Genomic DNA, 54,392 nt, shown 5'->3' on the forward strand with positions numbered 1-54,392 from the left:
TTTGCAGAAGAGTGATAAGGTCAGCCTCAGGCTATGAATATAGACCTGCTGGCGGTGGCCTCGCCAAAGCTGTTGCAGCAAGCTGTGCGTTCATCATGCTGCATCTAAAAAAGCCGTAAAATCACGCCCTTGCAATTGTACTTGTTGGGCGGCTGCAATCAATTGCAAGCCCCGTATGTGGCATTTCGGCAACGTCGCCGAAATTTGCCCCGCAGAGTCTCATGCAAGATGCTTACACGATTGTACGTACACAGTGTTGTGTCGAAAATTACCAGGCACTTGGATTCGCATTTCGTATCCGAGGCTAGTTTTCAGAAACATTGGGGGATGCAGTGAAGAAGATTTTTACAGTAAGTGCTGTGCTGCTTTGCGGGTTGGTTCTCAATGGGTGCGTCTATCCGGATCCGACCTATAACATGTATGCCCCCGGCGGAGCGCTGGCGGACAAATCGGAAGGCCCTGCGCTTCTGGCTTCGGCTGACGACAATTTGCTCAAGACGATGTTTCCCGTTGGTACCGGCCGCGACCGCGTGATGCAGTCGCTGGGCGTGCCGATGTCGGCGTCGAGCAATTCTGACGGCACGACCGTTCAGGTCTTTTCCCATACCTTCACCAGCTATCAGCGCAAGTTCGTTGAGATGAACATGCTGACGGTGACCTATGATCCGGAAAGCAAGGTGAAGTCGACCTCGCTGACGAAAACCCGCAGCACCTGGTAATTCCAGCGCTTCAGCATGCTGGTTACGAATCATGCCCGGGTCATCCCCGGGCATGATGCTTTTGGGCCTCGGGTGTTTTATGTGTGCGCAGCGCCGTCCGGCTGCAGATACGGCAAAATCTTTCTGAAATCAGCAAAATACCAATATCGCAGGGACCATTTTGGAGTGGCGGATGGGGTGAGATTCGAACTCACGGTACCCTTGCGAGTACGGCGGTTTTCAAGACCGCTGCCTTAAACCACTCGGCCACCCATCCGGCCCGGCAGGCAATAGCCCCGACAGTTGAGCCGGTCAACCTTTTCAACCATTTCGCGGCATTCAGACGCTGCCAAAGGTAGCAAAAGCGGCCGTGTTACTCTTCCGCAGCGACGGTCCGGGTGCTAATGTCGGGCCTGAGGCGGGGGTACGTTTTGGTCAAACCGATTTACAATAGGCGTCTTCTGGTACTGGCAGTCGGTGCCCTACTGCTGGTCGGTTTCGTGGCCACCAGCGTGGCGAGCTACTGGGTTTCGCGCCAGAGCCTGCGCAATGCCATTACCGAAACCGAGCTGCCGCTTACCTCGGACAATATCTATTCCGAAATTCAGAACGATCTGGTCCGGCCGATCCTGATTTCCTCGCTGATGGCGAGCGATACCTTTGTGCGCAACTGGGTTCTGGAAGGCGAGCGCGACCCCAAGCTGGTGTCGCAGTATCTCAACGAAATCAAGACGCGCTACAACGCCTTCACCAGCTTCTTCGTCTCCGACCGCACCTACACCTATTATCATGCCGATGGCGTGCTGAAGAAAGTGCACCCGGATGAGCCGCGCGATGTCTGGTATTTTCGCGTCCGCGACATGCAGGCGGATTACGAGATCAATGTCGATCCCGACATGGCGAATTCCGACGCCCTGACGATCTTCATCAACTATCGCGTCCGCGATTACGATGGCAATTTCATCGGCGCCACTGGTGTCGGCCTCACCGTCAATGCGGTGCGCAAGAAGCTCGATGACTACCAGCAGCGCTTCAACCGCACGGTCTATTTCGTCGACCTCAACGGCAAGGTGGCCATGGTCGGGCAGGGCGGCCAGGTGCCGGAGACTGACATCTCGATGCGCGGCGATATCGCCAGCGTGCTGCCGCATCTTTCGAAGACCGAGACCAAGTCGTTCCAGTATACTTACAAGGACGAGGCCCGACTGCTGAATGTGCGCTATATCGACGAACTGCACTGGTACCTGTTCGTTGAGAAGTCGGACGAAGCCGCGCTGGCCGGCATCACCCGCACGCTCTATTGGAACCTGCTGATCAGTATCGGCATCACCCTGCTGGTGCTGTATGGCTCGCGCCAGGTGATCAACCGCTTCCAGGGCCGGCTGGAAGAGATGGCCACCACCGACCAGCTCACCGGCCTGGCGACGCGTCACGCCTATGAATTGCTGATGCAGCAGGCGATGCGCGATGCCCAGCGTCATGACCTGCCGCTCTGCGTCATCATGGTCGACGTCGACCGCTTCAAGCTGATCAATGATGGCTTCGGCCATGTCGCTGGCGACCGCGTGCTGCGCGGTGTGGCCGATGCGATGCGCGCCGCCTTGCGCTCTTCCGATCTCGTCTGCCGCTGGGGCGGCGATGAATTCCTGGTGGTACTGCGGAACTGCGATATCGTGAACGGCGAGCGCATTGCCGAGAGCATCCGCGAGGTGATCGAAAGCGCCGAATTCCATGTCGGCGGCCGCGTTGTCACCGCCAGCGTCAGCCTTGGGGTTGCCTCCCTGGCCCCGGACGAATTGCTCGATCACCTGCTGACCCGGGCCGACGACGCGCTCTATCAGGCCAAGGAAGAAGGGCGCAACTGCGTCCGCATCGCCGAGACGCCTGTCGAGGCTTGACCATCGCCTTCAGCTTTAATGCGGGCCAGCCTTAATGTGGACCCGGCAGGATCACCACTGTCGGCTTCGGCGGCAGGGTGGGGCGGCCGACCTGGATGAAATTCCTGTCGCTGAGCGTCACCGCATGGGTATCGCGGAGCTGGGACAGAAAGCGCTCCAGGGTGTGATCGCCGAAATAGTGCATCGGGATCACCAGCGGTGCCTTCAACTGCCGGATAACTTCCACCATTTCGGTCTGGTTCAGCGTATAGCCGCCATCCACCGGCACCAGCACCACGTCGATGCGGCCCATATCGGCGAGATGGCCGGGCTCCAGGCGGTGATGCAGATGGCCGAGATGGGCGATGCAGATATCCGCCACATCGAAGATGAAGATGGAGTTGCCATCGTATTCGGTGCCGCCGCCCCAGTTGCGGATATTGGTCGGCACGTTGCGTACCCGCAGATCCTTGTAGGCGAGATTGTGCCGCGCCGGCTTGCCGTCATAAGGCCAGCCGCGCAGCAGATGCTTGATGCCCGGATCGGGATTGTTGGTGAAATGCGTCGTGTGCGCGTGGTTCATCGTCGCGATGTCCGGCGTCACATCAGGCCGCAGATAGTCGTTGTAGTCGGTGGCGGCGGTGGCGCCGCCCGGCGTCTCGATCAGGAACGTGGCGTGGCCGACGAAGGTGATCCGCACCTGGCCCTGGGGCGGCGCGGGGCGCAGGCCCTGGCTGCGCTCCTGGGCGAGTTGGAAGTGTAGGGCGCCAGCGGGTGTCAGGCTGGGGCGGAAGCTGGCGGGTTGCAGGAAGTTAGGCGAGGCATTCGCCACGGCGCCAAGGCAGGCTGCCCATGCCGCCCCCGATAGACCGCTGCCGAGCAAGACCAGGAAGGCGACAAGCAGGGCGACGGCAGGGGGCATCTCAGGACCTCAGGTCTTGGGGGGCGTGATCCACGGATTGCGGCCAAGCTTGCGTTGGCCTGTCTGATCTTCGTCGCGACGGCCTGGATTATCCAGCGTTTTCCTGCGCCGCCGGTCGGGTCCGGTATACTCCTTGGTCTTCACAAATGCGCGAGGCCGGTTCAGCACCTGGTCCAGGCAGCGCAGCAGCGCCTCCGGCATTACCGGTTTCACCAGCACATCGTTGCAGCCGGCGCTCACGGCCTCGCTCACCAGTGTCCCCTCGGCATGGGCGGTTACCAGCACGAAGGGCACCATCGGGTTGGTGAGGCCTTCATGGCGGCGGATCATCTTCAGCAGGGTGAGGCCGGTCACGAGGCCAAGCTGCTGGTCGCAAAGCAGCAGATCGTAGGCGGTTTCCTTCAGGTCGGCGATCGCCGCTTCGGCATCACGAACCCGCGACACGCGGCTGTAGCCGAGCGCGTTGAGCATCGCCGTAATAGTGACGGCGGTGCCATCGTGATCTTCCACTAATAAGATACGTAGCGGCACGGTTAGTCTCGCAACTCCGGGGTCTCGTCGTTATGCGATGCTAGCGGCAGATCGGAATTTCCGTCACCAGCAGGCTTTGCTGCAGCTTGGCGTAATATTTGAAACCGGGCCAGCCATCAGTCTTGATCCGCTCTACCACATCATAGGCGGCTTTGCACACGCCGGCATCGACTTCCGGCGCAGCGCGCGTAGCAATGGAGGCATCGTTATCCCACTGCTCTTGTTGCGTGCGTTTGGGGTAAAGACGCTTGATCGCGGTGCTGCGCAGGGTCACCGCACCGCGCAATTGTTCGCCGTTTTCCTGGTCAAATTTGTACCAGCTATCCAGGGCAGCCTGGCCGTTCGGGTCGATACGGGCACAGCGCCGCAGGGTCTCGCGCAACGCCAGGCCAGCCCGCACCTCGGCTTCGGCCTCGGCTTCCTTGTCGTTGAAGCAATAGCGATTGCGCACGGCCCCCTGCTGGCCGCCCGGCTGGCCTTGTGCCAGGGCATCTCCGGCCTGGATCAGGGCAAGCAGGCCCAGCAACCCCAGCAGCCCTGGCCGGAAAATAAAGCGGCGGACCATGCCTTAGCCGGCAGCGCCTTCCAGCTTGCGCAGGATGCGGCAATCCTTGCCGGCGGCGATCACAGCGCGGCAGAAATCCGCCGTGGCGCCGGCATCGGTGAAATCGCCGGCCAGCACGCGCACGAAGCGGCCATGCTCGGGCACCTCGATCAGCTTCATATGCATGGCGGCGCCGGCATGGCGCTCGCCCAGCTTGGCGCGCAGGTCGGCCCACAGCTTCTCGGCTTCTTCCGGCGTACGGGTGGAGGCGATATGCGCCTCATAGCGTGCCGTGCTGGCGGTGCGCTGCAGCAACTGGCGTTCGCTGGCGACGATGCCGTCGAAGCCATGCACCTGGCGCGGCATGCCGGCCGGGGCTGCCGGCGTGGGAGCGGCCATGCGTTGCGGCGCCGGCGCTGGAGTTGGGGCAGGTGCGGGGGCGGCGGCAGGCATCGGCACCGGGGTTGGCTGAGTCATGCGCTGCGGCGATTGTGCCGGTGCCGAGGCCGGCATGCTGCGTGGCTGCACTACGTTGCCGGACGAGCCGGGTGAGATGATGCCGGGCGCATTGGCCGGATCGAAGCTCGGCATCGTGTTCTGTGCCGGCGAGGGATAGCGCATCGCCGGGCCGGGCACCGGCTGGGTGCCGGAGGGGGCACGCATGGCGGGTGGTGTGGTGAGCGGGGTTGGCGCATTGGAGCGGCGGCCGCTCGGGGTCGGCACCTCGTTCTCGTTGGTCACGGCAAGGCGCTGCGGCGGCTGCTGCGGTTCGGGCAGGGCTGCCGGCACCACGGCGACCTGCTGCGGGCTGAGATACTGGCCCAGCGGCTGCCGTGCATCGGCACTCGCCACCCGCACCGCTACAGCGCGCGGCGTGCCATCGCTTGCCGGCAGATCGTTCACGGCGGCAATGCCAAAGACGCCGGTGGAGGCGATCACGGCGATGCCGAAAGTGGCGGCGGCAGTAGGAAGCGACATGGCAGGCTCCAGACATAATGATGGTCCCGGTCCATGAAGCTAATTCAGGGGTAGGGGCCACGTTGCGGCGCAAATTAATAAAAGGTTAGCATTTCGCTCCGATTCCCGCCACGGCCAACCTGATGTCGGCGATCCTTACCAAACTGCTCTGGCCCATCCTCAATCCCACCGCGCTGCTGCTGGGCCTTTTGCTGCTCGGCGGTCTGGGGTGGGTTTTCGGTGCCCTGCTGCCGCTTAAAGTGGAACAGGCGGCGCGGCGGCTGCTCGGCTTGGCCCTTGTCGCCCTGCTGCTGGTGCTGCTGGTACCGTGGCACTGGGCGATACGGCCCCTGGAAGATTATTTCCCGCAGCCCGACTTGCCGGCCCAGGTGGATGGCATCCTGGTGCTAAGCGGGGCGGAACGGCCCCTGCTGACGGCAGCGCGCGGCCAGCCGCAGGTGAATGGCAGTGCCGAGCGGCTGTTTGCCTTCCTTGCCCTGTCCCGGCGCTATCCCGAGGCACGGCTGGTTTTCAGTGGCGCTGGTATTACCAGCGATACCGGCGGTGTGGCCGAAGCTGATGTCGCGGCCACGATTCTCGCCGATGCCGGCCTCGACATGAGCCGGCTGGAAGTCGAAAAGCTTTCCCGCAACACGGCGGAGAATGCGCGGCTGAGTTACGATCTGGTGAAACCGCAACCAGGAGAAACCTGGATCGTGGTCACTTCTGCGTTTCACATGCCGCGTGCCGTCGCTTGTTTCCAGGCAGTGGGCTGGCCGGTGTTGCCCTATCCGGTGGATTACGTCACGATGGGTGCAACTGAGACTTGGGGCTGGTTTGATCCGCTCTGGAGCTTGCAGAGCCTTAATCTTGCCACACGGGAATGGCTTGGTCTGGCCGTGTATCGCATGCTGGGGCATACCCGGGGCCTGTTGCCGGAACGCTAGATTGTTTCGCTGCCCTGGGTTATGCCGTCTCGGCAGTTTGTAATTGGTGGAGTTGAGCGATGATTGCAGGGCGGAAACTGGACCGGTTGAAGGGTGTTTCGCGGCTTGCTCTGGCCTGTCTATTGGTCAGTGGCGTGATGGCCTGCGGTGACAGCCGCTCCGACCGTATCCAGGCACGCAATGAAGCCGCCGCCGCACAAGCGCGTGGCACCGAAGCCAAGCCTGCAGAGGCGGCGCCGAGCAACAGCGCTGCTGCCGCCCGCCCGGCCGAAACCACCGCGCAGCGTCCCGCCACCGCACCAGCCCCTGTAGCGGCGCCACCGGCCCAGGAAGCCCGCCTGCCGGCCACTTTCGATCGCGCCAGTTTCCAGAAATTCCTTGAAGATCTGCGCCAGGAAGCGCTTGGCAAGGGCATCAAGCCGGCGGTGGTGACGCAGGCGCTGACCAATGTCGAGCCGGTGGCGCGCGTGCTGGAGCGCGACCGCAACCAGGCCGAATTCAAGATCGACTTTGCCACCTACCGCGACCGCGTGATCACGCCGGCCAATGTCGAGCGTGGCCGCCGCCTGCGCGACCAGCACCGCGAGTTGCTGGGGCAGGTGGCACAGCGCTATGGCGTGCAGGCCCGCTTCATCCTGGCCATCTGGGGTATCGAAACCCGCTATGGTGCGGTGAAGGCCGATGTGCCGCTGTTCAATTCCCTGGCCACGCTGGCCTATGACCAGCGCCGCGCGGCTTTCTTCCGTAATGAGTTGTTTGCCGCGCTGCAGATGCTGGATCGCGGCTATATCGATTACCCCAGCATGAAGGGCTCCTGGGCCGGCGCCATGGGCCAGCCGCAATTCATGCCGTCGAGCTATCTTGCCTATGCCGAGGATTTCGACGGCGATGGCAAGCGCGACATCTGGAACAATCAGGCCGATACATTCGCCTCGATTGCCAATTATCTCGCCAAGCATAGCTGGTCCTCGGCCCAGACCTGGGGCCGCGACGTGAAACTGCCGCCGGGCTTTCAGGCTCGTTTAGGTGAATTCGCCCGCGAGGGCCGCTCTGGCTGCCGTGCCATCGACCAGATGACGCGCGACCTGCCCTTGAGCGAATGGGCGCGGCTTGGCGTGCGGCGCGGCGATGGCGGCGAATTGCCGAAGGTGAATCTTACCGGCGCCCTGGTGCAGCCCGATGGCGCCAATGGCCCCACTTTCCTGGTCTATGCCAATTACCGCTCGGTGCTGCGCTATAACTGCGCCCACCATTATGCGCTCACCGTCAGCATGCTGGCGGATCGCATCGAAGGGCCGTAACCGGTATGGCGCTGCTGGCAACCATCCTCACGGCCCTGGTTGCTGCGCTGCATGCCTGGTTCCTGGTACTGGAGATGTTTCTCTGGACCAGGCCGCTGGGCCTCAAGACCTTCCGCAACACGCCCGAGCGCGCCGCCGAGACGGCCGTGCTGGCGGCCAACCAGGGCCTCTATAACGGTTTCCTGGTCGCCGGCCTGGTCTGGGGCCTGCTGCACCCGGTGCCGGAGGTGGCGCTGCAGCTCAAGACCTTCTTCCTGCTTTGCGTCATCGTTGCCGGGGTCTATGGCGCCATCAGCTTCAGCCGCCGCATCCTGTTCGTGCAGGCGCTGCCGGCCGCGCTCGCCCTGGCAGTGGTGTGGCTGGCCTGAACGGGGCCGAAATCCGCCAAGCGCGCCAGCCACTCCTGGGAACCGCGCCAGCGTAACCTTTCTCTCATCATTGGCAGGCTAAATTCAGTCTCTCGCAGCGCTTTCACGAATCGCCCGCGATAGGCTAGATTTCACAAGATATAGCCATGCCGCAGAAACACGACGCCATAGCTGGGTTCCATCCCGGCGCCACTGCTCCGGCCAAGGGCCTGCGGTTAACCATGTTTCTGGTGCTGGCCGGGCTGGGCCTGACCGGCTGCGCCGAGACCCAGCTTGTCGCGCATGCGACCAAGAGCGTGGTGCGTCCGGACCCGACGCCGCCGGTTTCGGCCCCGGCCGGACGCGGCACCGGCATCTACAAGGTGGGGAACCCGTACCAGATCAACGGCGTCTGGTATTACCCCAAGGAAGACCCGAATTACGACGAGACCGGCATCGGCTCCTGGTATGGCGAGCAGTTCCATGGTCGCGCCACCGCCAACGGTGAAATCTTCGACATGAACGAGGTGACGGCGGCCCATACCACGCTGCCGATGCCCTCGCTGGTGCGCGTCACCAACCTGGAGAATGGCCGCTCCATCGTGGTGCGCGTCAATGATCGCGGGCCGTATGTGAATAGCCGCGTGATCGATCTGTCGCGCCGCTCGGCGCAGCTTCTCGGCTATGACCGCCAGGGCACCGCCAAGGTGCGGGTACAGTATATCGGCCCGGCACCGCTGGCCGATGGTTCCGTCGCCGTCGCTTCGGCCGCGGCCCAGCGCAGCGGCAACGAGGAGCGGCCTGCGGCTTCGCCGCGCGGTGCCGTGGTGTCCGAAGCCCTGGCGCCGCCGCCCAGCCCGCGCGGTAATAACGCAGCGCGCAACAGTTCCAGCCCGAATGTGGTGGATGCCGCCACCAGCAGCCAGCCCAGTTCGGTGCAGATCATGGCCACAGCCAATCAAGGCCAGGCTGCAGCACCGGCGGCCGGCAACACGCCGCGCGCCAATCCCAGTGCCGAATTGGCACGCCAGCCGGTGCAGACCGTGTCGGTGCCCGGCGCCAAGAACATCTACGTTCAGGTCGGCGCCTTCACCCAGCATGAGAATGCCAGCCGTGCCGCGGCAGCACTCTCGAATTACGGCCGCGTCGGCATTTCCTCGCGCGTCGTGAATAATCAGGAATTCTTCCGTGTCCGCCTTGGGCCGTTCGATCAGGTATCCTCTGCCGATACGGCGCTGCAGCAGATGCTTTCGATTGGACAGACCAATGCGCGTATCGTTGTCGAATAAGCTCGCCGCCACTGCGGCCTTTGCGGTTTCACTGCTGTTTGCCGCGCCCCAGGCGCAGGCGCAGATCGGCCAGGTCGATACCCTGGCACGGCAGATGCTGCTGATTGACGCCGAAACCGGTGCGGTGATCTTCGAGAAGGGCAGCGAGGAGCGGATGCCGCCATCCTCGATGTCGAAGCTGATGACCGCCTATATGGTGTTCGAGCAGCTCGCCAGCGGCAAGCTGCGCATGGACGATGTCTTCCCGGTATCGGAGAAGGCCTGGCGCATGCAGGGCTCGAAGATGTTCGTGCATGTTGGCGACCGCGTGCGGGTGGAAGACCTGCTGCGTGGCGTGATCATCCAATCGGGCAACGATGCCTGCATCGTGCTGGCGGAGGGCATTGCCGGCAGCGAGGAACGCTTCGCCGAGATGATGAACGAGAAGGCGAAGCAGATCGGCTTGCATAACAGCGTGTTCCGCAATGCCTCCGGCTGGCCCGACCCCGAGCATGTGATGACGGCGCGCGATCTCGCCACCCTGGCGCAGCAGATCATCAACCGCTTCCCGCAATATTACCATTTCTACTCCGAGAAGGATTACACCTACGGCATTGATCCGATCAGCAAGCGGCCGATCAAGCAGGGCAACCGCAATCCGCTGCTGTACAAGGAAATCGGCGCCGATGGCCTCAAGACCGGCCATACCGAAGCTGCCGGCTACGGTCTCACGGCTTCCGCCAAGCGCGGTGACCGCCGCCTGATCCTGGTGGTGAACGGCCTCAAGAGCATGAACGAGCGGTCGCGCGAGGCAGAGCGGCTGCTCGAGATCGGCTTCCGCGAGTATGACACCTACAAGCTGTTCACCGCCGGCAGCACGGTTGAGGAAGCCGATGTCTGGCTCGGCGAGCAGGCCAAGGTGCCGCTGGTGATCAAAGACAGCCTTGCCGTGACCATGGCGCGGCGCAGCCGCACCGGCATGAAAGTGGTGGTGCGCTACGAGAACCCGATTGCCGCGCCGATCGTGCAGGGCGCGCCGCTTGGCACGCTGCTGATCACCGCGCCGGAAATGCAGCCCATCGAAGTGCCGCTGCTGGCTGGTGCCTCGGTGCCGCAGCTTGGTTTTGGTGGCCGCATTTCGGCGGCCCTCAGCCATCTGCTCTGGGGCGCGGGCAAGAAGTGACCCTCAAGGCGGGCCGTTTCGTCACGCTCGAAGGCGGCGAAGGCGCCGGCAAATCCACCCAGATCAAGCTTCTGGTGGCGAAACTACAATCCCTCGGGTTCGAGGTGGTGCAGACGCGCGAGCCGGGTGGCACGCCGGGCGCCGAAGCGATCCGCGGCCTGCTGGTGACCGGCGATGTCGCGCGCTGGGAAGCCGATACCGAAGCCCTGCTGCATTATGCTGCCCGTGCCGAACATGTCGCCAAGACGGTAAAGCCGGCCCTGGCGCGCGGCGCCTGGGTGATTTCCGACCGTTTCGCCGATAGCACCATGGCCTACCAGGGCTATGCCGGGCAGGTGGGGCGCGAACGCATCGCAGCCCTGCACAAGCTGGTGCTCGGCGAGTTCCAGCCCGATCTCACCCTGATCCTGGATCTGCCGGTGCAGGAAGGTCTGCGCCGCGCCGGGGCGCGCGCCAATGCCACAGGCAGCACAGAGGACCGCTACGAGCGCATGGGACTGCCGTTCCATGAAGCGCTGCGCGCTGCGTTCCTGGATATCGCCAGGCGCGAGCCGGAGCGTTGCCGGGTGGTGGATGCCGCCGGCGGCCCCGACAGCGTTGCCGCGGCACTATGGGCAGCGCTCGCGGCCCGGTTTAATCTCGCCGCATGAGCGGCTTCGATACCAAGGACTTCACCTCCTGGGGACCACGCCACGCGGCGCACCTGGTCGGGCATGCGGCTGCCGAGGCCACTTTGCTCGAAGCCTGGAGTTCCGGCCGTCTGCCCCATGCCTGGATGATCACCGGGCCGCGCGGCGTCGGCAAGGCAACGCTGGCCTTCCGCTTCGCGCGCTTCCTTCTGGTCAATGGCATTGCCGGCACTGCCGCCGATGACGGCCCGAGCCTGTTCGGCGATCCGCCGCCCTTGCCGAAATCGCTGCATGTAGCCGAAGAACACCCGGTATTTCACCGTGTCGCCAGCTTCGGCCATGCCGATCTGATCACCGTGGAGCGGAGTTGGGACGACAAGAACGACCGCTGGCGCGGCGAGATCGTGGTGCCCGATGTGCGTGCCGTGATCGAGCGTTTCGGCAAGACCGCGGCTGAGGGCGGCTACCGCGTCTGCATCGTCGATGCCGCCGATGACATGAATACCAATGCCGCCAACGCGCTGCTGAAGATCCTGGAAGAACCGCCGCCGAACGCGGTGCTGCTGCTGATCAGCCATGCGCCGGGCAGCCTGCTGCCGACCATCCGTTCGCGCTGCCGCCGCCTGGCTCTGCAACCGCTGGAAGATGGCGCAATGCGCCAAGCCCTGCATGGCCTGCTGCCTGATCTTTCGGATGCCGAACGTCACGGCCTTGTGGTGGCGGCGGAAGGCTCGCCGGGCCGCGCCATGGCGCTGGGTGCCCAGGGGGGCCTGGACCTGCTCCGTGAACTGCTCGATCTCATCGCCGGCCTGCCGAAGCCGGATGGCCAGAAGTTGCATGGCCTGGGCGACAAGCTCGGCCGTGCCTCCGGCGCGGAGAGTTTCCGTGTCATGATCGACCTGTTCCGCTGGTGGCTGGCCCGCCTGGTGCGGGCTGCGGCGGCCGGCAAGGTCGGCGGCGGCGCCTGGTCGGAACTGTTTCAGGGCGAGGCGGCGCTGGCGGCAAGACTGGCTTCCTGGCAGGCGCCTGACCGCTGGGCCGAGGATTGGGAGAGCATCGGCCGCTTGCTGGATCGCGGGGAATCGGTCAATCTCGACCGCAAGCAGTTATTATTAAACCTATTCGCGATTCTGGGCCGGGCTGCGGAAGCGGCTACGGCGCGGCGCTGAGGGGGCTATGGTCGTCAAGACCGATCCAGGACGGAGCGAAGGCAAGTCTCGCGCGGCGACGACGCAGCGCGACTCGCTGGAATCGATTCCCTTGCTGCAATCGCTCTCGCCTGCGGCGCGGGAGGAGGTGGAGCGTGCCTGCCAATGGCGCCGCCTTGCTGCCGGCGAACAGATCGTCGACCGCAATTCCGATAGCCGCGACGTCTATTTTGTCGTCGAGGGCAATGTCGAGGTGATCAACTATTCCGGCAACGGGCGCGAGATTTCCTATGCCACGGTGCCAGCCGGCGGCTATTTCGGCGAACTTGCCGCCATTGACGGCGAGCGCCGCTCGGCCAGCGTTGTCGCCGTTACCGCCTGCCGCCTCGCCGCGATGCCGCCGAAGGCTTTCGAGGCCTTGCTGGCGCGCTCGCCGCAGGTGGCGCTGGATGTGATGCGGCGCATGGCGCGCATCATCCGCGCCAACAATGAAAAGATCATGGATCTCGCCACGCTCGGCGCGATCCAGCGCGTGCACCGCGAGTTGATCAACCTGTCGCGCCGCGATCCGGTGAATCCCACCGGCTGGTTGATCTATCCGATGCCGAAGCAGCATGAGATCGCGCGCCGTGCCGCCACCACGCGCGAGACGGTGGCGCGCGTGCTGGGTCAGCTCATGGATGGCGGTCTGATTCAGCGCAAGGACAAGACCTATTACCTGACCGACCGCTCGGTGCTGGAGCAGTCGGTGGCGCGCATGGATGCGCGCCATGCCGATCCGACCACCTAATATCCCGCTTGCTATCGCTTGAAATGACGCATGCGGCTTTCGCCGCGAGGCGCCACACATCCCATTGACCTGCCATCTTATATACTAGATAGTAATTCGTGGACGGTACGGGCGACACAAGCCCGGCCGCGGAGGAGACGACAAGCAGGAGGGATAGCCATGCGTGGCTTCAAGACGTTTATGACCGGTCTGCTGGCCGGCGCAGCAATGCTCGCTGCCGGTGCGGCCCAGGCGTTTCCGGATCGCCCGATCACCATGATCGTGCCCTGGGGCGCGGGCGGCGGCACCGATGCCACGGCGCGCATCATCGCCAGCCTGATGGAAAAGGAACTGAAGCAGCCGATCAACGTGGTCAACCGCACCGGCGGCAGCGGCGTGGTCGGCCATTCCGCCATCGCCCAGGCGCCGGCCGATGGCTACACCATCGGCATGATCACGGTCGAAATCGCCATGATGCATTGGCAGGGCCTCACCGAGCTCAACCCGACCTCCTACACGCCGATTGCGCTGGTGAATGCCGATCCCGCCGGCGTGCAGGTGCCAGCCGATGCCCCTTACAAGACGGTCAACGAACTGCTGGCCGCGATCAAGGCCAATCCGGGCAAGATGAAGGCGTCGGGCACCGGCCAGGGCGGCATCTGGCATCTCGCCATCGCCGGCCTGCTGCGCGACCAGAAGATCGATCCGGCCAGCGTGCCGTGGGTGCCGAGCAACGGCGCTGCGCCGGGCTTGCAGGACATGATTGCCGGTGGCGTGCAGCTCGCGCCGGTGTCGCTGCCCGAGGCACGCGCGCTGATCGATGCCGGCAAGGTCAAGAGCCTTGCCATCATGGATGCCAAGCCCTCGGCGCTTTATCCCAACGTGCCGACGCTGAAGAGCGCCACCGGCAGCGACTGGACGATGGCTGCCTGGCGCGGCATTGCGGCGCCCAAGGGGATTCCGAAGGAAGCCGCCGACAAGCTGCTGACGGCCCTGAAGAAGGTGCATGACGGCAAGGAGTTCAACGACTTCATGGCGCAGCGCGGCTTCGGCGTGATCTGGGCCGGGCCGGATGACTTCGCCAAGTTCATGGCCAAGTCCGACAAGGACATGGGCGAAGTGATGAAGGCGGTCGGTATCGCCAAGTGAAGTATTGCCGGCGCGGCTACGATGGCCGCGCCGGCTTTTTTCTGCATCCCCCGGGGTGACGATCCATGCGTGTCCATGATGCTTTGAGCGGTGCGCTGCTCGCGCTGCTTGCTGCCGCCGTGTTGATTGCCGTCAGCAAGTATCCCACCATTCCGGGGCAGGAAATCGGCCCCGCCGCGTTTCCGGCGCTGGTTGCTGTGCTGCTGATGGGATGCGGTGGCTTGCTGATCGTCAAAGGGTTGCGCGGGCCGCGCATGCCGCTGGTGCAGGTCGGTGCCTGGGTCGGTTCACCCAGGCATGTGGTGAATTTCCTCGCCGTAATCGGCAGCCTGTTCTTCTATATCCTCTGCGCCGATACGCTCGGCTTCATTCCCACCAGCCTGATCATCCTAGCGGTGCTGTTCTTCGGCTTAGGGGTTCGGCCGGTGATGATTCTGCCGGTGGCCTTTGTCGTCACGCTGATCATCCACACGCTGTTCTACAAGTTCCTGCGCGTGCCGCTGCCTTGGGGGCTGCTGCAAGGCATGATCTGGTAAGCGGAAGGGACGCGCCATGATGCAGAGCACGATGCAGGCCTTCAGCCTGGTGTTCGATCCGTATGTGCTGGTGGTAATGCTGGGGGCCGCGATCTTCGGCCTTGTCGTTGGCGCGATTCCCGGCCTGACCGCCACCATGGCCACTGCCTTGCTGGTGCCGATCACCTTCTTCATGCCGCCGGTGCCGGCGATTGCTGCCATCGTCACCGCCACGGCGATGGCGATTTTCTCCGGTGACATTCCAGGCTGTCTGTTGCGTATTCCCGGCACGCCGGCTTCCGCCGCCTATACCGACGAAGCCTATCAATTGACCCTCAAGGGACAGGCGGAACTGGCGCTCGGCGCTGGCCTGGTTTTCTCCGCCATCGGTGGCCTGTTTGGTACTGCCGTGCTGGTGCTGGCTGCGCCGGCCTTGGCCGAGGTGGCACTGAAATTCTCTTCCTTCGAATATTTCTGGCTCGTCGTGCTCGGCCTCTCCTGTGCCGTGTTCATTGGTAATTCGAGCACTTTGAAAGCTTGCATCTCATTGCTGATTGGCCTGCTGGTTGCCTGCGTCGGCCTGGAAAATCCCGGCGGCTTCCCGCGCTTTACTTTCGGCAACACCGAATTGATGGGCGGCGTCAGCATCATCCCGATGATGGTCGGCATGTTTGCCGTATCGGAGGTGCTGCGCTTCGTGGTCAACATGGATCCGCCGGCACGCCTGGTGGTGAACAAGCTTGGCAATGTATTCAGCGGCATGTGGGACTTGCTGAAGAAGTATCCCGGCGCGCTGCTGCGCGGTTCAACGCTCGGCACCATCATCGGCATTCAGCCGGGTGCGGGTGCTGACATGGCGGCCTGGGTGTCCTATGCCATGAGCAAGAAATTCTCCAAGGAGCCGGAGAAATTCGGCACTGGCCATATCGAGGGCATCGTCGAGTCTGGCGCCGCCAATAATTCGGCGCTGGCGGGCGCCTGGATTCCAGCCTTGGTTTTCGGCATCCCGGGTGACTCGATCACCGCCATCGCGATTGGCGTGCTGTACCTGAAAGGGCTCAACCCCGGCCCGACGCTGTTCCTCAACAACCCGGAAAATGTCTATGCCATTTTCCTGGTTTTCGTCATCGCCAACCTGATCATGATTCCACTCGGCTGGGCGACGATCAAGGCGGCCACCAATATCCTGCGTGTGCCGGGCAATATCCTGATGCCGACCATCCTGCTGTTCTGCATTGTCGGCTCTTTCGCCATCAACAATTCCGTATTCGGTGTTGCCGTGATGCTGTTCTTTGGCGTGCTGGCCTACATCATGGAGGAGAACGGCTTTCCCGTGGCGCCGGCTATCCTTGGCGTGGTGCTGGGGACAATGCTGGAGGAGACATTTGTCACCTCGATGATCAAGTCGAATAACAGCATCTTCGGCTTTTTCGAGCGGCCAATCGCCGCCAGCCTCGGTGTCATAACGTTTACGATCCTGTTCTGGCCGGTAGCGAGCTGGCTGGTCAGGCGGCTGCGGCAGCCTGCCGGCGCCTGAGGCGCCAGGCCCAGAGTTTCAGCCCGATCATAGCGAACAGTAGTGCTACGGCGGCCCAGTAAAGCGGCTTGTCTGGTGCGCGCTTGGCGAAGCTGACCACGAAGGTGCCCCAGATATAGAGCCCGCCGATGGCATGCAGCCGGCGCCAGTTCCGTGGCCCCAGCCAACGCACGGCACGGTCATTCGAGGTCAGGGCCATTAAGGCGATGAAGAGATAGGCGATGGAGCCGAAGCTCTGCGACACCATGTTGCTCTGGGTCGCGAACAGCGCCGGGTCGGCATTCCAGAACACGATGATCGCGTAGAGATGCAGCGCATGCGAGGCGGCGAAGCTCAGGCCCAGGGCACGGCGCTCGCGCAGCAGGCGGCGGGCGAAGGCGCCGGGATATAGCTGCGCCAGCGCCGAGGCCGTATAGGCCAGCAGGAACAGAACAAGTGAAGTGCGGGCAGTTGCGCGGATCGCGACGCGGTAGCCTTCTACCGAGCCGCCATGGCTCCACAGAATGGCAATAGTCATGGCGGTGAGCAGCAGGCTCAGCAGCACGGTAAGGCGCCAGCGGCTTATCCAGATGGGCATGGGCGCTCCTTTTACCAGCCGCCTCAGCGGGCGGGTTCAGGCGCGACGAGTGTAGCAGCGAAGGCGGCTAGGGCGGCGTTGAATTCCGCGTGTTGTTCCAGGTGCGGCATGTGGCCGGAGCGGTCGAGGCACAGGCTGCGGGCATGCGGCAGTGTCGCCACCAGCCATTCGGAGACTTCTGGCGCATAAAGCTGGCTGCCGCCGCCATGAACGACCAGGCAGGGCAGGTCCAGGCGCGGCAGCAGGTCGCGGAAATCCTGTGCTGCCATCGAGGCCCAGAGGGCGGCCATGGTGGCGGGATCATTCTTGACCATCTCGGCGCCGACCCAGTGCTTGAGCGCTGCATCCGGCGCGTGGTGACGGGCGAAGAGATGCGGCAGGGAAGCGGCACTGAAGCCTTTCCAGTCCGCCTGCATCAGCCCGAGCGTGGCGGCATTCTGTGCCGCGTCGAAGCCGCCGCCCAAGCCCAGACGCCAACCGGCATCGGTGCTGATCCGCGCCGTCATGTCCTCGATCACCAGGCCGGCGACGCCGCGCCAGCCATGGCGGCGCAGGTAATCGAACGCCACCATCGCACCCATCGACCAGCCGATCAGCACGGGCCGTTCGACGCGATGCTGGATCAGCATGCCATGCAATGCATCGGCGAGGCCGGCGATGCTCAGGTCGTCGGGCGCCGGGCTCCGGCCATGGCCCGGCAGGTCCGGCAGCAGCAGCCTGAAACGGTCTTGCAATGCCTCGACCTGCGGCGTGAAGAAGCCACCATGGCAGGACCAGCCATGCAGGAAAACCAGCGGCGGGCCAGAGCCGATATCGCGTACATGCATTACCATCAGGCGCCGACATCCTTGATCAGCACCAGGGCGCGGCCTTCGCAATAGCGCGTGCCGTCCGGGCCGGTACAGATGGTGGCGAGGTCGGCCAGATGCTTGTCGGGCCGTAATTGCGTGATCTCGGCGGTTGCCGTCAGCGGCAGGCCGATCGGCGCTGGTGCGAGGAAACGCATTTCCTGCTTGAGATAGTTGGTACCAAACCCCGGCAACTCGACACCCAGCAGATAGGAGAACAGCGCGCCGATCAGCGGTTCGGGCACGCTGGCGGATGCGGCAGCGTTGCCGGCAAGGCCGAGGAAGGTTTGCACATCCGCGACGGAGAAGCTGCGGGTGGTGGTGGCGATATCGCCGACACGCATGGTCAAGCCTCCACGATGGCGGTATCACCGCGGCAGACCTCAGTGCCATCGGCAACACGGCGCACGCTGATGCCATATCGGCCGGGGCCATTAGGCAGCAGTGCGAAGCTCAAGGCTTCATCGGCATAAGCCGGTGCTGGAAACATCAGGTTCTGATGCGCCTGTCGGGCGCCTGGATGGCGCGCCTGGATCATGCCCCACAGCACGGTATAGAGCAGCATGCCGTGGCTGACGGTGCGGCCGAAGCGGGTGCGGGCGGAGAAGGCGGGATCGACATGGATCGGGTTATTGTCACCGCTCACCGCAGCGAAGCGGTCGAAATCGGCCTGGGTCAGGGTGCGTTCGATACGGATTTCGGTCATGCCAGTTGGTCCCGCAGGATATGCTTGCGGATCTTGCCCGCCGCGGTGCGCGGGAATTCCGTCACGATCTCGATACGCTTGGGCACCTTGTAGGCGGCGAGGTTGGCGCGGCAGAAGGCGCGGATCGCTTCCGCATCCAGCCTGGCATCGGGCTGCGGCAGAATCACCGCGCAGCCGGCTTCGCCCCATTTCTCATCCGCGATGCCGAGCACGGCGCATTCCAGTACGCCAGGGAAACGGTAGAGTACGGTTTCCACTTCCGCCGGATAGACATTCTCGCCGCCGGAGATATACATGTCCTTGATGCGGTCGACGATGAAGTAATAGCCATCCTGGTCGCGGCGGCCGACATCGCCGGATTTCAGCCAGCCATCGGCGGTCAGCGCGCCGCGCGTCGCCGCCTCGTTGTTGAAATAGCCCGGCGTGATATTCGGCCCGCGCATCCAGATTTCGCCGGGTTCACCTTCGGCCACATCGCGGCCCTGCTCATCCACCAGGCGAACTTCGGTGAGAATCTGAGGCTTGCCGACCGAGCCGATGCGGGCGCGGGCTTCGGCGCGGTCCATAAGGAAAACCGTCGGCCCGGTCTCGGTCATGCCGAAGCCGTTGCACACTGTCACGTCGCGGCTGGCGAACAGGCGGATCAGTGGCTCAGGGAGAGGCGCCCCGCCGCAGCCCCAGGCGCGCACGCGGCTGAAATCAGTGTTGGCAAAAGCCGGATGCAGGCTGATCGCCTGATAGATCGCCGGCACGCCGAAGAACAGCGTGCAGGCGCCTGCGGCAATCAGGCGCATGGCGGCGTCGATATCGAACTTGCGCAACACAGTCACGCGGCCACCGGTAATCAGCATCGGCAGGGTGTAGAGATTGATGCCGGCGGTGTGGAACAGCGGCAAAAAATTGATCGTGCTGTCCTGGCCGGTGAGGTCGATGGCCTGGCCGACATTGACGTAATTGGCATAGGCCATGCCGACCGTCTGGATCACGGCCTTGGGCTTGCCGGTGGTGCCGGAGGTGTAGAGCAGATACCAGACCTGGGAAGCCGCCCAGCGGGTGGCGAATTGCCCGGGCTGAGTGCGCGCCAACAGGGCCTCGTAATCGGTCTCGGAAAGCGTGGCTTCCACGCCGAGTTCAACAGCCAGGGCTGCGTGTTCGGCATCGTGCAGCAGCAGGCTGGCGCCGCAATCCTGCAGGATCGGGCGCAGTTCCGGTGCCGGCTGGCGCCAGTTCAGCGGCACCAGGATCACATTCGCCTTGGCGCAGCCGAGCAGCACTTCAAAGAACATCACGCTGTTGAGGCACAGGATGGCGATGCGGTCGCCGGCCTTGATACCGAGGCCGGGCAGGGCGGCGGCGAAGCGCGCGGCGCGGTCATTCAGCTCGGCATAGCTGGTTTGCCGGCCCGTGGCATCGTCGGTGAAGGCGATGCGGCCCGGCGTCAGTTCGGCGCGCTTGAGGGCCAGGTCCGGCACGAAATCCATCACGTTCCTCCCGTCACGCCGACTTGGCCAGGAAGCGGGCCATGCCGGCCTCGGTTTCCGGGCTGTCGATCTGTTCGATGAAGCTCTGGCGCTCGGCCTCCAGCGCGGCGGCTATCGCTGAGCGGCGTTCCGGCTTGAGCAATTGCCGCTTGGTGCAGGTCAGCGCCATCGGCACCTTGCCAAGCAGAGTCGCCTGCCATTGCCCGATCACCGCGTCGAGATCCTCGGTCACGGCCTGAGCGAGGCCGAGGCGCAGCATTTCCTCGGCAGTGACGCGGCGGTTGAGCAACTGGATTTCGCGCGCCGCCGCTTCGCCGATGCGGTCCGGCAGCATCGCGCACCAGCCGCCATCGGGGCTGAAGCCGACATCGGTGTAATAGGGCTGCACGAAGCAGCGCGGCGTAATGGCCACCAGGTCGCAGGCCAACACCAGTCCCAGGGCGCCGCCAGTCACCGGCCCCTGCACGCGGCCCAGCAAAGGGCAGGGCAGGTCGAGCAGGGCGAGGATGGCGTGGTTGAGATCGCCGACCAGTCCTGCGGCATAGGCGCGGCGCTCATCGCGTGGCACGGCGTGGAAGCCGGCGACATCGCCGCCGGTGGAAAAGCTGCGGCCTTCGGCGGCCAGCACCAGCAAGGCAGGCGGCATGCGATGCAGGGTTTCCAGTGCCGCCAGCAGATCGTGCAGCAAGGCTGGCACCAGGCTGTTATGCCGCTCGGGCCGCGCCAGGGTGAGGCGGGCAACGGCCTCGGTCCGGTCCAGCCAGACAACGGCCTCGGTCCGGTCCAGCCGGACCAGGGTCATTTGAACATGCCCTGGCTGAGAGCATCCATCGCGGTATCGACCACCGCATCCAGCGGCGCCTTCGGTTCCCACAGGCCATAGCGCTGGCCCAGGAACACGGCAATGCCCATCAGCATCCAAGCGCGCACCTCGATATGGCCTGCCTGCTTGCCGGGCCGCATCTCGCCGCGCTGTTCGGCGTTGGCCAGGGCCGCGCCATAGCCGCGGGCGAATTCGGTGTAATAGCTGCGATAGATGGCGGCATCGACGAATTGCGATTCCTCTACCACGCGGTAGAGATCCGGGTCCTTGCGCACGAACTGGATAAAGGCGCGCAGGCCAAGCTTTTCCGCTTCCTGGCGGTTCTTGGCGCCGGCGGTGGCTTCGGTGAGATGCTGGCGCAACTGGCGGCCCATATGCAGCACCAGTTCCCGCATCACATCTTCCTTGCTGCGGAAGTAGATGTAGAAGGTGCCCTGGCCGACGCCGGCCTCGGCCGTGATGGTGCTGACCGACGCCTCGCCAAAGCCCTTGCGGCCGATGTCGCGCTTGGCAGCATCGAGAATCTTCCGCCGTGTGCTCTCGCCGCGCCCGGTTTTTGGCGCCGGCAGAGCCTTTTTCCCCCCAGGCTTGGTCATTTTTGCCGTCATGTGAAACATGAATCGTTTGTCAGGTAAGAAGTCGCGCCTGGGCGCCGGCTTGTCAAGCGGCGGATTGCAAATTTGCCGTATTGACCGCCCGGGGGCCTGAGCAGTACAAATACACGAAACATGAATCAACTGTCATGTTCGGGAGGGAGCAGGCCACGCCGCAGGCGGGCAGGGAACCCTTATCCAGCAGGCACCGTGTTTTCGCGTGACAGCGTGTCCCGCGTTCAAACCAAGGGAGAGGAAACCCATGCAACGCATGTTGAAGGCCGCCGGTCTGGCGGTGGCGCTGGCCGGACTCACTGCTGCGCCGGCCCTGGCGCAGGATATCAAGATCGCGCTGATCACCAGCAAGACCGGTCCGCTGGAAGCTTACGCGAAGCAGACCGAGACCGGTTTCATGATGGGCCTGGAGTATATCACCAAGGGCACCATGACGCTGAACGGCAAGAAAATCCGCGTCATCACCAAGGATGACCAGCTCAAGCCCGACCTCGCCAAGTCGCTGCTGGAACAGGCCTATGCCGACGACAAGGTCGACATCGCCGTTGGCACCACCGGCTCGGGCGGTGCGCTGGCCATGCTGCCGATCGCCGCTGAATACAAGAAGGTGCTGATCGTGGAGCCGGCGGTGGCCGACGCCATCACCGGCGCCAACTGGAACCGTTACATCTTCCGCACCGCCCGCAACTCGATGCAGGACGCCTATGCCGCCGCTGCCTCGCTGCCGTCGTCGGGCGAGGTGAATGTCGCCATGCTGGCGCAGGATTACGCTTTCGGCCGCGATGGCGTGAAGGCGGTGAAGGATGCCGTGGCGCAGATTCGCCCGAACGTGAAAATCGTGTTCGAGGAATACGCACCGCAGCAGACCACCGATTTCACCGCTTCTGCGCAGCGCCTGTTCGATGCGCTGAAGGACAAGCCGGGCAAGAAGATCATCTCGATCATCTGGGCCGGCCCGCATCCGCTGCCGAAGATCGCCGACCTCAAGCCGGAGCGTTTCGGCATCGAGATGGCGCCGGGCGGCAACATCTTGCCGGTGATGAAGCTGTACAAGCCCTATCCGGGCATGGAAGGCGCCGTCTATTACTACTACGACTTCCCGAAGAACCCGATGAACGACTGGCTGGTGGCCGAGCATACCAAGCGTTTCAACAGCCCGCCTGACTTCTTCACCGCTGGCGGCATGGCTGCCGCGTCGGCGACCCTGACCGCGCTGCAGAAGGCCGGCGGTTCCAACACCGAGAAGCTGATCGCCGCCATGGAAGGCATGGCCTTCGATACGCCGAAGGGCACCATGATCTTCCGCAAGGACGATCATCAGGCGATGCAGCCGATGTACCACTTCCGCGTCAAGAAGGACGGCAAGAACGACAACGACCTGCTCGAGCTGGTGCAGACCATCACCGAGAGCCAGATGCCGCTGCCGATCCGCAACAAGCGCTGATTATCAACCGGAGCGGCGCAGCAGCGCTGCTCCGGTCCTTTTCCGGATTTGCAATGACGCCTTCGCTTGAAACCCGCGACCTGACGATCCGCTTCGGCGGCCATGTGGCGGTGAACGCGGTAAGCTGTGCCTTTCATCCAGGCACGCTCACCGCCATCGTCGGCCCCAACGGTGCCGGCAAGACCACCTATTTCAACCTGATTTCCGGCCAGCTCAAGGCCACCGCCGGTCAGGTGCTGCTGGGCGGCCAGGATATCACCGGCCTGCCGGCCTCGGCGCGCACCAAGCGCGGTATCGGCCGCGCCTTCCAGCTTACCAACCTGTTTCCCAATCTTTCGGTGATGGAGAATGTCCGCCTCGGTGTGCAGAGCCAGGCCGGCGCCGGCATGCAGTTGCTGCAACTCTGGAGTCATCGCCGCGACCTGATCGAGAAGACCGATGCCATCCTTGCCAGCGTCAACATGCTGGACAAGCGCGACGCCATCGTCGGCGCGCTGCCGCATGGCGACCAGCGCAAGCTGGAAGTGGCGTTGCTTTCGGCGCTGGAGCCGGAGGTTTTCATGTTCGACGAGCCGACCGCCGGCATGAGCGTAGATGAAGTGCCCACCGTGCTGGACCTGATCCGCGCCGTGAAGGCGCGCGGCAACAAGACGATCCTTCTGGTCGAGCACAAGATGGATGTGGTGCGCAGCCTGGCCGACCGCATCATCGTGCTGCATAACGGCCAGCTTGTCGCCGATGGCGAGCCGGCCGAGGTGATCGCCTCGCCGGTGGTGCAGGAAGCCTATCTCGGCATCAGCCCCGATGCGGCGACGGAGCAGTCCAATGGCTGAAGCCTTGCTCGAACTCAAGGGCGTGCACACCCATATCGCCCAGTATCACATCCTGCATGGCGTCGATTTCGCCGTGCCCAAGGGCCAGCTCACCATGCTGTTGGGCCGCAACGGCGCCGGCAAGACCACCACCTTGCGCACCATCATGGGCCTGTGGAAGGCCAGCCAGGGCAGCGTCACTTTCGCTGGCCGCGATATCACCGCCATAGCGACGCCCGATATCGCCCGCGCCGGCATCGCCTACACGCCGGAGAATATGGGCATCTTCGCCGATCTGACGGTGCGCGAGAATCTGCTGCTGGCAGCGCGCGATGGCGACCTGGATCCGCAGCGCCTGAAATGGATTTTCGGCCTGTTCCCGGCGCTGGAGAAATTCTGGTCGCTGGCGGCGGGTTCGCTTTCGGGGGGGCAGAAGCAGATGCTGTCCATCGCCCGGGCCATTGTCGAGCCGCGCCAGCTCTTGCTGATCGACGAGCCGACCAAGGGTCTGGCGCCGGCCATCATCATGAACATGATCAGCGCCTTCCGCGAATTGAAGGGCACCGGCGCCACCATCCTGCTGGTGGAGCAGAATTTCATGGCCGCCAAGATGCTCGGCGATTCCGTCGCGGTGATGGACGATGGCCGCATCGTGCATCAGGGCGAGATGGCCGAACTGGCCGAGGACAAGGACCTGCAGCAGCGCCTGCTCGGCCTCAGCATGGACGCGCATCAATGACCGCCGCTACCGCCTCTCTGCCCAAGGCCAAGACCGATTGGCTGCCGCTGCTGCTGGTGCCGGCTCTGGCGCTGGCTGCCTTGCCGCTGGTCGGCAATCCGTCCACCTGGGTCACGCTCACCGTGGCGGCGCTCGCCATGGGCATGATGATCTATCTGATGGCATCGGGCCTGACGCTGGTTTTCGGCCTGATGGATGTGCTGAATTTCGGCCATGGCGTGTTCATCTCCTTCGGTGCCTATGTCGCGCTCATCGTGCTGGTGCCGCTGCAGGCCTGGGCGATTGCCGACAATGTCTGGCTCAATGTCGCGGTGCTGCTGCTCTGCATCCTGGTTTCGATGGCGGTGACCGGTGCGCTTGGCTATTTCTTTGAGCGAGTCATCATCCGCCCGGTCTATGGCCAGCATCTCAAGCAGATCCTGATAACCATGGGCGGCATGATCGTCGCCGAGCAGATGATCCACGTCATCTGGGGCGCCAGCCCGATCCCGATCAAGCTGCCGGAAAGTTTCCGCGGTGCCTTTGTCATCGGTGATGCGGCGATGGAGAAATACCGCGTCATCGCCGTGATCCTCGGCCTGGCGGTATTCGTCGCCATGCATATTGGCCTGAACCGCACCAAGATCGGCCTGCTGATCCGCGCCGGTGTCGAGAATCCGGAAATGGTCGAGGCGCTGGGCTACCGCATCCGCCGGCTGTTCGTTGGCGTGTTCATCGCCGGTTCGGCGCTGGCGGGCTTGGGCGGCGTGCTCTGGGCCTTCTATCGCCAGACGCTGACCGCCGGCATGGGCATGGAAGTGAACGTGCTGATCTTCATCGTCATCATCATCGGCGGGCTTGGCTCGGTCGGCGGCTGCTTCGTCGGTTCGCTGCTGGTCGCCTTGGTGGCGAACTATACCGGCTTCCTGGCGCCGAAGCTGGCGCTGGGCAGCAGCATCCTGCTGATGGTGCTGATCCTGCTGTGGCGGCCGCAGGGCCTGTTCCCGGTAGCGAAGCGGTAAGGAGAGGGACAGACCATGCTGCATAGCCTGCTCTCCGGCGATTTCCCGCGCTCCAAGCCGCTCAGCGCCGTGCTGCTGCTGATCCTGCTCGGGCTTGCCACCACGCCTTTCGTGTTCGATGGCAGCCAGCCGCTGAACACGGCGGCGAAAATCTGCATCTTCATCATCCTGGTGGCGAGCTACGACCTGCTGCTCGGCTATACCGGCATCGTCTCCTTCGCCCATACCATGTTCTTCGGCATCGGCGGCTACGGCGTTGCCATCGCGCTCTATGGCTCCGAGCCGAGCTGGAGCCTGGTCGGCGTTGGTGTTGTCTCGGCACTGATCATCGCCATCCTGCTCGCGTTACTGATCGGCCTGTTCAGCCTGCGGGTACGTGCCATCTTCTTCGCCATGATCACGCTGGCGGTGGCTTCCGCCTTTGCCATCCTGGCCTCGCAATTGTCGGATTTCACCGGCGGCGAGGATGGCCGCTCCTTCTCGGTGCCGAGCCTGCTGCGCCGCTCCTTCCGGCCCCTCGAGGAGGACTTCCTCGGTGTCACCATCAACGGCAAGATCATCGCCTATTACCTGCTGTTCCTGGTGGCGGTGGTGCTGTTCCTGCTGGCCTTGCGCGTGGTCAACTCGCCCTTCGGCCGAGTGCTGCAGGCTATCCGCGAGAATGAATTCCGTGCCGAGGCTTTGGGCTATCGCGTCGTGGTCTACCGCTCTATCGCCAATTGTCTCTCGGCCGGCATGGCGACGCTGGCCGGCGTGCTGATCGCGCTGTGGAATGGCTATACCAACCCCGACACCACGCTCAGCTTCACCATCATGGTGGATATCCTGCTGATCGTGGTGATTGGCGGCATGGGCACGCTCTATGGCGCGGTGATCGGCGCCACGCTGTTCATTCTGGCGCAGAATTATCTGCAGGTGCTGATGGGGCAGGTGAGCGAGGCGGCGGCCGAGGCCGGTATCCCGCTGCTGCCGCAGCTTTTCCATGCCGACCGCTGGCTGCTCTGGCTCGGTATCCTGTTCGTGCTCAGCGTCTACTATTTCCCCACCGGCATCGTCGGCAAATTGCGGAGTATCAAGCCGTGACCAGCGCCACGTCGCATTACATCACGCTCAAGGGCCGCGAACTGCATTACCAGGCCTGGGGCACCAAGGGCGCCCCAGTGGTGATCCTGTGGCATGGTTTTGCACGCAATGGCTGGGATTTCGCGCCGCTGGGTGAGGCCCTGGCGCCGCATTACTATGCCGTGGCACCGGATACGCTCGGCCGTGGCCTGTCGCAATGGAGCCCGGCGCCGGAGCAGGAATACACCGTGGCGTTCTACGCCCAGCAGGCGCAGGAACTGGCGGATCATCTTGGCGCCGAGACTTTGCGCTGGGTCGGCACCTCGATGGGCGGCCTGATCGGCATGATGGCGGCGGCTTACACGCTCAAGGGCCGCGTCACCAAGCTGGTGCTCAACGATGTCGGCCCCGAGATCGCGCCGGAAGCAGTGCAGCGGATCCTGAGCTATGCCGGCAACCCGCCAAGCTTTGCTTCCGTTTCGGAATTGGAAGGCTATTTTCGCACCATCTATGCGCCCTTCGGCATCGCCTCCGATGCCGGCTGGCGCCGCCTGGTGGAAACCTCTTACCGCCGCCTGCCGGATGGCCGCGTCACGCCGCATTACGATCCGCAGATTGCCGGCGTGCTGGCCAAGCAGGGGACAGGCGGCGGCGATGCCTGGCCGCTCTATGACCTGATCGAGACGCCGACCCTGCTGCTGCGCGGCGCCGTCTCCGACCTGCTGCTGCCGCGCGTTGCCCAGGCGATGACCGAGCGTGGCCCCCGGGCCCGGCTGGTGGAAATCCCCGGCATCGGCCATGCCCCGGCGCTGGACACCCCGGAACAGATTGCCCTGATCGCCCAATTCCTGCGCTGACGTAACCTGCCGGGCACCCTATATTAGAGAGGAATCGTCCCGGGAGTTCCGTCATGGCTGCGCGCGAGGCCGCCGAGCATCATAACCACGACCACAGCCACCATGCTCATGGGGGGCATGCCCATCAGCATGGTCATGACCATGCCGTCTGCATCGCCGATGCGCTGGAGAAGGCCGAGGCGCATTGCGCCGCCACGGGCGCAAAGCTGACGCCGATCCGCCGCCGGGTACTGGAGCTGATCTGGAACAGCCACAAGCCGGCCGGCGCCTATGACCTGCTCGGCGAGTTGAGCCGCGACGGCCAGAAGGTGGCGCCGCCCACTGTTTACCGCGCTCTGGATTTCCTGGTCGAAAGCGGCCTGGTACACCGCGTTGAAAGCCTCAACGCCTTCATCGGCTGCACCGAGCCGGGGCATGAACGGCAGCAGGAAATCTTCCTCTGCCGGGAATGCGGCACGGCATTCGAGATCAGCGATCCCGAACTCGGCAAGCGCATCCAGCACAATGCCGCCTCGCTTGGCTTCAAGGTCGAGCGCCAGACCATCGAAGTGGTCGGCCTGTGCCGCGATTGCCGTGGTAAAGCCTGAAGCAGCCTAGAATTTCGGTGCGCGTTTCTCGAAGAAGGCGGTCATCGCCTCGCGTGCTTCAGCCGATTTGAGCTGCTGCTCGAACAGCACGGTTTCGGCAGCGATCTGGCCCGGCACATCGCCAGTATGATGCTTCATCAGCCGCTTGGTGGATTTCAGTGCGGTCGGCGCCTTGCGCGCCAGTTTGGCGGCCTGGGCCAGCGTGAAATCCAGCACCTCCTCCTCGGGCAGCACGGCATTCACCATGCCGATTTCCTTTGCCGCAGCGGCATCGAAGGCTTCGGCGAGCAAGAAAAGTTCGGCGGCCTTCTGGTGCCCGACCAGGCGCGGCAGCAGCATGGTGGAAGCCGCTTCCGGCACCAGGGCCAGGTTGGTGAAGGTGAAGTTGAAGCGTGCGCTCGGCGCGGCATAAACCAGATCGCAATGCAGCAGCATGGTGCTGCCGACACCCACCGCCGGGCCGCGCACCGCCGCCAGCAGCGGCTTCTCGGCTTCGCTGATGGCTTTCAGGAACCGCAGCGACGGGCGGTCATCGCCGCGCGGTGCATTGTTGAGAAAATCGTTGAGGTCGTTGCCCGAGGTGAAGCTGCCGCCGGCGCCGGTCAGCACCATGGCGCGCACTGCCGGGTCGGCATCGCCGGCACGCAGCGCGTCGGCGAGCGCATTGTACATCGCCAGGGTCAGTGCATTCTTCTTGTCCGGCCGGTTCAGGGTGATGACCTGCACGCCATCGCGGATTTCGCTCAGGATATCGCTCATGTTTCCTCTCCTCAGATTTTTGTTGGCGGCCGCTGGCCGCAGAGAAACAGCCGGAAACCCCTGGCCCGGGCGCCGTCGCGCAATGCCTTGTCGTGCCTGCCGGTGAGGCCATAAAGCAGGGCTTTGATTGCGTGTTTCAGCAACATCGGCAGGCCATGCCGCCAGGCAGCAGCCGCGCCATTGAATTTGCGCTCGATATAGAGCCGCGACCAGGCGAAATGCCACTGTTTGAAACGCAGCACGGCATCACTGGGCCCAGACGAGCCGCCACCGATATGGCGGGCGCGTGCCGCATTCACCCGCACCAAGGCATGGCCGGCCTGGCGCAGCCTGAGGCTCAGGTCGTCATCCTCGAAATACATGAAGATATTGGGATCGAAGCCGCCGATGGCCTCGAAGGTGGCCTTGCGCAGCAGTAGCACCGCGCCGGAGAGGAAATTGGCGCAGAGATCGCCCTCCGGCTCGGGCTCGCCCTGGCGCTTGGGCATGGCGCGTTTCTCGAACAGGCCGGCATCGTGGCTCGGTTCGGCATGGCCATCGGCATTGAGGATGGCGGGCATCAGCAATGCCGCTTCCGGGTAGGTCCTAGCGGCAGCCAGCAGCGTATCGAGGGCGCCGGGTTCCAGCACCGCATCCGGATTCACCAGCAGCACCAGGTCATGCTTCGCCGCCGCGATGCCGGTATTGCAGCCGCGCCCGAAGCCGAGATTCTCCGCGTTGCGGATATATCGGATGCCGGGCCGCTGGCGCAGTGCCTCGTCGGCGGCATTGTCCACCACCACGATGTCGTCGATGCCGCCCAAGCTTTGCAGGCAGGCGTCGATAACACTGCCGCTGTTATACGCGACGATGACGGCCGAGCAGGCCATGAGCTGGTTCAGCCCGCCTTGTGCAGCCGCTCGAAGCCGGCCTTGAGGTCGTCGCGCAGATCGTCCACCGCCTCGAGTCCGATATGCAGGCGCAGCAGCGGCCCCTTGTCGACCCAGGGGTTGGCGGTACGCAGCCGGTGCGGCATCGCCACGGTGACAAGGCTTTCAAAGCCGCCCCAGGAATAGCCGATGCCGAACAGTTCCAGGTGATCGACGAAGGCCGCCACCTGGGCTTCGTTGAAGTTTTTCTTAAGCTCGAAAGCGAACAGGCCACAGGCACCGAGGAAGTCGCGCCGCCACAGCGTATGGCCCGGATCCTGGGGCAGGGCGGGGTGGTACACGGCTTCCACTTCATTCAGGCCGCGCAGCCAATGGGCGATCTCGATGCCGCTGCGCATATGGCGCTCAAGCCGCACCGCCATGGTGCGCAGGCCGCGCAGGCCGAGATAGACCTCGTCAGGTCCCGCCGCCGTGCCGGTGGCGCGGGTGGTTTCGCGCAAGGCCGGCCAGGCCTCCTTGGTGGCGATGACGATGCCGAGCTGGGCATCGGAATGGCCGACGATGTATTTCGTCGCCGAATGGATCGAGAGATCGACGCCATGCTGGAAGCTCTTGAAGTAGAGCGGCGTGCCCCAGGTGTTATCCAGCAGCAGCTTGGCGCCGCGCTTGTGCGCGATCTCGGCGATGGCCGGGATATCCTGCACCTCGAAAGTCAGCGAGCCCGGGCTTTCGGTGAAGATCGCCGTGGTGTTGGAGCGGAAAAGGTCCGCCACGCCGGTGCCGATGGTCGGGTCGTAATAGGTGGTCTCGACGCCGTAGCGTTTCAGCACGGTGTCGCAGAAATGCCGGGTCGGGCCGTAGGCGGTATCCACCATCAGCAGATGGTCGCCGGCTTTCAGTACCGCCAGCAGCGCGCCGGCGCAGGCGGCGGCACCGGACGGGAAGCCCATGGCGCGGTAGCCGCCTTCCAGCTCGGCGATAGTATTCTCGAAGGCATAGGTCAGCGGCGTGCCGATGCGGCCATAGCTCACCACCTGTTCGTCGCGCTCGCGAGCCGCCTGCACCTGCTTCAGGGTCTTGAGGTCGGGCTGCAGGATGGTTGAAGCGCGGTAGACCGGGATATTCACCACACCATGGTGGCCTTCGGGATCGCGGCCCAGGGTGGCGAGCTTGGTTTCGTCTTGCATGGCTTACTCCGTGTGAGGTCCGACTATCGCAAAGCCGGCTGGCGCTTTCCAGCCCGAGGCCGGGGTTGTATGTAGAGATATGATCTCCTGGGAGAGGCCGATATGACCCGCGAAGCCGCCATCCGCGCCGCCACCGCCTATCTGGACGAAGGCGGTTTTACCGCCGACCTGAGCCGCCGCGTCGCCATCCCCACCGAAAGCCAGAACCCGGACCGCAAGGCGGTGCTGGGCGATTACCTGGAAAAGGAGATGCGCGGCAGCCTCGAGGCGCTGGGCTTCACCTGCCAGACCTTCCCCAATCCGGCGCCGAATGGCGGCCCCTTCCTGGTTGCCACGCGGCGCGAGCCGGGGGCGAAGCATACCCTGTTCTCCTATGGCCATGGTGACGTGATCCGGGGCCAGGACGCGCAATGGCGCAGTGGCCTGTCGCCGTGGAGCATCGTGCAGGAAGGCGAAAAGCTCTATGGCCGCGGCACCGCCGACAACAAAGGCCAGCATACCGTGAACATCGCCGCTCTGGCGGCGGTGCTCAAGGCGCGCGGCGGCAAACTGGGCTTCAACGTGGTGCTGCTGATCGAGACCGGCGAGGAAGTCGGCTCACCCGGCCTTGATGCCTTCTGCAAGTCGCAGCGCCAGACCTGGGGCGCCGATCTCTTCCTGGCTTCCGATGGCCCGCGCCTGTCGCCGGAGCGGCCGACACTCTATTGCGGCTCGCGCGGCGCGATGAATTTCGATCTCTCCATCGACCTGCGGCCCGGCGCGCATCACTCCGGCAACTGGGGCGGCCTGCTGGCCGATCCCGGCATCCTGATGGCCCATGCCATTGCCTCCATCGCCGGCCCGTCGGGCCAGATCCGCATTCCGGAATGGGTGCCGAAGGAACTGCCCGCCTCGGTGCGCGCGGCCCTGGCCGATTGCACCGTCGGCGGCGGCTCGGATGGCCCCAGCGTCGATGCCTGGTGGGGCGAGCCCGGATTGAGCCCCCCGGAGCGTGTTTATGGCTGGTGCAGCTTCGATGTGCTGGCATTCAAGACCGGCAACCCGGAAGCGCCGGTGAATGCCATTCCCGGCAAGGCGACGGCGCATTGCCAGATCCGTTTCGTGGTCGGCACCAACCCGGAGGATTTCCTGCCGGCGTTGCGCCGTCATCTCGACCGCCAGGGTCTTGGCATGGTGCAGGTGGAACTGGCGCGCACCGAGTATTTCCGCGCCACGCGCCTGGACCCGGAGCATCCTTACGTGAAATGGGCTTTGGCCTCGGTGGCAAAGACGACTGGCGTGAAGCCGGCTTTGCTGCCCAATCTCGGCGGCTCGCTGCCTAACGACGTGTTCTCGGAAACCCTGGCCCTGCCGACCGTGTGGGTGCCGCATTCTTACGCCGCCTGTTCGCAGCATGCGCCGAACGAGCATGTGCTGCTGCCGGTGATGCGCGAGGGTCTGGCGATGATGGCCGGCCTGTTCTGGGATCTGGGCGAGGCCTCGCCGCTGAATTAAGCGGCGCCGGCGGTGAACGACACGCTCCTTTCGCTCGCCGGGCTGTTCGCCTGGTCGTTTCTGGCTGCGAGCATCGTGCCGGTGCCGTCCGAACCGGCATTGGTGGCGGCGCAGCAGGCCGGCTGGGCGCCGCTCTGGCTGCTGATTGCCGTTGCGGCAACCGGCAACACGCTCGGTGCCTGCCTCAATTGGTGGCTCGGGCTCTATGTCGAACATTTCCGCGAGCGGCGCTGGTTTCCAGTCAAGCCGGCCCAGCTTGACCGCGCCTCGGTCCGTTTCCAGCGCTATGGCGGCTGGTGCCTGCTGCTCTCCTGGATGCCGGTTATCGGCGATCCGCTCACCTTCGCCGCTGGCCTGCTGCGCTATCCCTTCTGGCGCTTCCTGCCCATCGTCGCCCTGGCCAAGACTGCGCGCTATGCGGTGGTGCTGGGGTTGGCCGGCGCTCTTCTGCAATAGTGGGCGCTCTTGCAATAAGCCGCTGTGTCGCCCAGAGTGCTGTCACAAAATTGTAACAAACGGGGGCAACACATCATGACGATCCTCAAGACGCTCGCCATCAAGACGTTGGCGGTTGCTGCTGGCCTGCTGCTGACTGCCGGTACTGCCCAGGCGGGTGCCACTTTCGATGCCGTGAAGGCGCGGGGCATCGTGCAATGCGGCGTCAACACCTCGCTGGGCGGGTTCAGCGCGCCGGACAGCCGGGGCGAGTGGAAGGGCCTCGATGTCGATGTCTGCCGCGCCGTGGCCGCCGCGATGTTCGGCGATGCCACCAAGGTGCGGTATGTGGCGCTGACCTCGCCGGCTCGTCTGCCCGCCTTGCAGACCGGCGAGATCGACATGCTGTCACGCAACACCACCCTGACCCTGCAGCGCGACGCTGCCATCGGCCTCAATCCCACGGGCGTCACCTTCTATGACGGCCAGGGCTTCATGGTGCCGACCAAGCTGGGCGTGAAAAGCGCCAAGGAGCTTTCCGGCGCCAGCGTCTGCGTACAGTCCGGCTCCACCACCGAGTTGAACCTCGCCGACTATTTCCGCACCCACAAGCTGGAACTGCGGCCGGTGGTGTTCGAGAAGCTGGAGGAACTGGTGGCGGCGTTCTTTGCCGGCCGCTGCGATGTTTATACGTCGGATATGTCGCAACTCGCCTCGGCGCGTTCGCTGCAGACCCCGAAGCCGGAAGATTATGTGCTGCTGCCGGAGGTTATCTCCAAGGAGCCGCTCGGGCCGTTTGTCCGCCATGGCGACGACCAGTGGATGGATGTGGTGCGCTGGGCGCTCTTTGCCATGATCGAGGCTGAGGAATACGGCATCACCTCGGCGAACGTTGATCAGATGGTGGCTTCCTCCACCGATCCGAACGTGAAGCGAATCCTGGGTGTCACCCCGGGCATGGGCAAGGCGCTCGGCGTTGATGAGAAGTGGGCCTACAACATCATCAAGCAGGTCGGCAATTACGGCGAAAGCTTCGAGCGCAATGTCGGCAAGGGCAGCGCCCTGAAGTTGGATCGGGGCGCCAACGCGCTGTGGACCAAGGGCGGCCTGATGTATGCTTGGCCGATCCGCTAAGGCCTTAGACTAAAGTCTTGCTGCTGCATTCGCGGGCAATCGCGCTGATTCTGTGCACGCGGTGGACCGGTTTCGTGTCCGCCGCCCATTGTGCAGCGCAAAATCAGCGAATTTTGCGGTTGGTACAAAAACTGCTAATCAAACCGGCACTTGGTTCTATGCCCATGGTGATTGCACGTTATGGTGACCGTGGAATAGGCTGGGTTGCTGGTGATGGCGCAAAAGTGTAATTTCGCGCCAGGGTTTGTGGGAACCAAACCCATAACCGGCAAATGTTTAGTCAACAGGGAAGGGGAAAACCCATGCACTTTCTGAAATCGGCCGCTACGGCTGCCGTCCTCGTCGTGGCTGCTTCGGCTGCTCATGCCGGCGCGACGCTGGATGCGGTCAAGGCCCGCGGCAAGGTCATCTGCGGCGTCTCCACTGGTGTGTCGGGCTTCAGCGCCCCGGACAGCCAGGGCAAGTGGTCGGGCATCGACGTCGACGTCTGCCGCTCGATTGCCGCCGCGCTGTTCGGCGATGCTTCGAAGTTCGAGGCCGTGGGCCTCACCCCGGTGCAGCGTTTCACCGCGCTTCAGTCCGGTGAAATCGACGTGCTGACGCGCAACACCACGCTGTCGCTGCAGCGTGACACCGCGCTGGGCCTCAATGCCGTGGCCGTGAACTTCTACGACGGCCAGGGCTTCATGGTGCCGACCAAGCTGGGCGTGAAGAGCGCCAAGGAGCTGAACGGCGCCACTGTTTGCGTGCAGCCGGGCACCACCACCGAACTGAATCTCGCCGACTACTTCCGCGCCAACAAGATGACCTTCAAGCCGGTGGTCATCGAGAAGCAGGATGAAGTCGTGGGCGCCTATGTGTCGGGTCGTTGCGACGTGCTGACCACCGACCGCTCGCAGCTCGCCTCGGTGCGCGCCACCCAGACGCCGAAGCCGGATGAGCATGTGCTGCTGCCGGAAGTGATCTCGAAGGAGCCGCTCGGCCCGATGGTTCGCCATGGCGATGACCAGTGGATGGACCTGGTGCGCTGGTCGCTCTTCGCCATGATCGAGGGCGAGGAATACGGCATCACCTCGGCCAACGTCGACCAGATGGCGTCCTCCTCCACCGATCCGAACGTGAAGCGCATCCTGGGTACCACCCCGGGCATGGGCAAGGCGCTCGGCGTCGATGAGAAGTGGGCCTACAACATCATCAAGCAGGTCGGCAATTACGGCGAAAGCTTCGAGCGCAATGTCGGCAAGGGCAGCGCCCTGAAGCTTGATCGCGGTCCGAACGAACAGTGGAGCAAGGGTGGCCTGCTCTATGCGTGGCCGATCCGTTGATCTGATGCTTTGAACGTGACGGCCTGGGGGCAGGGACTCCCCCAGGCCGTTTGCGTCAAGGCTGCTTGCGTATCGCGTAAACCCCGCCGGATGTCGCCGGCAGGGTAGTTCAACACTCAAGCCATGGGGGGCACATGGCTCATTCGGGGACAGCAGGTTCGGCGCCGCCAAAGCGCAGCCTGAGTTGGAACGATCCGACGGTTCGCGCCGTCGTGTACCAGGTTTTGGCCTTGGGGCTGGTCGCCCTGGGCATCTGGTATCTGGTCAGCAACACGTTGCATAACCTGGAAACGCGCAAGATCGCGTCCGGTTTCGATTTCCTCGGCCGCGAAGCCGGCTTCGCCATCGGCGAAAGCCCGATCTACTTCGGCCCGGAAAACACCTATGCCCGCGCCATTCTGGTCGGCATCCTGAATACGCTGCGCGTCGCCGTGGTCGGCATCATCCTGGCCACATTGCTCGGTACCATCATGGGTATCGCCCGGCTCTCGAAAAACTGGTTGGTGGCGAAGGTCGCCTCGGTTTATGTCGAGGTGGTGCGCAATGTGCCGCTGCTGCTGCAGCTTTTCTTCTGGTATGCGCTGATCACCGAAATCGCACCCGGCCCACGCCAGGCGCTAAACCCGATCACCGGCGTGTTCATTTCCAATCGCGGCATCAAGGTGCCGGCGCCGACTGATCATTTCGCCTTCGATCTCGCCGGTATCGGTTTCCTGCTCGCTATCGTCGTCGGCGTCTTCGTCGCCCGTTGGGCGCGCAAGCGCCAGGAGGCGACGGGACAGGCTTTCCCGCTGATCCGCACCAACATCGCGTTGCTGATCGGCCTGCCGGTTGTCGGCTGGCTGATCGGCGGTGCGCCGATGGAACTCGATGTGCCGAAGCTGGCCGGCTTCAACTTCTCCGGCGGTGCCACGCTGACTCCCGAATACGCCGCCTTGCTGCTCGGCCTGGTGATCTATACCGGCGGCTTCATCGCCGAAGTGGTCCGCTCCGGCATCCAGGCGGTCTATTACGGCCAGTGGGAAGCGGCTTCGGCGCTCGGCCTCAAGCGCAGCATGGTACTGCGCCTTGTGGTGCTGCCGCAGGCCCTCCGCGTCATCATTCCACCGATGACCAGCCAGTATCTCAACATCACCAAGAACTCGTCGCTTGCCATCGCCATCGGCTATCCCGATATCGTGTCGATCGCCAATACCACGCTGAACCAGACTGGCCAGGCGATCGAGGGCATCCTGATCATCATGGCGGTGTATCTCTCCGTCAGCTTGTCGATCTCGCTGTTCATGAACTGGTACAACAAGCAAATCGCCTTGGTGGAGCGCTGACATGGCCGCCGCTACCGAAACCATGAGCCCGCCGGTCAACCAGACCGGCATCATCGGTTGGGCGCGGGAGAAGCTGTTCTCCTCGCCGCTCAACATCATCCTCACCCTGCTCGTCGTTTTCCTGATTCTCGCCACGGTGCCGGGTTTCATCGAATGGGCCTTCATCAAGGCCAAGTGGACGGCGCCGACTGCCGATGCCTGCCGTGGTTCGGGCGGCGCCTGCTGGGCCTTTATTGTCGAGAAGCACCGGCTGATCCTGTTCGGCCTGTATCCGTATGACGAACAGTGGCGGCCGCTGCTGGCGGCGGTGATCAACATCGCATTGATCGTTGCAAGCTGCATGCGCCGCTTCTGGAACATGAAGCTGCTCTATATCTGGGTGGGCGGCCTTACCAGCATTGCGGTGCTGATGTGGGGCGGTGTGCTGGGCCTCAGCTATGTGCAGAACACCAACTGGGGCGGCCTGCCGCTGACCCTGATCCTCGCCACCTTCGGCATCGGCTTCGCTTTCCCCTTCGGCCTGGTGCTGGCCCTGGGGCGGCGTTCCAAGATGCCGGCGATCAAGACGCTCTGCGTCATCTACATCGAGTTGATCCGTGGCGTGCCGCTGATCTCGCTGCTGTTCATGTCCTCGATCATGCTGCCGCTGTTTCTGCCGGAAGGTCTCAGCATCGACAAGCTGCTGCGCGCCCAGCTCGCCATCATCCTGTTCTCGGCGGCTTATATCGCCGAGGTGGTGCGCGGTGGCCTGCAGGCGATCCCGAAGGGCCAGTATGAGGCGGCGGACGCCCTCGGCCTCAGCTATTGGCAGAAGATGGGCCGCATCATCCTGCCGCAGGCGCTGAAGATCGTGATCCCGCCCATGGTCAGCCTGTTCATCGCGGTGTTCAAGGACACCTCGCTGGTGGTGATCATCGGCATCTTCGATCTGATGAACGCCACTAAGGCCGCTCTCACCGATACTGCCTGGAAGGGCTTCTCGGTGGAATCCTACATCTTCGTCTCGATCATCTATTTCGCCTTCTGCTACTCGATGTCGAAATACAGCCAGGCGCTCGAGGCCCGGCTCGCCACCGGGCATAAGCGCTGAGGAGTCCTGAAGCCATGACCAATCCGTCTGCTCCCACCATTGAACTGCGCAACGTCAACAAGTGGTACGGTCAGTTCCACGTATTGCGGAATATCAACCTCAATGTCCGCAGGGGCGAGCGTATCGTGATCTGCGGCCCGTCGGGTTCCGGCAAGTCGACCATGATCCGCTGCATCAATCGGCTTGAGGAGCATCAGCAGGGCCAGATCGTCGTTGATGGCACCGAGTTGACCAATGATCTCAAGAATATCGAAGTGATCCGCAAGGACGTCGGTATGGTGTTCCAGCATTTCAACCTGTTCCCGCATCTCACTGTGCTCGAGAACCTGACGCTGGCGCCGATCTGGGTGCTGAAGAAGCCGAAGGCCGAGGCCGAGGCGACGGCGATGAAGTATCTTGAGCGCGTGCGCATTCCGGAACAGGCTAAGAAGTTCCCGGGCCAGCTATCCGGCGGCCAGCAGCAGCGCGTCGCCATTGCCCGCTCGCTGTGCATGAACCCGAAGATCATGCTGTTCGATGAGCCGACCTCGGCGCTCGATCCGGAAATGGTCAAGGAAGTGCTGGACGTGATGATCGGCCTGGCGGAAGAGGGCGGCATGACCATGCTCTGCGTCACCCATGAAATGGGTTTCGCCAAGGCTGTGGCGCACCGCGTGATCTTCATGGATCGCGGCGAGATCGTGGAGCAGAACACGCCCGACGAGTTCTTCTCCAACCCGCAGAACGAGCGCACCAAGACCTTCCTGGGCCAGATACTGCACTAAACTTCCCGGTCCGCCGTAACAGGAAAGCGGGGCCCAGTGCCCCGCTTTTTATTGCCCCTGCGCTCAAGGCCGGCATCTTGCCATCAGCCGGGCAGCGGAGGATCATCTGGCCATGGCTCTCATTAGCCTTCTGCATACCCTGCCGGCAACACCGCGCCTGCTGCTGGCTGCCGCGCTGGGCCTGGCGACCTACCTGCTGCCGCTGGTCGGCCTCGAGACAGGGCTGCGCCTGATCTCGGCTTGGATCGTCCTTTCCGTCGCCTATCTGCTGCTGTGCTGGATCGCCATGTGGGACATCACCCCGGCGGCTTTGCGCAAGCGTGCCAAGGCGCTGGATGGCCGCGGCCTGCTGGTGATGCTGCTGATTGTGGCGGCGGCCATCGCCAGCATGGCGGTACTCGGCTTCCTGGTGTTGCAGAAGGAACAGCAACAGGGTGCCGCGCTGGCATTGCGGCTTGGCCTGGGCGGTGTCGGCATGGTTTCGGCCTGGCTGCTGATCCACGTGGTGTTCGCCATGCACTATGCCCACCTGTTCTATGGCGACGACAAGGCCACCCAGAATCCCGATGATATGAAGGGCGGCCTGGACTTCCCCGGGGCGGAGAAGCCCGATTATGGCGACTTCCTCTATTTCAGCTTTGTCATCGGCATGACCTGCCAAGTCTCGGACGTCCAGGTGACTGGCCGGCATATGCGTCGCCTGACCCTGCTGCACGGCGTGCTCTCCTTCTTCTTCAACACCGCGATCCTGGCGCTCAGCATCAACATGGTCGCCGGCGCCATCTGAGGGCTATACTGGACGGCAGGGAGGAACCTGCCATGCGCGCCATGCTGCCCAGTTCCATCATGCCCAGGCCCATCCTGCTCGGCCTGGTCTTGTCCATCCTGTGTTTAGCCGCTGTCCATGCTGCCAGGGCGGCCGATTGGCCGGCTGTTGACCCGCCCGCCAGCTACCGCCTGCTTGGGGCCGCTCAGCCGGGCCAAGGTGCAGGCCAGGGCGCCTGCACCACCACGCCGCTCTGCGCTATCGAAACCCTGCTGGCCTGTTTCTCGCGCCGCGATGAAGCCCTTTGCCGCGCCGTCTGGCCCGGCGCCCCGGCCGGTAGTTTGTTCGGGGCAGAGCAGCGCCGCCAGGCCTACTGGTGGAGCTGGCGGGTGGCGGAGGTTGCCCCGCTCAAGTCCGGGGAAGCCGAGATTGCCATAGCCGGTCGTCATTGCGGCTTGCTGAGCCAGGCCGAGCCGGTTTGCCGCACCACGCCGGCACCGGCCACGCGCTACCGCGTTGTCCGCCGCAGTGACGGCCAGGGCTGGCAGGTTATGGATTGGCGATCACCCACGGAAGCGAAGTTGAACTGATCTTTAATTCAAGTGTTAGGAATTATGGTTAGTAATCTGTAAATACTAGATTATTAACCAATAGTTAAATTCGCGCTATATATTGGGCGTGGCGCGCGGAGGAGAGTGTTGCGGCACCTCGTGCATATTTATTTATTCTAATTAAATCATATTGTTATATTGTTAAAATAACCTGATGTATAAGGTTAATTCGAGGCGCTGGATTTGGTCGGATGAGGTGACACCGAATCCGTCCAGGGCCGATGCACAGCAGGCAGTGGCTTAAGCCTTCGCCACAAGCCACTGACGGTTATGGTTAATTATTGGTAAAGCTGAATTAACGCTTCAGGCGGCGGCTACTGTCAGTAGCGCGGGTCGAACACCGCTTCGCGGCTTTGGTAGGGCCGGAAGCCGACCTTCTGGTACAGCGGCAGGGCGGCGGGGTGGTCGAGGTTGCAGGTATTCACCGTCAGGCGCGGGATACCCTTGGAGAAGGCATACTGCACCGCCCAGCGCAGGAACCAGCGGCCGAGGCCGCGGCCGATGCTGTCGGGCACCAGGCCGAAATAGGCGATGTTAATGGCACCGTTCTCGTTGATCGGCGGGTCGCGGCGATCCAGCTCGACATAGCCGGCCGGCACACCGCCGACATAGGGCACGAAGATTTCCACATCCGGATGCTGGATAATCTCGGCCAGCTCGATATCCGACAGCCGGTGCCGCTCCACCCAATGCCAGGGCTTGCCCACTGCCGTGTAGAGGTAGCGGTAATAGCCCGGGGTCGGGTTATCCAGCTTCAACAGCGCCAGCTTGGTATCCAGCAGCGGCGCCGGGTTCGGCACCTCGGCAGGTGCCGAGGTCATGTCCAGGTAGACCACGGTAACGTCGAAACGACCGTCCGCCCGCTTGCCGGCAGGCGGAAGGCTGAAGATCGGGCGGGCGATGCTGTCGGTCACGGCAGGTCCTGCTTGGGCAGGCTCAGCGTTCCACCGGCAGGTCGGCGCGGCCACCCCATTCGGTCCAGGAGCCGTCATAGACCGCGAGCTGGCGATGGCCGAGCAAGTGCATGCCGAGCATCAGGATGCAGGCCGAAACGCCAGAGCCACAGGTGGTGCTGACCGGCTTGGAGAGGTCGACCCCGGCCTTGGTAAAGATGTCCTTCAGCGCGTCGGCCGACTGGAACAGGCCGGTGTTGGGATCGGTCATCAGGGAGGAGGGCACATTCAGCGAGCCGGGGATATGGCCGCCGCGCAGGCCGATACGCGGTTCCGGCTCCGTCGCCTCGAAGCGGCCCTTGCTGCGGGCATCGACAAGCTGCTCGCGCTGGGTCGTCAGGTTGCTTTTGATCTGCTCGATGTCGCGCACCAGCAGGTCATTGCGCCGGGCGGTGAAATGGCGCTCGCGCGGCAGCGGCGGCAGATCCTCCACCGGGCGGCCCTCGGCGCGCCACTTCTTGAAGCCGCCATTCAGCACCGCCACGTCGGTATGGCCGAAAACGCGGAACATCCACCAGGCACGCGGCGCCGAGAGGTGGTTGTCGGAGCCGTCATAGACCACCACGCGGTTGCCATCGCCGATGCCAAGCCGGCGCATGCGCGAGGCGAATTTCTCCGGGCTGGGCAGCATATGCGGCAGCGGACTGTCGCTGTCGGAAATTTCGTCGATATCGAAGAACACGGCGCCCGGAATATGCGAATCGCGGTATTCCATCTGGCCGTTGCGGCTCATGGTCGGCAGGTACCAGGAGGCATCGACGATGCGCAGATCCGGCGCCTTGAGATGTTCGGCCAGCCATTCGGTCGATACCAGCGCATCCGGATTCACGTAAGCAGTCATCGCTTTCCCCCTGTCGGCCTACTGGGCCGCGAATTCGAGATTGACCCGCCGGTTCTGCCGGCCCTTGTTTTCCACCTTGCGCACCAGCACCGGCCCGATCTCGCCGGTACGCGCCACATGGGTGCCGCCGCAGGCCTGCAGGTCCAGCGGCCTGTCCTGGCCGGCCACTTCGATCAGGCGCACCCGGCCCATGCCCATCGGCGGCTTCACCGCCATGGTTTTCACCAGATCGGGGCTGTTGAGCAATTCCTCGTCGGTGATCCAGCGCGCGGTAACGGCAAGATCGGCCGCGATCAGTTCGTTCAGCTTCGACGTCAGTGTGTCCTTGTCCGGGATCTGGTCGGCCATGTCGAAATCCAGCCGGCCTTTGCCGTCGCCGACCTGGCCGCCGGTGACCGGGAAGGGCACCAGCACGGACAGCAGATGCAGGCAGGTATGCATGCGCATCAGGCGGTGGCGCCGCGCCCAGTCGAGTTTCAGCACGCCCGTGGCGCCGATTTTAAGCGCCGCGCTGCCGCTACCCGGCTTGTGGATGATGCTGTCGGGTCCGTCGCCCTTCACCGTGTCGGTGATTTCCACCACGTCGCCGCTTTCCAGGGTGAACTGGCCGATATCGCCGGGCTGGCCGCCGCCGAGCGGATAGAACACCGTCGCATCGGTCTGGAAGCCGCGTTCGTCGATTGCCGTGATGGTGGCCGGGCAATCGGTGCGGTAGGCGTCGTCGCGGAACAGGAAGTCAGTCATGGGGCAGGGAATTGGGCTGGGGTTCGGTTGGGGTGTTCAGTTCATCCAGGGCGGTATTGGCAGGTTCTTGGATTTCAGGAAATCCGGGTTGAACAGCTTGCTGGCATAGCGGGCACCGCCATCGCAGAGAATGGTGACGATGGTGTGGCCCGGCCCCAGCTTCTTGGCCAGCCGGATCGCAGCGGCAACATTGATGCCGGAGGAGGAGCCGAGCACCAGGCCCTCATGTTGCAGCAGGTCGAACACGATTGGCAAAGCTTCATCGTCCGGGATCTGGAAAGCGTCGTCGGGCGTGATGCCTTCCAGGTTGGCGGTGATGCGGCCCTGGCCGATGCCTTCGGTAATCGAGTTGCCTTCGGCCTTCAGTTCGCCATGCTTGTAGAAATGATACAGCGCCGCGCCCATCGGATCGGCCAGGGCGACCTGGATTTTCGGATTGCGCTCCTTCAGTGCCATCAGGATGCCGGCGAAGGTGCCGCCGGAACCGACGGCGCAGGTGAAGCCATCCACCTTGCCCTCGGTCTGCGCCCAGATTTCCGGGCCCGTCGTGTGGTAATGCGCGGCGCGGTTGGCGACGTTGTCGAACTGGTTGGCCCAGATGGCCCCGTTCGGCTCGCTCTTGGCCATTTCCTCGGCCAGGCGGCCGGAATACTTCACGTAGTTGTTCGGATCCTTGTAGGGCACTGCCGGCACCAGGCGCAGGTCGGCGCCGCAGAGCCTCAGGAAATCCTTCTTTTCCTGGCTTTGGGTTTCCGGCATCACGATCACAGTGCGGTAGCCCAGGGCGTTGCCCACCAGGGCGAGGCCGATGCCGGTATTGCCGGCGGTGCCTTCCACGATGGTGCCGCCCGGGCGCAGCATGCCCTTGGCTTCGGCATCGCGCACGATGTAGAGCGCCGCCCGGTCTTTCACCGAGCCACCGGGGTTGAGGAACTCCGCCTTGCCAAGAATGGTGCAGCCGGTCAATTCCGACGCGCGCTGCAGCTTGATCATCGGGGTATTGCCGATGCTCTCGATAAAGCCGTTACGGTAATCCATGCCACCTGTCCCTTTCGCGAGGGATCAGTCTATACCCAGCCCCTAGCGGTGGGGCAAGCCGCCCGGATCGCCCCATTCCCGCTGTAGTTTCTCGCGGTGCAGCGCCAGCCATAGAATGCCGATGCTGACCGGGGTATTGGCCCCGCCGCCGCGCTGCCAGAACGCGTAGGCTTCCCTAAAAGGCAGGGAAAAAACCCGGATATCCTCGTGTTCATGCACCAGGCCGTGGATGCCGCCGGCCTTGCTGGCATCCACCGGGGCGCAATAGAGGTGAAAACGCTCGCTGGCGAAGCCCGGCGTGGAGTAGGGCGTGGTAACATGGAGTAGCGGGCCCAGCGGCTCCAGGCCGCTTTCCTCCTGCAATTCGCGGATACCGACGGCTTCCGGGGTTTCGCCGTCCTCGATCAGGCCGGCGACGAATTCCACCATCCAGGCGCGGTCGCCATTGAACAGGGCGGAAGCGCGGAATTGCTCAATCAGCACCACCTCGTCGCGCTTAGGATCGTAGGGGATCACCACCACGGCATCGCGCCGCCAGATCACCTCACGGGTCATCACGTCGCTCATGCCGCCGCCAAACAGGCCGTGGCGCAGGCGCAGTTCATCCACCTTGAGGTGACCGCGAAAGGCGGCGCGCTGTTCGATCAGCTCTACGGGGAAGGGTTGGCCTTCGGAGGGGTTCTTGCGCATGCAGAATCGGCCTCGGTCTGTTGCAGGAGGAGCTTGAGGAAAGCCGCCTTGTGGCGCCGCCGCCATTGCGGCAGTTCCCAGTCGGCATTGCCAGCGCCGAGGCGCCCAGGAAAGGGCAGGTATAGCCGGGCCGGCCGGGGCGCAGCAGCGCCTTGCGGCCGCACCAGGCGGCGGCGGCTGAGGTATTCCGGGCCTTCATAGGCATCGAGGCGGCGGCCATCTTCCGGGCTGCGGGCACGGAACAGCCAGCCCGCTACCTGGCCATTGGGCGCCGGCCGCAATACCGGATAAGTGCGCCCCTGGGCGGTCTTGCGCCGGAAACCGGGCAGAACCGCTGGCTTAAGCTGGTGCCGGGCGGGCCGGTAGCCCAGCACCAGGGCCAGCACATCCGGATCGCACAGCGTGCCGTAGAAGAAGAAAAACATCACCACCTGCCATAATCGTTGCCAGCCAGGGGATCCAACGGGTTACTGATCCACCAAGCCTATGGCGACGTAGAATGTTTAATCCCAGGCCCGACGCCTGGTAAAGTTACTGGCCGGCATAGATCACGCGAGTCATGTCCACTCAACCTGAACACCATATCCCAGCCGCATGGCTGTTAGATTACGCCGCCGGCACTCTCGCCGAGTCGTGGTCTCTGGTGGTTGCTTGCCACCTGTCCCTCTGCCCGCATTGCCGTGCCGAACTGCGCCACCTGGAGGCGGCCGGTGGCGGCCTGCTGGATGAGGCGGCACCCGCCGCCCTGCGACCCGGCAGCCTGGAAGCGGCCATGGGCGAATTGGATTGGGCCGCGCAACTGCCGCCGCCCGCCAAGGCAGCGGAAAAGTCTGCCGCACCTGCCGGCATACCAAAGCCGCTGCTGGCATACATTGGGGATGATTTCGACAAACTGCCCTGGCGCTGGAGTGGGGCCGGCCTGCATTCCGTCGCCTTGCCGTTGCCAAAGGCGCGAGGCGGCATGGTGAGCCTGCTGCGCATTGCCCCCGGCCAATCGATGCCGGTGCACAGCCATCGCGGCGAGGAAATGACCCTGGTGCTGCGCGGTGGCTTCACTGACGAACGCGGCGCTTTTCAGCGCGGCGATGTCGAAGTGGCCGATGGCGATGTCGAGCATCGACCCGTTGCAATGTCGGACCAGCCCTGCATCTGCCTGGCGGTAACCGATGCGCCACTGCGCTTCCAAGGGCCATTCGGCTGGATACTCAATCAATGGGCAAGGCTCTCTTCCTGATATTGATGCTGCTGGTGACCGGCCTGCTGCTGCAGCCTGTATCAGCGATGGCCGCAACGACCGAGCAATGGGCGTTCCGGGCTATCCGCAAGGGGGAAGATATCGGCCATCACAATGTTACCGTGACGCGGCGGGACGGCGAGGCGAGGGCGACAGTTGATATCAGCTTGATCGTGCGCGCCTTCGGGTTTCTGCCGCTGTACCACTATCATCACAAAAGCCAGGAATTGTGGCGGGATGGCCGGCTGGTAAACCTCGAATCCACGACCGACGACAACGGCACCCAGCATTATGTCAAAGCCTTCGCAACAGCGGATGGCGTGTTGCAGATCGAAGGCAGTCGGTTCAAGGGCAGTGCGCCGGCCGACGTGATGACCACGAGTTATTGGAATAATGCATTTCCTCGGCACAAGCTGTTGCTCGATACCCAAAGCGGGCGGCTGCTTGTGGTGACAGTGGCAGAGCAGCCATTGCAGCCAGAAGAAGGCGTGCCGCCAGATGCCAGGCATTACAGGCTTGATGGCGATCTGCGCCTTGAGCTTTGGTATGACGCAGCACGACGCTGGATCAAAAATCGCTTTCGCGCCAGTGACGGCTCGGTGATTGATTACAGGCTTGCGCCATGAATGCGGCCGGCAGCGTCTGGATTACCGGCGCCGGCTCCGGCCTCGGGCGTGCCTTGGCCCTGCGCTATCTTAAAGCCGGCGCCAGCGTTGCCGGTACGGCACGCCGCGTCGAGACTTTGGCTGATGTCGCATCGGCTGCCGCGGGCATGACGGGACAATTCCATGCTCAACCGGGCGACCTCACCATAGCCGGGCATGCCGAAACATTGGTGGATGCCATCGAGCAAACCGCAGGTCCAATCGGGTGCGCCGTGTTGAATGCCGGCACACATATCCCGGAGGCAGCGGACAAGTTTAGTGCTGCAACAGTCGCCAGCCTGCTCGAAAGCAATGTGATGAGCGTTGCTTACTGCCTGGAAGCCCTGCTGCCGCGTATGTTGGCGCGTGGGCGAGGGCAGATTGCCATAAACGCCTCCCTGGCCGGTTATCGTGGTTTACCTCGGGCTGCGGCCTATGGCGCCAGCAAGGCGGCCTTGATCAACATGGCGGAAAGCCTGCGTATAGAGCTTGAGCCGCGCGGGATCGCGGTGCGCCTGATCAACCCGGGCTTCGTGCGCACGCCGCTGACCGATCGCAACGATTTTCCGATGCCGTTTCTGATGGATGTGGAAAAGGCCGCCGAACGTCTTTACCGGGAGCTGGAGCATGGCAGCGGTTTTGAAATCGTGTTCCCGCGCCGCTTCGCTTACATCCTGAAGTTCCTGCGTCTCCTGCCTTACGCCCTTTATCTGCCACTGGTGCGGAGAATGACCCAATGAGCGAAGCGCGCCGTTTGCCGGAAGTTGAAGCTCACGATCCCATTGCCACGGCATTGGATCGCTATGCCCAGTATTATGAAACGCTATCGCCGCAAAGCCTGCCGGCCCTGCGTGAGTTGGTGACAGAGGATGTACGCTTCCGCGACCCATTCAACGAAGTGCGCGGTGTCGATCCGATGCTGCGTGCCTTCGCGGCCATGTTTGATGATTGCACCGACGTGCGCTTCATCATCACCGGCAGCGTGCGGCAGCAGGACAAAGCCTTCCTGATCTGGCGTTTCTACTTCAAGCCACGGCGCTTGAATGCAACGGCTCCTTGGGAGGTGGAGGGCGTCACGGAACTGCATTTCACGCCGGATGGGCGTGTGGCGGCGCATCTCGACCATTGGGATGCCGGTGGCCAGTTTTATGGCCGTCTGCCGCTGATTGGCCCGGTGATCAGGTTCTTGCGTCGCCGCCTTGGCGTTCACTAGTCCGCTTCTTTTTCCTCATCATCCTCTGCGCCATCGGCATCCGGACTGCTGGAGTCGACGCTCTGACCTGGTCTCGCGCGGCAATGCGGGAGATGGAAAGGGCCGCATTCGCTCATTGGGGTTCAATTCAATGGTTAAGACAATCGCCGTAAATATATCCCTCGAGTAATGTATATATTCCGTAATCAAGTCCCGTATTTCATCGACTTTCGACGTATTCGCGGCATGGTGGCTGGCGCTGGGTGCGATGCGCTAGACTGCGGCAATGCAGCGCTTGAAACCCTATATCGCGACGACCTTGCTGATTGGTGTGGCGTCGCTGGCTTCATACAGCCTGACGCAATACACACCGGCAGTGGCGCTGTCGTTGGTATTTGTGCCAGCGGTGCTGGTGGCCGGTATGCTCTGGGGCCTGATGCCGGCGATCTTCGCCCTTCTGCTGACGCTTGGCTCCTCAGCCTTCTTCTTCTATGCACCGATTTTCAGCTTCGCGGTCGAGGACCCCACACAGGCGATTGACCTGATCATCTTCAGTGTCATCGCCGTGGTGGTGGGGGCGGTGGCCGACTGGGCGCGGCGCTCGGCGAAGGAAACGCGTGAGCGCGAATTCCGCATGGGCCAGCTTTATGAAGCCAGCCGGCGCTTTGCGGCGGTGGTGGATACCGATGAATTGCCAGGCGCAATCGTGCAGGAGCTGTACGCCATTCTGGGCAAGCCTTGTGCCCTGCTGCTGCCGCGCAATGATGAGCTGGTGCAGGTGGCGGCGGCGGGGGGCATGCAGCCCGGTCCGGCCGATATTTCCAAGGCGAGATGGCTGTGGCAGGAAGCGCCTTCAGGACGCGACAAGGCCCGTGCGGGCTTGAGTTCAGACTGGCTGCTGCGGGTCATCCGCCATGGCCAGCGCCCGGCCGGCATCCTGGCGGTGGGGGCCATGCGCTTTCCGGCGCCGAACGAAACCGCCTTCGTTGCGGCCCTGTTTGAACTGATCGCCAATGTGCTGGAACGCATGCGGCTGGCCGAACGCGTCGAGAGCATCCGCGTCGATCGCAAGGCCGATGCGCTGCGCGATGCCATCATCAATTCGATCTCGCATGATTTCCGCACACCGCTGGCTTCCATCCTCGGCTCGGCTACGACGCTGGAGAAATATATCGATCTCTGCACCGAGCAGGAGCGCACCGAACTGCTTGGCATGGTGCGCGACGGAGCGCAGCATCTTGACCGCATGATCGGCCGCATGTTCGATCTCACCCGTATTCGCGCCGGCCACCTCAAGCCCGAACGCGAGGCGGTGGATCTGGTGGAGGTGGTGGAAGTCGCCTTGCGCCAGACGCGCCAGGGGCTGAAGCAGCATCGCGTCGAATTGCGTCTCCCGGACGAGGTGCCGCTGGCCCGGGGCGATGCCGTGTTGCTGCAGCAGGCGCTGGTGAACATCCTGGAGAATGCGGCGAAATACTCGCCTGCCGGATCGGTTGTCGAGGTCGGTGCGGTTTCAGCGCCGGAACAAGTGCGGCTCTATGTGCGCGATGCGGGCCGCGGCCTGACACCGGATCAGGCCGAACGGATATTCGACCAGTTCTACCGCGCGGCGGAAGGCAATGGCGAACCCGATGGCAGCGGCCTTGGCCTGACCATCGCCCGTGCCTTCATCGAGGTCTGTGGCGGCCATGTCACGGTGGCGAGCGCCGGGCCCGGCCAGGGCACATTGATAGAAGTGGCGCTGCCGCGCATGACGGCGGCAGTGTTGGAAAGGGATGGAGTGGTGGCATGAGTCGGGCGCGCAGCATTCTGGTGATCGATGACGAGATGCAGATCCGGCGTTTCCTGCGCACCGGCCTTTCGGTGCAGGGTTACGACGTGATCGAGGCGGAATCCGGTGCCGAGGGCCTGAAGGCGATCACTACAATCAATCCTGACCTGGTGATCCTGGACCTGCAGCTTGGCGACATGGATGGCCTGGATGTGCTGCGCCGGATTCGCGATTGGTCGTGGCTGCCGATCCTGATCCTGTCGGTGCGCAGCCGTGAGAATGAGAAGGTACGGGCGCTGGAGCTTGGCGCCGATGATTACATCACCAAGCCGTTCGGCATGCCGGAACTGGTGGCGCGGGTACATGCCTTGCTGCGCCGCATGCCGGCTGTAGCCGGCCAGCCGATCTTTGCCGTCGGGCAGTTGAGCATCGACATGGTGCGTCGCCAGGTATTCCTCGAAGGCCGCGAGGTCAAGCTGTCGCCGAAGGAATATGCCTTGCTGCAATTCCTTGCCCGCCATGCCGGCAAGGTGGTGACACATGAGCAGTTGCTCACCGAGGTCTGGGGCCGCAGCCATGTCGAGGACGGACATTACCTGCGCATCTTCATGCGCAAGCTGCGCCAGAAGATGGAGCGCGATCCGGCGCGGCCGCGCTACATCGTCACCGAACTGGGCGTCGGCTACCGTCTGCTGGCGCCGGATCAATTCGTTGCTGCGGAAGCCGAAGCGTCTTAAGTCGGATCAAGCCGCAGTTGCAGAACGTCAATGCATTTGGCGCGGAAGCCGCCTTCGCAGGAGCCGAGATAGTAGAGCCACATGCGGCGAAAGCGCTCGTCGAAACCAAGGGCGCGCAATTGCGGCCAGGCAACCTGGAATCGCTCCGTCCATTCGCGGAGCGTGCGGGCATAATCAAGTGCGAAGCCATCGCTTTGCGCGATGCGTAAGCCTGCCAGGGCAGCCTGCTGATCCAGCACCATTGGGGCCGGCAACATGCCGCCAGGAAAGATAAACGCCTGGATGAAATCCATGGTGCCGCGATAGGCTTCGAAATACTCATCCTGGATCACGATGGCCTGCAGACCGGCGCGCCCCTCAGGTTTTAACCGGCCACGTAGGGTCGAGAAGTAGGTTGGCCAGAATTTCTCCCCAACTGCTTCGATCATTTCAATCGACGCAACGGCATCGTATTTCCCGATGGTATCGCGATAATCGCGCAGCTCGATTTTCACCTTGTCGGCCAAGCCGGCCTCGAAGACACGCCGGCTTGCAAAATCATGCTGTTCGCGGCTGATCGTGATGCCATGAATTTGAGCACCAAATTCTTTCGCGGCCACTTCGGCGAAACCACCCCAGCCACAGCCGATTTCCAGAACGGTTTCACCCGGCTTGAGGCGGAGTACATCGCCAGCCAGACGGCGATACTTGACCTGCTGCGCCTGTTCGAGAGCCTGCCCTTCATGCTCATAGATCGCCGAGGAGTAGGTCATCGAGGGGTCAAGCCATTGGCTATAGAACTCGTTGCCGAGGTCGTAGTGATAGGCAATGTTGCGCCGGCTGCCGCGCTTGGTGTTGTTGTTGAATGCGAATGCCAGGCGTCGCAACAGGCGCAGCCACGGCTTGCCCATCAGCGTGTTGTCCAGTTCGGTATTGATGCAGGCCCAGTGCGCCAGCGCACCGATATCATCGCAATCAAAATCGCCATCCATGAAGGATTGGCCGACACCCAGGTTGCCGCCAAACAGCATGCGCTTGGGAAAGCGGTTGTTGCGCAGGGTAATTTCGGTGTTGGGGCCGGGCAATTTGCCGCGGGCGAGCACGCGCCTGCCATCAGGCAGGCCGATGGTGATGGAGCCGCGCGAGGTATGCGGTGCCAGCGAAAGCATCAGTCGCGTCCATCGTTCCACATTGGGCAGCCGCAGCGCATCCTGCGGCGAATGCAGTTCTACCGGTGCGGCCGATGGGGTGTCGCGGCGGCCGGCTGGGAAGGCGTCGGCTGAAGCGGCGGCATAGTCGCTCATACGCTAATCTCCGGGTGCAAGCTTTACAGATGAGGGAGTGTGGCTCACGGCGCTGACCGGTGCTTCCGGTCGGCGGAAGAAGGCGGCCCCCTTGCGCCATAGGTGCAGGGCTTCCCAGTGGATTGCGCCGATAACCTTCAGGGTCATCAGCGGGTGGCGCAGCCAGGCCTTGATTAGCGCGCGGTCGCTGAACGCTTCGCGGCGTCCGGTCTGCGTGGCGATCAGCCGCAGCCCTTCGGGGCCGGTATGGCGAATCTGGATGGCGATATGGTCAGCTGGTGGCCGGATGCAGAACTCGTAATCGCCCGACAGCGGCAAGAATGGCGAGACATGGAACTGTTTCGTCGCGCCATGGCGCAGCAGCTTTTCACCGCTATCAGTTATTTCGATCAGATAGCCATGCTGATCGCCAAAGGTATTTTTCACTTCATAGAGTATGGCGCGCAGCCGATCATGCTGATCATGGCAAAAATAGATGCTGAGCGGATTGAACGCATAGCCGAGCAGGCGCGGAAAGCAGAACAGGCGTATGCTCGCAGACGCCGCTTCCAGGCCGTTCTGCCGCAATATCGTCTCCACCCAGGGGCGTAGAGGCGAGCCGTCGCGCGGGCCATGATCCTTGTCGTGAAACGAGAACAGGCCAAACCTGTTATGGCGGAAGAACGCCGAATGTCGGGCTATGTCCGGCAGCGCATCAAGGTCAAGCAACAGGGAGAAAACACGATAATTAAACTTATGCCGGAACGGAATGAGCCGCTCATGCATGATGCGGCACCAGTATAGGCTGGCATGTTCAAGCGGCGCGGCCTTCATGCGGCCTCCAGGTGACGTGATGTCAACGTCGCTGCGAAGGGCAATGTGGCGCCCAGAGCGGTGGCGACGCGCAGGCCGGCAGTAAGGCCATCCTCGTGGAAGCCATAGCCAGCCCAGGCGCCGGCAAACCATAAGCGGTTGCGGCCCTGGATCTCATCCAACTGGCCTTGGGCGGCAATCGCAGCGCGATCGAATAATGGATGCTCATAGTCAAAGCGCGCGAATACCTTGGCGGGATCCGGCTCCTCAATGGGGTTGAGCGTCACGAACAGGGGATACCGGTTATCGATACTCTGCAGCAGGTTCATCCAGTAGGTGAGGGCGACGCGGCGCTCCAGGTCGCGACGCGGCTCCGAAAGATAGTTCCAGCTTGCCCAGGCGCGGCGGCGCAGCGGCATCTGGTTGAGATCCCTGTGCAGGATGGCGCGGTTTGGTTGGAAGCGGAAACAGCCAAGGATGGCGCGTTCCTGTTCGCTTGCCGCATTGCCAAGTATGCGCAAGGCCTGGTCGCCATGACAGGCCAGTAACACTTGATCGAATGGCCCGACCGGCCCCGCATCAGTGTGCAGGATCACGCCATCGGGCATGCGCCTGAGCCCCCGTATCGGGGTGGAAAGCTTCAGGTCGAAGCGGCTATCAGCAATCAGGCGGCGCACATATTCACGGCTGCCGCCTTGTACGGTGGACCATTGCGGGCGGTCGTTGATGCTGAGCAGGCCGTGATTGCGGAAGAAGCGCGCGAAAGTGACGGCGGGAAAATCCAGCATATCCCGCATGGGAGCTGACCAGATCGCTGCCCCCATGGGCAGCAGGTAATCCAGCATGAAGCTTTCGCTGTAGCCCTCGCGCTCGAGATAGGCGCCGAGCGTCAGAGCTGCCATGCGGCCGGTTTCAAGGTCCGTCACGGCGCGGCGATTGAAACGCAGGATATCGCGCCACATGCGATGAAAGCGGAAGGACAGCAGGTTGCGCTTTTGCGCGAAAAGGCTGCCGAGTGTGTTGCCGTTCCACTCAAGCTGGCCGCGCTGGCTGCCGGTACCAACCGAGACCGAGAAGGACATGTCGCTTTTCAGCGCTGGCACTTTCAGATGCGCGAACAGTTTCTCGATATTCGGGTAGTTCCAATTGTTGAAAACAATGAACCCGGTATCCACCGCAATGCGCTTGCCGTCGTAATCGACTTCCGCCGTATTGCTGTGGCCACCAGGATAGCCATTGGCTTCAAACACCGTGACATCATGCTGCCGCGACAATGCCCAGGCAGCACCCAGGCCGGCAATGCCGGCGCCAATCACACCGATCTTCATGCAGCACCCCGGCTTCTGCGTGCTCGCGGCATCGTTGCCTCGGCTTCCGCGCCTGCCTGCCCGCGCAAGGCAGAGAATGCGGCAAGGGCCAGTGCGCGCGCCTTATCATGCTCCACCATGGGCATCGGGTAGGTTGCGCCCAGCGTTACGCCGGCTTCGCGCAGCACCAGGGCGGGGGCTTCCCACGGTTTGTGAATGAAGCGAGCCGGCAGGGCCTGCAATTCCGGCACCCAGCGACGCACATAATCCCCTTCGGGATCGAAGCGTTCACCCTGCAATATCGGATTGAAGATGCGGAAATACGGCGCGGCATCGGCGCCCGAGCCTGCCACCCATTGCCAGCTCGAGGCATTGTTGGCGAGGTCGGCATCCACCAGCGTGTCCCAGAACCAGGCCTCGCCTTGATGCCAATGCTGGCGCAGATGCTTCACCAGGAATGACGCAACCACCATGCGCACCCGGTTGTGCATCCAGCCTGTGTGCCACAATTCGCGCATCCCGGCATCGACGATCGGATAACCGGTTTGGCCCCGCTGCCAGCGTTTCAGTGCGGCTTCATCATGATCCCAGGGGAAGTCATCGAAATCGGCACGGAAATTCTGCTGCGGCAATGCCGGGAAATGATAGAGCAGGTGATGCGAGAATTCGCGCCAGCCCAATTCTGATAGATATTTCTCGCCATGCTTGGCGATTGAGGCCTTGCCGGACTGCATGGCCAGCTGCACGGCATGCCAGACCTGACGCGGGCCGATCTCGCCGAAATGCAGGTGCGGTGACAATCGAGAGGTGCCTGTCATATCCGGGCGGTCGCGCTGCTCGGCATAGCCATTGAGGGCATGGCCGAGGAATGTGGTGAGCAGCGTTTCCGCTCCCAGGCTGCCCGGCACCCAATTATCGCGCATGCCGCCAGCCCAATCGGGTTTGCTCGGCAGCAAGCCCCAGGTCTCCAACTTATCGCTGGCAATGCCGGAAACGCCGGTCATCTGCTTTGGTACGGGCAATGGTGTTGGGGGATCGCCCAGGGCGCGGCAGGCACGCCAGAAGGGTGAGTAAACCTTGAACCAAGAACCACCCTGGGTCTGTACGGTCCAAGGCTCATAGAGCAGCGCGGCATTATGGCTTGCGACATCAACGCCGATTGCCTTCAGAGCCGCCTTGATTGCCGTGTCGCGCGCAATTGCCGCCGGTTCGTAGCACCGGTTCCAATGCACGGCCTCGGCGCCAATTTCCTCAACGATAGCTGGCAGGATAGTCTCTGCCCGGCCACGCCGCAGGGTCAGGCCGAAGCCGTATTGCCGGCGCAACTCTGCATCCAGGGCGTTGAGAGAATGGTGCAGCCACCAGCGGCTGGCGCCGCCCATGCTCCAGGGCAGGGTATCGTCGAGCACATAGAGCGCCACCACCGGACGGCCGCTGGCCGCCGCCGCACAGAGCGCGGGGTTGTCCGCGAGGCGCAAATCCTGGCGGAACCATACCAGGGCGCCGCCGCCGGGGGGGGCCACCTGTTTCGACTGTTTCA

The 54,392-nt window shown here is 63.4% G+C and carries 60 protein-coding genes and 1 tRNA gene (2 of these 61 running past the window's edge); 36 read left to right on the top strand and 25 right to left on the bottom strand.

Going from position 1 to position 54,392, the window contains the following annotated elements:
- Positions 1-15, top strand: partial view of a GntR family transcriptional regulator gene (locus tag V6B08_RS12680; RefSeq protein ID WP_341981275.1) — the 3' end only. It extends 696 nt beyond the left edge of the window; the window shows 15 of its 711 coding nt (coding positions 697-711); its start codon lies beyond the left edge, outside the window; the stop codon is at positions 13-15.
- A gap of 317 nt (positions 16-332) precedes the next feature.
- A complete protein-coding gene (locus V6B08_RS12685; protein WP_341981277.1) occupies positions 333-719 on the top strand; it encodes a hypothetical protein in 387 nt (128 codons plus the stop codon).
- A 166-nt stretch (positions 720-885) separates the two neighbouring features.
- On the opposite strand, the gene V6B08_RS12690 is transcribed toward V6B08_RS12685, so the two are convergent.
- Positions 886-975: transfer RNA gene (locus tag V6B08_RS12690), tRNA-Ser, on the bottom strand.
- Between the two features lie 154 nt (positions 976-1,129).
- Here V6B08_RS12690 and V6B08_RS12695 point away from each other — a divergent pair.
- Positions 1,130-2,596, top strand: coding sequence for a sensor domain-containing diguanylate cyclase (locus tag V6B08_RS12695; protein ID WP_341981279.1), 1,467 nt, complete (start codon positions 1,130-1,132; stop codon positions 2,594-2,596).
- A gap of 31 nt (positions 2,597-2,627) precedes the next feature.
- On the opposite strand, the gene V6B08_RS12700 is transcribed toward V6B08_RS12695, so the two are convergent.
- The 4 genes from V6B08_RS12700 to V6B08_RS12715 are packed head-to-tail and all read right to left on the bottom strand — an operon-like array spanning position 2,628 to position 5,550.
- Positions 2,628-3,497: an MBL fold metallo-hydrolase gene (locus V6B08_RS12700; RefSeq protein ID WP_341981281.1), complete on the bottom strand. Its 870-nt coding sequence runs from the start codon at positions 3,495-3,497 to the stop codon at positions 2,628-2,630.
- Positions 3,498-3,506: 9 nt separating this feature from the next.
- Positions 3,507-4,028 carry a response regulator gene (locus V6B08_RS12705; protein ID WP_341981283.1) on the bottom strand — a complete coding sequence of 174 codons (522 nt, stop codon included), beginning with the start codon at positions 4,026-4,028 and terminating at the stop codon, positions 3,507-3,509.
- 40 nt (positions 4,029-4,068) lie between these two features.
- Positions 4,069-4,593, bottom strand: coding sequence for a hypothetical protein (locus V6B08_RS12710; RefSeq protein ID WP_341981285.1), 525 nt, complete (start codon positions 4,591-4,593; stop codon positions 4,069-4,071).
- Between the two features lie 3 nt (positions 4,594-4,596).
- Complete coding sequence (locus tag V6B08_RS12715; RefSeq protein WP_341981287.1) at positions 4,597-5,550, bottom strand: SPOR domain-containing protein; 954 nt, start codon at positions 5,548-5,550, stop codon at positions 4,597-4,599.
- 122 nt (positions 5,551-5,672) lie between these two features.
- On the opposite strand from V6B08_RS12715, the gene V6B08_RS12720 reads away from it, so the two are divergent.
- The 11 genes from V6B08_RS12720 (at position 5,673) to V6B08_RS12770 (ending at position 16,322) form a co-directional block, all read left to right on the top strand.
- Positions 5,673-6,476: a YdcF family protein gene (locus tag V6B08_RS12720; protein WP_341981288.1), complete on the top strand. Its 804-nt coding sequence runs from the start codon at positions 5,673-5,675 to the stop codon at positions 6,474-6,476.
- Positions 6,477-6,535: 59 nt separating this feature from the next.
- Entirely contained in the window at positions 6,536-7,777 is a 1,242-nt protein-coding gene (locus V6B08_RS12725; protein WP_341981291.1) for a lytic murein transglycosylase, read from the top strand.
- A 5-nt stretch (positions 7,778-7,782) separates the two neighbouring features.
- Positions 7,783-8,145 carry a DUF1304 domain-containing protein gene (locus tag V6B08_RS12730; protein ID WP_341981293.1) on the top strand — a complete coding sequence of 121 codons (363 nt, stop codon included), beginning with the start codon at positions 7,783-7,785 and terminating at the stop codon, positions 8,143-8,145.
- Positions 8,146-8,291: 146 nt separating this feature from the next.
- Complete coding sequence (locus V6B08_RS12735; RefSeq protein WP_341981294.1) at positions 8,292-9,413, top strand: septal ring lytic transglycosylase RlpA family protein; 1,122 nt, start codon at positions 8,292-8,294, stop codon at positions 9,411-9,413.
- Positions 9,391-10,575 (top strand): D-alanyl-D-alanine carboxypeptidase family protein, encoded by a 1,185-nt coding sequence (locus V6B08_RS12740; RefSeq protein ID WP_341981296.1) that lies wholly within the window; start codon positions 9,391-9,393, stop codon positions 10,573-10,575. The genes V6B08_RS12735 and V6B08_RS12740 overlap by 23 nt, the downstream gene beginning before the upstream one ends.
- Positions 10,572-11,225: a dTMP kinase gene (gene tmk / locus V6B08_RS12745; protein WP_341981298.1), complete on the top strand. Its 654-nt coding sequence runs from the start codon at positions 10,572-10,574 to the stop codon at positions 11,223-11,225. Before V6B08_RS12740 ends, tmk begins: the two co-directional genes overlap by 4 nt.
- Complete coding sequence (locus V6B08_RS12750) at positions 11,222-12,373, top strand: DNA polymerase III subunit delta' (protein ID WP_341981300.1); 1,152 nt, start codon at positions 11,222-11,224, stop codon at positions 12,371-12,373. The genes tmk and V6B08_RS12750 overlap by 4 nt, the downstream gene beginning before the upstream one ends.
- A 7-nt stretch (positions 12,374-12,380) precedes the next feature.
- Entirely contained in the window at positions 12,381-13,142 is a 762-nt protein-coding gene (locus V6B08_RS12755) for a Crp/Fnr family transcriptional regulator (protein WP_341981302.1), read from the top strand.
- A 159-nt stretch (positions 13,143-13,301) separates the two neighbouring features.
- A complete protein-coding gene (locus tag V6B08_RS12760) occupies positions 13,302-14,270 on the top strand; it encodes a tripartite tricarboxylate transporter substrate binding protein (protein WP_341981306.1) in 969 nt (322 codons plus the stop codon).
- Between the two features lie 65 nt (positions 14,271-14,335).
- Positions 14,336-14,806: a tripartite tricarboxylate transporter TctB family protein gene (locus tag V6B08_RS12765; protein ID WP_341981308.1), complete on the top strand. Its 471-nt coding sequence runs from the start codon at positions 14,336-14,338 to the stop codon at positions 14,804-14,806.
- A gap of 16 nt (positions 14,807-14,822) precedes the next feature.
- Complete coding sequence (locus tag V6B08_RS12770; protein WP_341981309.1) at positions 14,823-16,322, top strand: tripartite tricarboxylate transporter permease; 1,500 nt, start codon at positions 14,823-14,825, stop codon at positions 16,320-16,322.
- Here V6B08_RS12770 and V6B08_RS12775 read toward each other — a convergent pair.
- The 7 genes from V6B08_RS12775 to V6B08_RS12805 are packed head-to-tail and all read right to left on the bottom strand — an operon-like array spanning position 16,291 to position 21,353.
- Positions 16,291-16,899 carry a ferric reductase-like transmembrane domain-containing protein gene (locus V6B08_RS12775; RefSeq protein WP_341981311.1) on the bottom strand — a complete coding sequence of 203 codons (609 nt, stop codon included), beginning with the start codon at positions 16,897-16,899 and terminating at the stop codon, positions 16,291-16,293. The two genes, V6B08_RS12770 and V6B08_RS12775, sit on opposite strands and share 32 nt — an antisense overlap.
- Before the next feature lie 23 nt (positions 16,900-16,922).
- Positions 16,923-17,732: an alpha/beta fold hydrolase gene (locus V6B08_RS12780; protein WP_341981313.1), complete on the bottom strand. Its 810-nt coding sequence runs from the start codon at positions 17,730-17,732 to the stop codon at positions 16,923-16,925.
- Positions 17,732-18,091 (bottom strand): hotdog family protein, encoded by a 360-nt coding sequence (locus V6B08_RS12785; protein WP_341981315.1) that lies wholly within the window; start codon positions 18,089-18,091, stop codon positions 17,732-17,734. The genes V6B08_RS12780 and V6B08_RS12785 overlap by 1 nt, the downstream gene beginning before the upstream one ends.
- Positions 18,092-18,093: 2 nt before the next feature.
- Positions 18,094-18,453, bottom strand: a complete 360-nt coding sequence (locus tag V6B08_RS12790; protein ID WP_341981317.1) for a MaoC/PaaZ C-terminal domain-containing protein — start codon at positions 18,451-18,453, stop codon at positions 18,094-18,096.
- The gene (locus tag V6B08_RS12795) at positions 18,450-19,934 is read right to left on the bottom strand and encodes an acyl-CoA synthetase (protein ID WP_341981319.1); all 1,485 of its coding nucleotides are present in this window, start codon (positions 19,932-19,934) and stop codon (positions 18,450-18,452) included. The genes V6B08_RS12790 and V6B08_RS12795 overlap by 4 nt, the downstream gene beginning before the upstream one ends.
- Positions 19,935-19,947: 13 nt before the next feature.
- Complete coding sequence (locus tag V6B08_RS12800) at positions 19,948-20,736, bottom strand: enoyl-CoA hydratase/isomerase family protein (RefSeq protein ID WP_341981321.1); 789 nt, start codon at positions 20,734-20,736, stop codon at positions 19,948-19,950.
- Complete coding sequence (locus V6B08_RS12805; RefSeq protein WP_341981323.1) at positions 20,733-21,353, bottom strand: TetR/AcrR family transcriptional regulator; 621 nt, start codon at positions 21,351-21,353, stop codon at positions 20,733-20,735. The genes V6B08_RS12800 and V6B08_RS12805 overlap by 4 nt, the downstream gene beginning before the upstream one ends.
- Positions 21,354-21,612: 259 nt before the next feature.
- Between V6B08_RS12805 and V6B08_RS12810 the strand changes: the two genes are divergently transcribed.
- Genes V6B08_RS12810 through V6B08_RS12840 form a run of 7 tightly spaced genes read left to right on the top strand, consistent with a single transcriptional unit; the run spans position 21,613 to position 27,867 of the window.
- On the top strand, positions 21,613-22,809 hold the full coding sequence (locus tag V6B08_RS12810) for a substrate-binding domain-containing protein (RefSeq protein WP_341981324.1): 1,197 nt from the start codon (positions 21,613-21,615) through the stop codon (positions 22,807-22,809).
- Between the two features lie 53 nt (positions 22,810-22,862).
- The gene (locus tag V6B08_RS12815) at positions 22,863-23,642 is read left to right on the top strand and encodes an ABC transporter ATP-binding protein (RefSeq protein WP_341981326.1); all 780 of its coding nucleotides are present in this window, start codon (positions 22,863-22,865) and stop codon (positions 23,640-23,642) included.
- The gene (locus V6B08_RS12820; protein WP_341981328.1) at positions 23,635-24,360 is read left to right on the top strand and encodes an ABC transporter ATP-binding protein; all 726 of its coding nucleotides are present in this window, start codon (positions 23,635-23,637) and stop codon (positions 24,358-24,360) included. The genes V6B08_RS12815 and V6B08_RS12820 overlap by 8 nt, the downstream gene beginning before the upstream one ends.
- Entirely contained in the window at positions 24,357-25,361 is a 1,005-nt protein-coding gene (locus V6B08_RS12825; protein WP_341981330.1) for a branched-chain amino acid ABC transporter permease, read from the top strand. The genes V6B08_RS12820 and V6B08_RS12825 overlap by 4 nt, the downstream gene beginning before the upstream one ends.
- 15 nt (positions 25,362-25,376) lie before the next feature.
- Positions 25,377-26,444, top strand: a complete 1,068-nt coding sequence (locus V6B08_RS12830) for a branched-chain amino acid ABC transporter permease (protein ID WP_341981332.1) — start codon at positions 25,377-25,379, stop codon at positions 26,442-26,444.
- Complete coding sequence (locus V6B08_RS12835) at positions 26,441-27,280, top strand: alpha/beta fold hydrolase (RefSeq protein WP_341981334.1); 840 nt, start codon at positions 26,441-26,443, stop codon at positions 27,278-27,280. The genes V6B08_RS12830 and V6B08_RS12835 overlap by 4 nt, the downstream gene beginning before the upstream one ends.
- A 53-nt stretch (positions 27,281-27,333) precedes the next feature.
- The gene (locus tag V6B08_RS12840; RefSeq protein WP_341981337.1) at positions 27,334-27,867 is read left to right on the top strand and encodes a Fur family transcriptional regulator; all 534 of its coding nucleotides are present in this window, start codon (positions 27,334-27,336) and stop codon (positions 27,865-27,867) included.
- Positions 27,868-27,873: 6 nt separating this feature from the next.
- Here the strand turns inward: V6B08_RS12840 and V6B08_RS12845 are convergent, their stop codons facing one another.
- Genes V6B08_RS12845 through metC form a run of 3 tightly spaced genes read right to left on the bottom strand, consistent with a single transcriptional unit; the run spans position 27,874 to position 30,682 of the window.
- On the bottom strand, positions 27,874-28,626 hold the full coding sequence (locus V6B08_RS12845) for an enoyl-CoA hydratase (RefSeq protein WP_341981339.1): 753 nt from the start codon (positions 28,624-28,626) through the stop codon (positions 27,874-27,876).
- Positions 28,627-28,637: 11 nt separating this feature from the next.
- Entirely contained in the window at positions 28,638-29,495 is an 858-nt protein-coding gene (locus V6B08_RS12850; protein ID WP_341981341.1) for a glycosyltransferase family 2 protein, read from the bottom strand.
- Between the two features lie 8 nt (positions 29,496-29,503).
- The gene (gene metC / locus V6B08_RS12855; RefSeq protein WP_341981343.1) at positions 29,504-30,682 is read right to left on the bottom strand and encodes a cystathionine beta-lyase; all 1,179 of its coding nucleotides are present in this window, start codon (positions 30,680-30,682) and stop codon (positions 29,504-29,506) included.
- Between the two features lie 102 nt (positions 30,683-30,784).
- Here metC and V6B08_RS12860 point away from each other — a divergent pair, with 102 nt between their 5' ends.
- The 9 genes from V6B08_RS12860 to V6B08_RS12900 all read left to right on the top strand — a co-directional run bounded on the left by V6B08_RS12860 (position 30,785) and on the right by V6B08_RS12900 (position 39,605).
- The gene (locus V6B08_RS12860) at positions 30,785-32,176 is read left to right on the top strand and encodes a M20 family metallopeptidase (RefSeq protein WP_341981345.1); all 1,392 of its coding nucleotides are present in this window, start codon (positions 30,785-30,787) and stop codon (positions 32,174-32,176) included.
- Between the two features lie 12 nt (positions 32,177-32,188).
- A complete protein-coding gene (locus V6B08_RS12865) occupies positions 32,189-32,632 on the top strand; it encodes a YqaA family protein (RefSeq protein WP_341981347.1) in 444 nt (147 codons plus the stop codon).
- A gap of 75 nt (positions 32,633-32,707) precedes the next feature.
- Positions 32,708-33,745 (top strand): amino acid ABC transporter substrate-binding protein, encoded by a 1,038-nt coding sequence (locus V6B08_RS12870; protein ID WP_341981350.1) that lies wholly within the window; start codon positions 32,708-32,710, stop codon positions 33,743-33,745.
- Positions 33,746-34,047: 302 nt separating this feature from the next.
- A complete protein-coding gene (locus V6B08_RS12875; RefSeq protein ID WP_341981352.1) occupies positions 34,048-35,070 on the top strand; it encodes an amino acid ABC transporter substrate-binding protein in 1,023 nt (340 codons plus the stop codon).
- 134 nt (positions 35,071-35,204) lie between these two features.
- Positions 35,205-36,395 (top strand): amino acid ABC transporter permease, encoded by a 1,191-nt coding sequence (locus V6B08_RS12880; protein ID WP_341981354.1) that lies wholly within the window; start codon positions 35,205-35,207, stop codon positions 36,393-36,395.
- 1 nt (position 36,396) lies between these two features.
- Entirely contained in the window at positions 36,397-37,485 is a 1,089-nt protein-coding gene (locus V6B08_RS12885) for an amino acid ABC transporter permease (protein ID WP_341981356.1), read from the top strand.
- 14 nt (positions 37,486-37,499) lie between these two features.
- Positions 37,500-38,249 (top strand): amino acid ABC transporter ATP-binding protein, encoded by a 750-nt coding sequence (locus tag V6B08_RS12890; RefSeq protein ID WP_341981358.1) that lies wholly within the window; start codon positions 37,500-37,502, stop codon positions 38,247-38,249.
- 112 nt (positions 38,250-38,361) lie between these two features.
- Positions 38,362-39,036: a DUF1345 domain-containing protein gene (locus tag V6B08_RS12895; protein ID WP_341981360.1), complete on the top strand. Its 675-nt coding sequence runs from the start codon at positions 38,362-38,364 to the stop codon at positions 39,034-39,036.
- A 32-nt stretch (positions 39,037-39,068) separates the two neighbouring features.
- Complete coding sequence (locus V6B08_RS12900; protein WP_341981362.1) at positions 39,069-39,605, top strand: hypothetical protein; 537 nt, start codon at positions 39,069-39,071, stop codon at positions 39,603-39,605.
- 341 nt (positions 39,606-39,946) lie between these two features.
- Here the strand turns inward: V6B08_RS12900 and V6B08_RS12905 are convergent, their stop codons facing one another.
- From V6B08_RS12905 to V6B08_RS12930, 6 genes are read right to left on the bottom strand one after another with little or no spacing between them, the layout of a single operon-like run.
- The gene (locus V6B08_RS12905) at positions 39,947-40,540 is read right to left on the bottom strand and encodes a GNAT family N-acetyltransferase (protein ID WP_341981364.1); all 594 of its coding nucleotides are present in this window, start codon (positions 40,538-40,540) and stop codon (positions 39,947-39,949) included.
- A gap of 22 nt (positions 40,541-40,562) precedes the next feature.
- Positions 40,563-41,420 carry a 3-mercaptopyruvate sulfurtransferase gene (sseA, locus tag V6B08_RS12910; RefSeq protein ID WP_341981365.1) on the bottom strand — a complete coding sequence of 286 codons (858 nt, stop codon included), beginning with the start codon at positions 41,418-41,420 and terminating at the stop codon, positions 40,563-40,565.
- An 18-nt stretch (positions 41,421-41,438) separates the two neighbouring features.
- Positions 41,439-42,164 (bottom strand): alanyl-tRNA editing protein, encoded by a 726-nt coding sequence (locus V6B08_RS12915; protein ID WP_341981367.1) that lies wholly within the window; start codon positions 42,162-42,164, stop codon positions 41,439-41,441.
- 36 nt (positions 42,165-42,200) lie between these two features.
- Entirely contained in the window at positions 42,201-43,202 is a 1,002-nt protein-coding gene (locus tag V6B08_RS12920; protein ID WP_341981369.1) for a cysteine synthase A, read from the bottom strand.
- A gap of 42 nt (positions 43,203-43,244) precedes the next feature.
- A complete protein-coding gene (locus V6B08_RS12925; protein WP_341981371.1) occupies positions 43,245-43,892 on the bottom strand; it encodes an NUDIX domain-containing protein in 648 nt (215 codons plus the stop codon).
- The gene (locus tag V6B08_RS12930) at positions 43,853-44,317 is read right to left on the bottom strand and encodes a gamma-glutamylcyclotransferase family protein (RefSeq protein ID WP_341981373.1); all 465 of its coding nucleotides are present in this window, start codon (positions 44,315-44,317) and stop codon (positions 43,853-43,855) included. Before V6B08_RS12930 ends, V6B08_RS12925 begins: the two co-directional genes overlap by 40 nt.
- A gap of 134 nt (positions 44,318-44,451) precedes the next feature.
- On the opposite strand from V6B08_RS12930, the gene V6B08_RS12935 reads away from it, so the two are divergent.
- From V6B08_RS12935 to V6B08_RS12960, 6 genes are all read left to right on the top strand, one after another.
- Positions 44,452-45,126 (top strand): ChrR family anti-sigma-E factor, encoded by a 675-nt coding sequence (locus V6B08_RS12935; protein WP_341981376.1) that lies wholly within the window; start codon positions 44,452-44,454, stop codon positions 45,124-45,126.
- The gene (locus V6B08_RS12940) at positions 45,105-45,752 is read left to right on the top strand and encodes a DUF6134 family protein (RefSeq protein ID WP_341981378.1); all 648 of its coding nucleotides are present in this window, start codon (positions 45,105-45,107) and stop codon (positions 45,750-45,752) included. The genes V6B08_RS12935 and V6B08_RS12940 overlap by 22 nt, the downstream gene beginning before the upstream one ends.
- On the top strand, positions 45,749-46,510 hold the full coding sequence (locus V6B08_RS12945; RefSeq protein WP_341981381.1) for an SDR family NAD(P)-dependent oxidoreductase: 762 nt from the start codon (positions 45,749-45,751) through the stop codon (positions 46,508-46,510). Before V6B08_RS12940 ends, V6B08_RS12945 begins: the two co-directional genes overlap by 4 nt.
- The gene (locus V6B08_RS12950; RefSeq protein ID WP_341981383.1) at positions 46,507-46,983 is read left to right on the top strand and encodes a nuclear transport factor 2 family protein; all 477 of its coding nucleotides are present in this window, start codon (positions 46,507-46,509) and stop codon (positions 46,981-46,983) included. Before V6B08_RS12945 ends, V6B08_RS12950 begins: the two co-directional genes overlap by 4 nt.
- Positions 46,984-47,248: 265 nt before the next feature.
- Positions 47,249-48,754: an ATP-binding protein gene (locus tag V6B08_RS12955; RefSeq protein WP_341981385.1), complete on the top strand. Its 1,506-nt coding sequence runs from the start codon at positions 47,249-47,251 to the stop codon at positions 48,752-48,754.
- Positions 48,751-49,470 carry a response regulator gene (locus V6B08_RS12960; RefSeq protein ID WP_341981387.1) on the top strand — a complete coding sequence of 240 codons (720 nt, stop codon included), beginning with the start codon at positions 48,751-48,753 and terminating at the stop codon, positions 49,468-49,470. The genes V6B08_RS12955 and V6B08_RS12960 overlap by 4 nt, the downstream gene beginning before the upstream one ends.
- Here V6B08_RS12960 and V6B08_RS12965 read toward each other — a convergent pair.
- The 4 genes in view from V6B08_RS12965 to V6B08_RS12980 are tightly spaced (at most 3 nt apart) and all read right to left on the bottom strand, a layout consistent with a single transcriptional unit that may run on beyond the window.
- Complete coding sequence (locus tag V6B08_RS12965; RefSeq protein ID WP_341981389.1) at positions 49,467-50,753, bottom strand: class I SAM-dependent methyltransferase; 1,287 nt, start codon at positions 50,751-50,753, stop codon at positions 49,467-49,469. The genes V6B08_RS12960 and V6B08_RS12965 overlap by 4 nt on opposite strands.
- Positions 50,754-50,756: 3 nt before the next feature.
- The gene (locus tag V6B08_RS12970) at positions 50,757-51,566 is read right to left on the bottom strand and encodes a DUF1365 domain-containing protein (protein WP_341981391.1); all 810 of its coding nucleotides are present in this window, start codon (positions 51,564-51,566) and stop codon (positions 50,757-50,759) included.
- Positions 51,563-52,873, bottom strand: coding sequence for an NAD(P)/FAD-dependent oxidoreductase (locus V6B08_RS12975; RefSeq protein WP_341981393.1), 1,311 nt, complete (start codon positions 52,871-52,873; stop codon positions 51,563-51,565). The genes V6B08_RS12970 and V6B08_RS12975 overlap by 4 nt, the downstream gene beginning before the upstream one ends.
- Positions 52,870-54,392 carry the 3' portion of a cryptochrome/photolyase family protein gene (locus V6B08_RS12980; RefSeq protein WP_341981397.1) on the bottom strand. 1 nt of this gene lie beyond the right edge of the window, so only the last 1,523 of its 1,524 coding nucleotides appear in the window; only part of the start codon is in view: it crosses the right edge, with 2 bases visible at positions 54,391-54,392; its stop codon occupies positions 52,870-52,872. The genes V6B08_RS12975 and V6B08_RS12980 overlap by 4 nt, the downstream gene beginning before the upstream one ends.

Source organism: Ferrovibrio sp. MS7 (assembly GCF_038404985.1).
Classification (GTDB): domain Bacteria; phylum Pseudomonadota; class Alphaproteobacteria; order Ferrovibrionales; family Ferrovibrionaceae; genus Ferrovibrio; species Ferrovibrio plantarum.

Excerpts from the sequence above, each read along its gene's own strand:
- V6B08_RS12890 (WP_341981358.1), top strand. The coding sequence starts at position 37,500 with ATGACCAATCCGTCTGCTCCCACCATTGAACTGCGCAACGTCAACAAG.
- V6B08_RS12765 (WP_341981308.1), top strand. The coding sequence starts at position 14,336 with ATGCGTGTCCATGATGCTTTGAGCGGTGCGCTGCTCGCGCTGCTTGCT.
- V6B08_RS12945 (WP_341981381.1), top strand. The coding sequence starts at position 45,749 with ATGAATGCGGCCGGCAGCGTCTGGATTACCGGCGCCGGCTCCGGCCTC.
- V6B08_RS12715 (WP_341981287.1), bottom strand. The coding sequence starts at position 5,550 with ATGTCGCTTCCTACTGCCGCCGCCACTTTCGGCATCGCCGTGATCGCC.
- V6B08_RS12915 (WP_341981367.1), bottom strand. The coding sequence starts at position 42,164 with ATGACTGACTTCCTGTTCCGCGACGACGCCTACCGCACCGATTGCCCG.
- V6B08_RS12920 (WP_341981369.1), bottom strand. The coding sequence starts at position 43,202 with ATGGATTACCGTAACGGCTTTATCGAGAGCATCGGCAATACCCCGATG.
- V6B08_RS12800 (WP_341981321.1), bottom strand. The coding sequence starts at position 20,736 with ATGACCCTGGTCCGGCTGGACCGGACCGAGGCCGTTGTCTGGCTGGAC.
- V6B08_RS12750 (WP_341981300.1), top strand. The coding sequence starts at position 11,222 with ATGAGCGGCTTCGATACCAAGGACTTCACCTCCTGGGGACCACGCCAC.
- V6B08_RS12710 (WP_341981285.1), bottom strand. The coding sequence starts at position 4,593 with ATGGTCCGCCGCTTTATTTTCCGGCCAGGGCTGCTGGGGTTGCTGGGC.
- V6B08_RS12805 (WP_341981323.1), bottom strand. The coding sequence starts at position 21,353 with ATGACCAAGCCTGGGGGGAAAAAGGCTCTGCCGGCGCCAAAAACCGGG.
- V6B08_RS12870 (WP_341981350.1), top strand. The coding sequence starts at position 32,708 with ATGACGATCCTCAAGACGCTCGCCATCAAGACGTTGGCGGTTGCTGCT.
- V6B08_RS12720 (WP_341981288.1), top strand. The coding sequence starts at position 5,673 with ATGTCGGCGATCCTTACCAAACTGCTCTGGCCCATCCTCAATCCCACC.
- V6B08_RS12795 (WP_341981319.1), bottom strand. The coding sequence starts at position 19,934 with ATGGATTTCGTGCCGGACCTGGCCCTCAAGCGCGCCGAACTGACGCCG.
- V6B08_RS12940 (WP_341981378.1), top strand. The coding sequence starts at position 45,105 with ATGGGCAAGGCTCTCTTCCTGATATTGATGCTGCTGGTGACCGGCCTG.
- V6B08_RS12900 (WP_341981362.1), top strand. The coding sequence starts at position 39,069 with ATGCGCGCCATGCTGCCCAGTTCCATCATGCCCAGGCCCATCCTGCTC.
- V6B08_RS12735 (WP_341981294.1), top strand. The coding sequence starts at position 8,292 with ATGCCGCAGAAACACGACGCCATAGCTGGGTTCCATCCCGGCGCCACT.
- V6B08_RS12885 (WP_341981356.1), top strand. The coding sequence starts at position 36,397 with ATGGCCGCCGCTACCGAAACCATGAGCCCGCCGGTCAACCAGACCGGC.
- V6B08_RS12755 (WP_341981302.1), top strand. The coding sequence starts at position 12,381 with ATGGTCGTCAAGACCGATCCAGGACGGAGCGAAGGCAAGTCTCGCGCG.
- V6B08_RS12740 (WP_341981296.1), top strand. The coding sequence starts at position 9,391 with ATGCGCGTATCGTTGTCGAATAAGCTCGCCGCCACTGCGGCCTTTGCG.
- V6B08_RS12970 (WP_341981391.1), bottom strand. The coding sequence starts at position 51,566 with ATGAAGGCCGCGCCGCTTGAACATGCCAGCCTATACTGGTGCCGCATC.
- V6B08_RS12965 (WP_341981389.1), bottom strand. The coding sequence starts at position 50,753 with ATGAGCGACTATGCCGCCGCTTCAGCCGACGCCTTCCCAGCCGGCCGC.
- V6B08_RS12895 (WP_341981360.1), top strand. The coding sequence starts at position 38,362 with ATGGCTCTCATTAGCCTTCTGCATACCCTGCCGGCAACACCGCGCCTG.
- metC (WP_341981343.1), bottom strand. The coding sequence starts at position 30,682 with ATGCAAGACGAAACCAAGCTCGCCACCCTGGGCCGCGATCCCGAAGGC.
- V6B08_RS12780 (WP_341981313.1), bottom strand. The coding sequence starts at position 17,732 with ATGGTAATGCATGTACGCGATATCGGCTCTGGCCCGCCGCTGGTTTTC.
- V6B08_RS12930 (WP_341981373.1), bottom strand. The coding sequence starts at position 44,317 with ATGTTTTTCTTCTTCTACGGCACGCTGTGCGATCCGGATGTGCTGGCC.
- V6B08_RS12925 (WP_341981371.1), bottom strand. The coding sequence starts at position 43,892 with ATGCGCAAGAACCCCTCCGAAGGCCAACCCTTCCCCGTAGAGCTGATC.
- V6B08_RS12845 (WP_341981339.1), bottom strand. The coding sequence starts at position 28,626 with ATGAGCGATATCCTGAGCGAAATCCGCGATGGCGTGCAGGTCATCACC.
- V6B08_RS12760 (WP_341981306.1), top strand. The coding sequence starts at position 13,302 with ATGCGTGGCTTCAAGACGTTTATGACCGGTCTGCTGGCCGGCGCAGCA.
- V6B08_RS12770 (WP_341981309.1), top strand. The coding sequence starts at position 14,823 with ATGATGCAGAGCACGATGCAGGCCTTCAGCCTGGTGTTCGATCCGTAT.
- V6B08_RS12955 (WP_341981385.1), top strand. The coding sequence starts at position 47,249 with ATGCAGCGCTTGAAACCCTATATCGCGACGACCTTGCTGATTGGTGTG.
- V6B08_RS12850 (WP_341981341.1), bottom strand. The coding sequence starts at position 29,495 with ATGGCCTGCTCGGCCGTCATCGTCGCGTATAACAGCGGCAGTGTTATC.
- V6B08_RS12950 (WP_341981383.1), top strand. The coding sequence starts at position 46,507 with ATGAGCGAAGCGCGCCGTTTGCCGGAAGTTGAAGCTCACGATCCCATT.
- V6B08_RS12785 (WP_341981315.1), bottom strand. The coding sequence starts at position 18,091 with ATGCGTGTCGGCGATATCGCCACCACCACCCGCAGCTTCTCCGTCGCG.
- V6B08_RS12960 (WP_341981387.1), top strand. The coding sequence starts at position 48,751 with ATGAGTCGGGCGCGCAGCATTCTGGTGATCGATGACGAGATGCAGATC.
- V6B08_RS12730 (WP_341981293.1), top strand. The coding sequence starts at position 7,783 with ATGGCGCTGCTGGCAACCATCCTCACGGCCCTGGTTGCTGCGCTGCAT.
- V6B08_RS12775 (WP_341981311.1), bottom strand. The coding sequence starts at position 16,899 with ATGCCCATCTGGATAAGCCGCTGGCGCCTTACCGTGCTGCTGAGCCTG.
- V6B08_RS12840 (WP_341981337.1), top strand. The coding sequence starts at position 27,334 with ATGGCTGCGCGCGAGGCCGCCGAGCATCATAACCACGACCACAGCCAC.
- V6B08_RS12700 (WP_341981281.1), bottom strand. The coding sequence starts at position 3,497 with ATGCCCCCTGCCGTCGCCCTGCTTGTCGCCTTCCTGGTCTTGCTCGGC.
- V6B08_RS12975 (WP_341981393.1), bottom strand. The coding sequence starts at position 52,873 with ATGAAGATCGGTGTGATTGGCGCCGGCATTGCCGGCCTGGGTGCTGCC.
- V6B08_RS12825 (WP_341981330.1), top strand. The coding sequence starts at position 24,357 with ATGACCGCCGCTACCGCCTCTCTGCCCAAGGCCAAGACCGATTGGCTG.
- V6B08_RS12830 (WP_341981332.1), top strand. The coding sequence starts at position 25,377 with ATGCTGCATAGCCTGCTCTCCGGCGATTTCCCGCGCTCCAAGCCGCTC.
- V6B08_RS12820 (WP_341981328.1), top strand. The coding sequence starts at position 23,635 with ATGGCTGAAGCCTTGCTCGAACTCAAGGGCGTGCACACCCATATCGCC.
- V6B08_RS12880 (WP_341981354.1), top strand. The coding sequence starts at position 35,205 with ATGGCTCATTCGGGGACAGCAGGTTCGGCGCCGCCAAAGCGCAGCCTG.
- V6B08_RS12815 (WP_341981326.1), top strand. The coding sequence starts at position 22,863 with ATGACGCCTTCGCTTGAAACCCGCGACCTGACGATCCGCTTCGGCGGC.
- V6B08_RS12860 (WP_341981345.1), top strand. The coding sequence starts at position 30,785 with ATGACCCGCGAAGCCGCCATCCGCGCCGCCACCGCCTATCTGGACGAA.
- V6B08_RS12725 (WP_341981291.1), top strand. The coding sequence starts at position 6,536 with ATGATTGCAGGGCGGAAACTGGACCGGTTGAAGGGTGTTTCGCGGCTT.
- V6B08_RS12935 (WP_341981376.1), top strand. The coding sequence starts at position 44,452 with ATGTCCACTCAACCTGAACACCATATCCCAGCCGCATGGCTGTTAGAT.
- V6B08_RS12875 (WP_341981352.1), top strand. The coding sequence starts at position 34,048 with ATGCACTTTCTGAAATCGGCCGCTACGGCTGCCGTCCTCGTCGTGGCT.
- V6B08_RS12810 (WP_341981324.1), top strand. The coding sequence starts at position 21,613 with ATGCAACGCATGTTGAAGGCCGCCGGTCTGGCGGTGGCGCTGGCCGGA.
- sseA (WP_341981365.1), bottom strand. The coding sequence starts at position 41,420 with ATGACTGCTTACGTGAATCCGGATGCGCTGGTATCGACCGAATGGCTG.
- V6B08_RS12790 (WP_341981317.1), bottom strand. The coding sequence starts at position 18,453 with ATGACCGAAATCCGTATCGAACGCACCCTGACCCAGGCCGATTTCGAC.